The 54,670-nt window shown below is 69.5% G+C and carries 57 protein-coding genes and 2 pseudogenes (2 of these 59 running past the window's edge); 25 read left to right on the top strand and 34 right to left on the bottom strand.

From position 1 onward, the window contains the following. From AB0H36_RS02245 to ptsP, 5 genes and pseudogenes are all read left to right on the top strand, one after another. Positions 1–172, top strand: partial view of a sigma-70 family RNA polymerase sigma factor gene (locus AB0H36_RS02245; protein ID WP_360515015.1) — the final stretch only. It extends 389 nt beyond the left edge of the window; only the last 172 of its 561 coding nucleotides appear in the window; the start codon falls outside the window, past its left edge; the stop codon is at positions 170–172. Between the two features lie 87 nt (positions 173–259). Continuing rightward, on the top strand, positions 260–1,264 hold the full coding sequence (dhaK, locus tag AB0H36_RS02240) for a dihydroxyacetone kinase subunit DhaK (protein WP_360515012.1): 1,005 nt from the start codon (positions 260–262) through the stop codon (positions 1,262–1,264). Positions 1,265–1,266: 2 nt separating this feature from the next. Then, entirely contained in the window at positions 1,267–1,890 is a 624-nt protein-coding gene (gene dhaL, locus AB0H36_RS02235) for a dihydroxyacetone kinase subunit DhaL (protein WP_360515126.1), read from the top strand. Beyond that, positions 1,887–2,267: pseudogene (gene dhaM / locus AB0H36_RS02230) on the top strand (dihydroxyacetone kinase phosphoryl donor subunit DhaM); the annotation flags it as partial. The gene dhaL and the pseudogene dhaM, both read left to right, overlap by 4 nt. Positions 2,268–2,321: 54 nt before the next feature. Continuing rightward, a complete protein-coding gene (gene ptsP / locus AB0H36_RS02225; RefSeq protein ID WP_360515123.1) occupies positions 2,322–4,256 on the top strand; it encodes a phosphoenolpyruvate--protein phosphotransferase in 1,935 nt (644 codons plus the stop codon). Here ptsP and AB0H36_RS02220 read toward each other — a convergent pair. The 3 genes from AB0H36_RS02220 to AB0H36_RS02210 all read right to left on the bottom strand — a co-directional run bounded on the left by AB0H36_RS02220 (position 4,235) and on the right by AB0H36_RS02210 (position 5,994). Continuing rightward, positions 4,235–4,891 (bottom strand): hypothetical protein, encoded by a 657-nt coding sequence (locus AB0H36_RS02220; RefSeq protein ID WP_360515009.1) that lies wholly within the window; start codon positions 4,889–4,891, stop codon positions 4,235–4,237. The two genes, ptsP and AB0H36_RS02220, sit on opposite strands and share 22 nt — an antisense overlap. Then, entirely contained in the window at positions 4,888–5,436 is a 549-nt protein-coding gene (locus tag AB0H36_RS02215) for a GNAT family N-acetyltransferase (protein ID WP_360515006.1), read from the bottom strand. Before AB0H36_RS02215 ends, AB0H36_RS02220 begins: the two co-directional genes overlap by 4 nt. Positions 5,437–5,508: 72 nt before the next feature. Continuing rightward, positions 5,509–5,994: a DUF1707 domain-containing protein gene (locus AB0H36_RS02210; protein WP_360515003.1), complete on the bottom strand. Its 486-nt coding sequence runs from the start codon at positions 5,992–5,994 to the stop codon at positions 5,509–5,511. A gap of 136 nt (positions 5,995–6,130) precedes the next feature. Between AB0H36_RS02210 and AB0H36_RS02205 the strand changes: the two genes are divergently transcribed. Then, the gene (locus AB0H36_RS02205) at positions 6,131–6,493 is read left to right on the top strand and encodes a hypothetical protein (RefSeq protein WP_360515000.1); all 363 of its coding nucleotides are present in this window, start codon (positions 6,131–6,133) and stop codon (positions 6,491–6,493) included. Here AB0H36_RS02205 and purL read toward each other — a convergent pair. Genes purL through purS form a run of 4 tightly spaced genes read right to left on the bottom strand, consistent with a single transcriptional unit; the run spans position 6,490 to position 11,732 of the window. After that, on the bottom strand, positions 6,490–8,751 hold the full coding sequence (gene purL / locus AB0H36_RS02200) for a phosphoribosylformylglycinamidine synthase subunit PurL (protein ID WP_360514997.1): 2,262 nt from the start codon (positions 8,749–8,751) through the stop codon (positions 6,490–6,492). The two genes, AB0H36_RS02205 and purL, sit on opposite strands and share 4 nt — an antisense overlap. A gap of 1 nt (position 8,752) precedes the next feature. Next, positions 8,753–10,810: a hypothetical protein gene (locus tag AB0H36_RS02195; protein WP_360514994.1), complete on the bottom strand. Its 2,058-nt coding sequence runs from the start codon at positions 10,808–10,810 to the stop codon at positions 8,753–8,755. Further along, on the bottom strand, positions 10,810–11,481 hold the full coding sequence (purQ, locus tag AB0H36_RS02190) for a phosphoribosylformylglycinamidine synthase subunit PurQ (protein ID WP_360514991.1): 672 nt from the start codon (positions 11,479–11,481) through the stop codon (positions 10,810–10,812). The genes AB0H36_RS02195 and purQ overlap by 1 nt, the downstream gene beginning before the upstream one ends. Further along, a complete protein-coding gene (gene purS / locus AB0H36_RS02185; RefSeq protein WP_360514988.1) occupies positions 11,481–11,732 on the bottom strand; it encodes a phosphoribosylformylglycinamidine synthase subunit PurS in 252 nt (83 codons plus the stop codon). Before purS ends, purQ begins: the two co-directional genes overlap by 1 nt. Positions 11,733–11,856: 124 nt before the next feature. Here purS and AB0H36_RS02180 point away from each other — a divergent pair, with 124 nt between their 5' ends. The 5 genes from AB0H36_RS02180 to AB0H36_RS02160 all read left to right on the top strand — a co-directional run bounded on the left by AB0H36_RS02180 (position 11,857) and on the right by AB0H36_RS02160 (position 15,652). Then, positions 11,857–12,378, top strand: coding sequence for a PadR family transcriptional regulator (locus AB0H36_RS02180; RefSeq protein ID WP_360514985.1), 522 nt, complete (start codon positions 11,857–11,859; stop codon positions 12,376–12,378). Then, entirely contained in the window at positions 12,375–13,046 is a 672-nt protein-coding gene (locus AB0H36_RS02175) for an ABC transporter ATP-binding protein (RefSeq protein ID WP_360514982.1), read from the top strand. The genes AB0H36_RS02180 and AB0H36_RS02175 overlap by 4 nt, the downstream gene beginning before the upstream one ends. Continuing rightward, on the top strand, positions 13,046–14,371 hold the full coding sequence (locus AB0H36_RS02170) for a hypothetical protein (protein WP_360514980.1): 1,326 nt from the start codon (positions 13,046–13,048) through the stop codon (positions 14,369–14,371). The genes AB0H36_RS02175 and AB0H36_RS02170 overlap by 1 nt, the downstream gene beginning before the upstream one ends. Then, positions 14,371–14,988: a CDP-alcohol phosphatidyltransferase family protein gene (locus tag AB0H36_RS02165; protein ID WP_360514977.1), complete on the top strand. Its 618-nt coding sequence runs from the start codon at positions 14,371–14,373 to the stop codon at positions 14,986–14,988. Before AB0H36_RS02170 ends, AB0H36_RS02165 begins: the two co-directional genes overlap by 1 nt. Before the next feature lie 175 nt (positions 14,989–15,163). Continuing rightward, complete coding sequence (locus AB0H36_RS02160; RefSeq protein WP_360514974.1) at positions 15,164–15,652, top strand: hypothetical protein; 489 nt, start codon at positions 15,164–15,166, stop codon at positions 15,650–15,652. A 96-nt stretch (positions 15,653–15,748) separates the two neighbouring features. Here AB0H36_RS02160 and AB0H36_RS02155 read toward each other — a convergent pair whose 3' ends face one another. Further along, positions 15,749–16,615, bottom strand: a complete 867-nt coding sequence (locus AB0H36_RS02155) for a phosphoribosylaminoimidazolesuccinocarboxamide synthase (protein ID WP_360514971.1) — start codon at positions 16,613–16,615, stop codon at positions 15,749–15,751. Then, a complete protein-coding gene (locus tag AB0H36_RS02150; RefSeq protein ID WP_360514968.1) occupies positions 16,612–17,715 on the bottom strand; it encodes an FAD-dependent monooxygenase in 1,104 nt (367 codons plus the stop codon). Before AB0H36_RS02150 ends, AB0H36_RS02155 begins: the two co-directional genes overlap by 4 nt. Positions 17,716–17,783: 68 nt before the next feature. Between AB0H36_RS02150 and AB0H36_RS02145 the strand changes: the two genes are divergently transcribed. Then, positions 17,784–18,368 (top strand): TetR family transcriptional regulator, encoded by a 585-nt coding sequence (locus AB0H36_RS02145; RefSeq protein ID WP_360514965.1) that lies wholly within the window; start codon positions 17,784–17,786, stop codon positions 18,366–18,368. Here AB0H36_RS02145 and AB0H36_RS02140 read toward each other — a convergent pair. The 3 genes from AB0H36_RS02140 to AB0H36_RS02130 form a co-directional block, all read right to left on the bottom strand. Next, positions 18,352–18,774 (bottom strand): hypothetical protein, encoded by a 423-nt coding sequence (locus AB0H36_RS02140; RefSeq protein ID WP_360514962.1) that lies wholly within the window; start codon positions 18,772–18,774, stop codon positions 18,352–18,354. The genes AB0H36_RS02145 and AB0H36_RS02140 overlap by 17 nt on opposite strands. Before the next feature lie 1,173 nt (positions 18,775–19,947). Further along, positions 19,948–22,086 carry a glycosyltransferase family 39 protein gene (locus AB0H36_RS02135; RefSeq protein WP_360514959.1) on the bottom strand — a complete coding sequence of 713 codons (2,139 nt, stop codon included), beginning with the start codon at positions 22,084–22,086 and terminating at the stop codon, positions 19,948–19,950. A gap of 1 nt (position 22,087) precedes the next feature. Further along, a complete protein-coding gene (locus AB0H36_RS02130; protein WP_360514956.1) occupies positions 22,088–23,320 on the bottom strand; it encodes a bifunctional glycosyltransferase family 2/GtrA family protein in 1,233 nt (410 codons plus the stop codon). A 144-nt stretch (positions 23,321–23,464) separates the two neighbouring features. Between AB0H36_RS02130 and AB0H36_RS02125 the strand changes: the two genes are divergently transcribed. After that, on the top strand, positions 23,465–24,868 hold the full coding sequence (locus AB0H36_RS02125) for a hypothetical protein (protein WP_360514953.1): 1,404 nt from the start codon (positions 23,465–23,467) through the stop codon (positions 24,866–24,868). Here AB0H36_RS02125 and AB0H36_RS02120 read toward each other — a convergent pair. Genes AB0H36_RS02120 through purD form a run of 7 tightly spaced genes read right to left on the bottom strand, consistent with a single transcriptional unit; the run spans position 24,827 to position 30,172 of the window. Then, positions 24,827–25,243 carry a hypothetical protein gene (locus AB0H36_RS02120; RefSeq protein ID WP_360514950.1) on the bottom strand — a complete coding sequence of 139 codons (417 nt, stop codon included), beginning with the start codon at positions 25,241–25,243 and terminating at the stop codon, positions 24,827–24,829. The genes AB0H36_RS02125 and AB0H36_RS02120 overlap by 42 nt on opposite strands. Position 25,244: 1 nt before the next feature. Further along, complete coding sequence (locus AB0H36_RS02115) at positions 25,245–25,601, bottom strand: hypothetical protein (RefSeq protein WP_360514947.1); 357 nt, start codon at positions 25,599–25,601, stop codon at positions 25,245–25,247. A 3-nt stretch (positions 25,602–25,604) separates the two neighbouring features. Then, positions 25,605–27,050: an adenylosuccinate lyase gene (gene purB / locus AB0H36_RS02110; protein ID WP_360514944.1), complete on the bottom strand. Its 1,446-nt coding sequence runs from the start codon at positions 27,048–27,050 to the stop codon at positions 25,605–25,607. 12 nt (positions 27,051–27,062) lie between these two features. Then, positions 27,063–27,611 carry a hypothetical protein gene (locus AB0H36_RS02105; protein WP_360514941.1) on the bottom strand — a complete coding sequence of 183 codons (549 nt, stop codon included), beginning with the start codon at positions 27,609–27,611 and terminating at the stop codon, positions 27,063–27,065. Continuing rightward, positions 27,604–28,098 (bottom strand): SigE family RNA polymerase sigma factor, encoded by a 495-nt coding sequence (locus AB0H36_RS02100; protein ID WP_360514938.1) that lies wholly within the window; start codon positions 28,096–28,098, stop codon positions 27,604–27,606. The genes AB0H36_RS02105 and AB0H36_RS02100 overlap by 8 nt, the downstream gene beginning before the upstream one ends. 36 nt (positions 28,099–28,134) lie before the next feature. Next, the gene (locus tag AB0H36_RS02095) at positions 28,135–28,887 is read right to left on the bottom strand and encodes a class I SAM-dependent methyltransferase (RefSeq protein ID WP_360514935.1); all 753 of its coding nucleotides are present in this window, start codon (positions 28,885–28,887) and stop codon (positions 28,135–28,137) included. A gap of 7 nt (positions 28,888–28,894) precedes the next feature. Continuing rightward, positions 28,895–30,172 carry a phosphoribosylamine--glycine ligase gene (gene purD, locus AB0H36_RS02090; RefSeq protein ID WP_360514932.1) on the bottom strand — a complete coding sequence of 426 codons (1,278 nt, stop codon included), beginning with the start codon at positions 30,170–30,172 and terminating at the stop codon, positions 28,895–28,897. A 78-nt stretch (positions 30,173–30,250) separates the two neighbouring features. Between purD and AB0H36_RS02085 the strand changes: the two genes are divergently transcribed. The 3 genes from AB0H36_RS02085 to AB0H36_RS02075 all read left to right on the top strand — a co-directional run bounded on the left by AB0H36_RS02085 (position 30,251) and on the right by AB0H36_RS02075 (position 32,646). Next, complete coding sequence (locus AB0H36_RS02085) at positions 30,251–31,096, top strand: SMP-30/gluconolactonase/LRE family protein (protein WP_360514930.1); 846 nt, start codon at positions 30,251–30,253, stop codon at positions 31,094–31,096. 376 nt (positions 31,097–31,472) lie between these two features. Continuing rightward, positions 31,473–31,844 carry an FKBP-type peptidyl-prolyl cis-trans isomerase gene (locus AB0H36_RS02080; protein WP_360514927.1) on the top strand — a complete coding sequence of 124 codons (372 nt, stop codon included), beginning with the start codon at positions 31,473–31,475 and terminating at the stop codon, positions 31,842–31,844. A gap of 187 nt (positions 31,845–32,031) precedes the next feature. Then, a complete protein-coding gene (locus AB0H36_RS02075) occupies positions 32,032–32,646 on the top strand; it encodes a hypothetical protein (RefSeq protein WP_360514924.1) in 615 nt (204 codons plus the stop codon). A gap of 45 nt (positions 32,647–32,691) precedes the next feature. Here AB0H36_RS02075 and AB0H36_RS02070 read toward each other — a convergent pair whose 3' ends face one another. Genes AB0H36_RS02070 through AB0H36_RS02060 form a run of 3 tightly spaced genes read right to left on the bottom strand, consistent with a single transcriptional unit; the run spans position 32,692 to position 35,801 of the window. Then, positions 32,692–33,687 carry an ABC transporter ATP-binding protein gene (locus tag AB0H36_RS02070; RefSeq protein ID WP_360514921.1) on the bottom strand — a complete coding sequence of 332 codons (996 nt, stop codon included), beginning with the start codon at positions 33,685–33,687 and terminating at the stop codon, positions 32,692–32,694. Positions 33,688–33,690: 3 nt separating this feature from the next. Next, positions 33,691–34,734, bottom strand: a complete 1,044-nt coding sequence (locus tag AB0H36_RS02065; RefSeq protein WP_360514918.1) for an iron chelate uptake ABC transporter family permease subunit — start codon at positions 34,732–34,734, stop codon at positions 33,691–33,693. After that, positions 34,731–35,801, bottom strand: coding sequence for an iron ABC transporter permease (locus AB0H36_RS02060; protein ID WP_360514915.1), 1,071 nt, complete (start codon positions 35,799–35,801; stop codon positions 34,731–34,733). Before AB0H36_RS02060 ends, AB0H36_RS02065 begins: the two co-directional genes overlap by 4 nt. Positions 35,802–35,913: 112 nt before the next feature. Between AB0H36_RS02060 and AB0H36_RS02055 the strand changes: the two genes are divergently transcribed. Next, positions 35,914–36,732 (top strand): siderophore-interacting protein, encoded by an 819-nt coding sequence (locus AB0H36_RS02055; RefSeq protein ID WP_360514912.1) that lies wholly within the window; start codon positions 35,914–35,916, stop codon positions 36,730–36,732. A gap of 45 nt (positions 36,733–36,777) precedes the next feature. Here the strand turns inward: AB0H36_RS02055 and AB0H36_RS02050 are convergent, their stop codons facing one another. Then, on the bottom strand, positions 36,778–37,977 hold the full coding sequence (locus AB0H36_RS02050) for an alginate lyase family protein (RefSeq protein WP_360514909.1): 1,200 nt from the start codon (positions 37,975–37,977) through the stop codon (positions 36,778–36,780). A 154-nt stretch (positions 37,978–38,131) separates the two neighbouring features. On the opposite strand from AB0H36_RS02050, the pseudogene AB0H36_RS02045 reads away from it, so the two are divergent. Next, positions 38,132–38,581 (top strand): annotated as a pseudogene (locus AB0H36_RS02045) (glycoside hydrolase family 88 protein); the annotation flags it as partial. Between the two features lie 44 nt (positions 38,582–38,625). On the opposite strand, the gene AB0H36_RS02040 reads toward AB0H36_RS02045, so the two are convergent. Further along, positions 38,626–39,216, bottom strand: a complete 591-nt coding sequence (locus AB0H36_RS02040; protein ID WP_360514906.1) for a TetR/AcrR family transcriptional regulator — start codon at positions 39,214–39,216, stop codon at positions 38,626–38,628. A gap of 91 nt (positions 39,217–39,307) precedes the next feature. On the opposite strand from AB0H36_RS02040, the gene AB0H36_RS02035 reads away from it, so the two are divergent. Beyond that, positions 39,308–40,009, top strand: coding sequence for an SDR family oxidoreductase (locus AB0H36_RS02035; RefSeq protein ID WP_360514903.1), 702 nt, complete (start codon positions 39,308–39,310; stop codon positions 40,007–40,009). A 52-nt stretch (positions 40,010–40,061) separates the two neighbouring features. After that, positions 40,062–40,982, top strand: a complete 921-nt coding sequence (locus AB0H36_RS02030; protein ID WP_360514900.1) for an SAM-dependent methyltransferase — start codon at positions 40,062–40,064, stop codon at positions 40,980–40,982. On the opposite strand, the gene AB0H36_RS02025 is transcribed toward AB0H36_RS02030, so the two are convergent. Both AB0H36_RS02025 and AB0H36_RS02020 read right to left on the bottom strand, forming a co-directional pair. Continuing rightward, the gene (locus AB0H36_RS02025) at positions 40,958–41,560 is read right to left on the bottom strand and encodes a DJ-1/PfpI family protein (protein WP_360514897.1); all 603 of its coding nucleotides are present in this window, start codon (positions 41,558–41,560) and stop codon (positions 40,958–40,960) included. The genes AB0H36_RS02030 and AB0H36_RS02025 overlap by 25 nt on opposite strands. A gap of 77 nt (positions 41,561–41,637) precedes the next feature. Continuing rightward, positions 41,638–41,958 carry a DUF1330 domain-containing protein gene (locus AB0H36_RS02020; RefSeq protein WP_360514894.1) on the bottom strand — a complete coding sequence of 107 codons (321 nt, stop codon included), beginning with the start codon at positions 41,956–41,958 and terminating at the stop codon, positions 41,638–41,640. A gap of 116 nt (positions 41,959–42,074) precedes the next feature. On the opposite strand from AB0H36_RS02020, the gene AB0H36_RS02015 reads away from it, so the two are divergent. Continuing rightward, on the top strand, positions 42,075–44,114 hold the full coding sequence (locus AB0H36_RS02015; protein ID WP_360514892.1) for a serine/threonine-protein kinase: 2,040 nt from the start codon (positions 42,075–42,077) through the stop codon (positions 44,112–44,114). A gap of 6 nt (positions 44,115–44,120) precedes the next feature. Here AB0H36_RS02015 and AB0H36_RS02010 read toward each other — a convergent pair whose 3' ends face one another. Both AB0H36_RS02010 and AB0H36_RS02005 read right to left on the bottom strand, forming a co-directional pair. Further along, on the bottom strand, positions 44,121–45,401 hold the full coding sequence (locus tag AB0H36_RS02010; RefSeq protein WP_360514889.1) for an adenylosuccinate synthase: 1,281 nt from the start codon (positions 45,399–45,401) through the stop codon (positions 44,121–44,123). A gap of 382 nt (positions 45,402–45,783) precedes the next feature. Continuing rightward, positions 45,784–46,284 carry a VOC family protein gene (locus AB0H36_RS02005; protein ID WP_360514886.1) on the bottom strand — a complete coding sequence of 167 codons (501 nt, stop codon included), beginning with the start codon at positions 46,282–46,284 and terminating at the stop codon, positions 45,784–45,786. Positions 46,285–46,341: 57 nt separating this feature from the next. Here AB0H36_RS02005 and AB0H36_RS02000 point away from each other — a divergent pair, with 57 nt between their 5' ends. Further along, on the top strand, positions 46,342–47,160 hold the full coding sequence (locus AB0H36_RS02000) for a helix-turn-helix transcriptional regulator (RefSeq protein ID WP_360514883.1): 819 nt from the start codon (positions 46,342–46,344) through the stop codon (positions 47,158–47,160). Here the strand turns inward: AB0H36_RS02000 and AB0H36_RS01995 are convergent. From AB0H36_RS01995 to AB0H36_RS01985, 3 genes are all read right to left on the bottom strand, one after another. After that, on the bottom strand, positions 47,147–48,352 hold the full coding sequence (locus AB0H36_RS01995; RefSeq protein WP_360514880.1) for an MFS transporter: 1,206 nt from the start codon (positions 48,350–48,352) through the stop codon (positions 47,147–47,149). The two genes, AB0H36_RS02000 and AB0H36_RS01995, sit on opposite strands and share 14 nt — an antisense overlap. 151 nt (positions 48,353–48,503) lie before the next feature. Next, positions 48,504–49,250 (bottom strand): 2-phosphosulfolactate phosphatase, encoded by a 747-nt coding sequence (locus tag AB0H36_RS01990; protein ID WP_360514877.1) that lies wholly within the window; start codon positions 49,248–49,250, stop codon positions 48,504–48,506. 42 nt (positions 49,251–49,292) lie between these two features. After that, positions 49,293–49,700, bottom strand: a complete 408-nt coding sequence (locus tag AB0H36_RS01985; protein ID WP_360514874.1) for a DUF3151 domain-containing protein — start codon at positions 49,698–49,700, stop codon at positions 49,293–49,295. Positions 49,701–49,844: 144 nt separating this feature from the next. Here AB0H36_RS01985 and AB0H36_RS01980 point away from each other — a divergent pair, with 144 nt between their 5' ends. Together AB0H36_RS01980 and AB0H36_RS01975 are read left to right on the top strand one after the other, a co-directional pair. After that, positions 49,845–50,288 (top strand): HNH endonuclease, encoded by a 444-nt coding sequence (locus AB0H36_RS01980; RefSeq protein WP_360514871.1) that lies wholly within the window; start codon positions 49,845–49,847, stop codon positions 50,286–50,288. 95 nt (positions 50,289–50,383) lie between these two features. Beyond that, positions 50,384–51,370: a type IV toxin-antitoxin system AbiEi family antitoxin domain-containing protein gene (locus AB0H36_RS01975; RefSeq protein WP_360514868.1), complete on the top strand. Its 987-nt coding sequence runs from the start codon at positions 50,384–50,386 to the stop codon at positions 51,368–51,370. Between the two features lie 20 nt (positions 51,371–51,390). Here AB0H36_RS01975 and AB0H36_RS01970 read toward each other — a convergent pair whose 3' ends face one another. The 3 genes from AB0H36_RS01970 to AB0H36_RS01960 form a co-directional block, all read right to left on the bottom strand. Then, on the bottom strand, positions 51,391–51,837 hold the full coding sequence (locus tag AB0H36_RS01970; protein WP_360514865.1) for a hypothetical protein: 447 nt from the start codon (positions 51,835–51,837) through the stop codon (positions 51,391–51,393). A 79-nt stretch (positions 51,838–51,916) separates the two neighbouring features. After that, a complete protein-coding gene (gene fbaA / locus AB0H36_RS01965) occupies positions 51,917–52,942 on the bottom strand; it encodes a class II fructose-bisphosphate aldolase (RefSeq protein WP_360514862.1) in 1,026 nt (341 codons plus the stop codon). A 192-nt stretch (positions 52,943–53,134) separates the two neighbouring features. Beyond that, entirely contained in the window at positions 53,135–53,857 is a 723-nt protein-coding gene (locus AB0H36_RS01960) for a GntR family transcriptional regulator (protein ID WP_360514859.1), read from the bottom strand. A gap of 139 nt (positions 53,858–53,996) precedes the next feature. On the opposite strand from AB0H36_RS01960, the gene AB0H36_RS01955 reads away from it, so the two are divergent. After that, positions 53,997–54,670: the 5' portion of an SIS domain-containing protein gene (locus AB0H36_RS01955; protein ID WP_360514856.1), read on the top strand. 346 nt of this gene lie beyond the right edge of the window; 674 of the gene's 1,020 nt are visible here — the first part of the coding sequence; its start codon is at positions 53,997–53,999; its stop codon lies off the right edge, out of view.

The raw sequence follows: 54,670 nt of genomic DNA, 5'->3' as shown, positions 1-54,670 counted from the left end.
GACGCTGGAGCGCGACCGGCCGCAGATGGTGACGCCGCTGGTGCTGCGGGATGTCTACGGGCTGTCGTACGAGGAGATCGCCGCCGAGGTCGGCGCGCCGCTGGGCACGGTGAAGTCCCGCATCCACGACGCCCGCGAGGTCGTCCGCCCGCTCCTGCGGCCGAAGGACTGAAAGACCCCTCGCTTCGCTCGGGGGTAGGGGCACGGGCTTCGCTCGGGGGGCTCCCGTCGGCGGGCGTCGTGTGCTCAGATGGGGGGCATGAAGAAGCTCATCAACGAACCTGGTGATGTTGTGAGTGAAGCGCTGCGGGGGATGGCGGCAGCGCATCCGGACCGGCTGCGGGTGGATCACGAGAACCGGATCGTGTACCGCAAGGACGCGCCGAGACCCGGCAAGGTGGGGCTGATCTCCGGTGGCGGGTCGGGGCACGAGCCGATGCACGGCGGGTTCGTCGGGCTCGGCATGCTGGACGCGGCGTGCGCGGGCGAGGTGTTCACCTCGCCGGTTCCCGACCAGATGATGGCAGCGACCAAGGAGGTCGACGCCGGCGCCGGCGTGCTGCACATCGTGAAGAACTACACCGGCGACGTGATGAACTTCGAAATGGCTGCCGAGCTCGCCGCGGCCGACGCCGGCACCGAGGTGCTGTCGGTGGTGACGAACGACGACGTCGCCGTACAGGACAGCCTCTACACCGCCGGCCGCCGCGGAGTCGGCGTCACCGTGCTGCTGGAGAAGATCGTCGGCGCCGCGGCCGAGGAGGGCCGGCCGCTGCAGGAGGTCGCCGACCTGGCCAAGAAGGTCAACGACAACGGCCGCAGCATGGGGATGGCGCTCACCTCGTGCACCGTCCCGGCAGCCGGCAAACCGACCTTCGAGCTGGCCGAGAACGAGATGGAGGTCGGCATCGGCATCCACGGCGAGCCCGGCCGGCAACGGTTGCCACTGGCACCGGCCAAGGACGTCGCGGCGATGCTGGTCGACCCGATCGTCGGCGACCTGCCCTACCAGCAGGGCGACTCGGTGATCGCGTTCGTGAACGGCATGGGCGGCACGCCACTGATCGAGCTGTACCTGATGTACAACGAGGTCGCCCAACTGCTCGACCGGGCCGGCATCACCGTCGCCCGCTCGCTGGTCGGCAACTACATCACCTCGCTGGAGATGGCCGGCTGCTCGGTCACCCTGCTGAAGGCGGACGACGAACTGGTACGCCTCTGGGACGCACCGGTGAACACCCCCGGCCTACGCTGGGGCGCGTGAGCATGGGAGTCGACAACTTCGTCAGCTGGCTGCGCGACACCGCGAGCACCTTGCACGACAACGCGGCGTACCTGACCGAGCTCGACTCGGCGATCGGGGACGCCGACCACGGCGCCAACATGGACCGTGGGTTCCAGGCGGTCGTCGCGCTGCTGGACGAGTCCACATTCGCGTCGGCCGACGAGTTGCTGAAGAAGGCCGGGATGACGCTGGTCAGCAAGGTCGGCGGGGCGAGCGGGCCGCTGTACGGCACGTTCTTCCTGCGCTTCGGGACCGCGCTGGCCGGCGTCTCGCCGATCACCCCGGAGGCGATCGGCGAGGCGTTCAAGGCCGGGGTCGGCGGCATCCTCGCGCGCGGCAAGGCCGAGCTCGGCGACAAGACCATGTACGACGCCTGGGCGCCGGCTCTGGACGCGTACGACGCTGCGGTCGCCAGCGGATCCGATCTCGCCGGCGCCCTGAACGCGGCCGCAGAGGCGGCGGCGAAGGGCCGGGACGCGACGGTGCCGCTGGTCGCCCGGAAGGGCCGGGCCAGCTACCTGGGCGACCGCAGCGCCGGGCACCAGGATCCGGGCGCGACGAGCACCACCCTGCTGCTGGAGTCGGCCGCGCGCACCCTCGCATGATCGGGATCGTGGTGGTGTCGCACAGCCACGCGCTGGCGACCGCCGCGGTCGGCCTGGCCGCCGAAATGGTTGCCGAGAACAACCGTCCGGTGATCGCGGTCGCGGCCGGTCTGGACGAGAAGACATTCGGAACCGACGCGATGGCCGTCGCCGAGGCGATCACCGCGGCCGACAGCCCGGACGGCGTCCTCGTTCTGCTTGACCTGGGCAGCGCGGTGCTGAGCGCCGAAATGGCGCTGGAATTCGTGGACCCGTCCGTGGTCGAGCGGGTGCGGTTGTCCAGCGCGCCCTTGGTCGAGGGCCTGGTCGCCGCCGTGGTCACCGCCTCGACCGGCGCCTCGCTCGACGCGGTCGTCGCCGAGGCGAACCGCGGCCTGCTCGGCAAGCAAGAGCACCTGGGCGATTCAAGCCCTGTTGCCCAAGAGGACCTGGTGACTTCCGACCAGACGATTGAAGTTGCGGTGAGCAACGAACACGGGCTGCACGCGCGTCCGGCGGCCCGACTCGTCGCGCTGGTCAACTCGTACGACGCCACGGTCACGCTGACCGACCTGGACACCGGCCGCGGACCTGTCGACGCAGTCAGCCTGAGCATGGTCGCCACCCTGAACGCCCAACAAGGCCACCGCCTCCAGGTGGGTGCCACAGGCCCACAGGCCACGGAGGCACTCGCCGCGATCGCCGAGCTAGCCGAACAGGACTTCGGTGACACGCCGACCGGGGGTTTCGAGAGGGCCGGAGGCCCGGGAGTCGGAGGTGCCGGAGGCGAGGGCTCCGGTGGCCCGGCGGCTGCTGGTGGTTCCGGGCTCGATGTGGCGATCGGGCCGGCTGTGGTTGTCGACGCGCAGGTCGACCTCAGCGACTACAGCCCGGGGGACGACGAGCACGGGCGGCTCGCGGATGCCTTGGATGCGGCTGGTGGTCAGCTCGAGCGGCTCCGGGACGGCAGTTCCGAGCACGGCGGGATCTTCGATGCTCAGTTGGCGATGTTGCGGGATCGGAAGCCGTTGGGTGATGTTAGGGCGGCGATTTCCGCCGGGGAGTCTGCGGCTGACGCGTGGAAGCAGGTGTACGACAAGCTGGCGAGGGTGTTCGAAGGGCTGGATGACGCGTATCAGCGGGAACGGGCGCAGGATGTCCGGTCGGTGCGGGATCGCGTTCTGCGCGTGCTCACCGGCGACGTGGCGGAGCGGCCGGAGGAGGGGATCCTCGTAGTGCCCGAGCTGGATGCCGCCACGGCAGCGACTGTGGACGCCGAGCGGATCGCCGGGATTGCGGTGCGGGCGGCAGGGACGACCGGACATGGGGTGATCGTCGCGCGATCCCGGGGAATCCCGTTGATCACCGGGATCGGTGACGTCGCCGTGCAAGCGGGCGCGATCGTGGCGTTCGACGCGCGGCACGGGTCGTTCCAGGTCGCGCCGGACGAGGCGACGATCCACGCCACGATCGTGGAGCGGCGGGCCGAGCGCGAGCACGCCGCAGCACAAGCCGATCAGCCCGCAACCACCGTGGACGGCAGGACGATCGACGTACTCGTGAACGTCGGCTCGGTGCAGGACGCTGTCGATGCACGCGGCGCGGACGGGTCGGGGCTGGTGCGGACCGAGGTGCTCTTCGGCGACCGCCGTACGCCGCCGACGGTAGAAGAGCAGGTCGAGACGTTCCGGGCGGTCGCGGCCGCGCTGGATGGCAAGCCGATCACGATCCGCACCTGGGACATCGGCGGCGACAAGCCGTTGCCATTCCTGCCGCAGGACCACGAGGCCAACCCGTTCCTGGGCGAACGCGGCCTCCGCGTCTTCCGTAGCCGGCCGCAGCTGCTGCGCGACCAGCTGGAAGCGATCCGGCAGGTCGCGGCAGAGACCCCGGTGCTCGTGATGTTCCCGATGGTGACGACGGCCGACGAGGTCGCCTGGGCGCTCGACGAGCTCGGCCCGCGGCCCGACGGCCTGGAGGTCGGCATCATGGTCGAGGTCCCGGCCGCCGCACTCCGGATCGAAACGCTTGCCAAGGGCCTCGACTTCGTCAGCATCGGCACGAACGACCTCACGCAGTACACAACCGCTGCCGACCGCACCAACTCGGCCGTCGCCCCACTGGCAGACGGGCTGGACCCCGCGGTACTGCAGCTGATCGACCACGTCGTGCGGCACTCCGGCGTGCGAGTAGCGGTCTGCGGTGACCTGGCCAGCGATCCGTCGGCCGCCGTACTGCTGGCTGCTCTTGGTGTGCAGGAGCTGAGCGCAGTGGGTCCGCAGGTACCGCTGGTCAAGGCCCGCCTACGCGAGACGGACCTGACTCAGCTGCCAACCGCGGAGATCCTCGGAGCGCGGGATGCAGCTCAGGTGCGCGGCTTGCTGTAGTAGCGCAGCTCGACCAGGTTGAAGCCGGAGGTCCGCGTCGCCTTGGCGGGCAGCGTGTAGCTCTGGCCCGGCTCCAGATACGTCACGTCCGGGCTGTCCAGGTCCAGGTCGACCACTAGCGCCGGATACGCACCGGTGTGCCACGTGTACGACTCCCCCGCGTCCGGCGTCACGTGCTGCACGCGTACGTCGTCCTCGTCGACGACCACCTTGGCCGGGACCTCACCCACCTGCTCGAACCCGGCCTCCGCAGGCACACCGGTGATCCCGAAGTACGGGTCGCCGGACGCTTCCTCGCCCAGGTCGAGCACCTCGATCAGGCGGTTGAGGTAGAGCGACTCGCCGTCGTTGGTGAGCATGTGCACCGGCGACACCGGCCGGTAGACCGAGCCGCCGACGGTCTCGTTGAGGTGGCGCGCCGGGCTGCCATCGAGCCAGTCCATGTGGCACGGGGACGTGGAGAGGCAGAGGACGACGTACGGGTTGTGATGCAGGTGCCAGCCCTGGGCCTCGCCGGGAGCGAGCGAGACCTCCCAGACGCGGACGCGAGAGTTCTTCAGCAGCACGCGAGTGCCGATCTCACCGAGGACGACCTCGGTCCCGTCCGGAGCGACAACGGTGGTGCCTGCGGTCATAGGGCCTTCTCCTCATCGATAGGGCGTTCCATAGCTACGCCACCGAGCAGCACACCGTCCGGCATGGGCAGCTCGACGGTCTCGATCTCGGTGAACCCGAAGGCCCGGTACAGCGGCACACCGGGCAGTGTCGCCATCAGTGCGAGCCGCGTGAAGCCCTCGGCCTTCGCTGCGTCGGCGCAGGCGGTGAGGATCGCCCGGCCGAGTCCACGCCGGGTCCAGTCGCTGCGCACGAACATCGCGCGGATCCGGGCCGGCTCGGTCGCCGGGTCCAGCAGTCGCTCGTCGGCTCCCGCCGTACTGGCGTTGAAGAGCTTGTTGCGGCGGCTCCAGCCACCGCAGGAGACCACCTCGCCGCCCGCCTCGTGCACGTAGTACGTGCCGTCCTCGATCAGCGCCTGGTCCAGCGTGGTGATGTGCTCGGCGGCGCTCGCCGTCTGCACTGCGTCGTAGTACGCCGGGAACAACTCCCGCACGGACGCCCGCGCCAACTCCGCAATCGCAGGCCCATCCGCCCTCACCGCCAGCCGCAACACACCCTCCACGCCCCACAGGCTAGTTCTGCAACACCACTGGGGTGAAATGACCGGCGTCGTGAGCCGGAGAAGTAGATCCGCTCAAGGCCGGCGGGAGCGTTTGCTCTTGCCGGCCGCCCAGCGGTACGCCACGAAGGTCCAGAGCAGGGCGGGCAGCCCGAAGATCGCCGCGGCGACCTCCCGGCCGAACAGCAGCAGCACCAGCCCGGTCAGGAAGAACGGGGCGGCCAGCCACACCGCACCTGCGAACGCGGCCCACCGCCACCTGCTCGGCTTCCGCGGACCCGGCTGGTACAGCGACGGTGTCGGGAGCCCGGCGAAGACCGGCTGCAGGTCCGCGTGCGTGACGGCGGTGTTCAGCCGGTCGACCCGCGCGTGCAACTCGTCCTGGTCCAGCCGCCCGACGGCGAACTGCTCGGCCAGCTCGTCGGTGCAGACCCGGCGCTCCTCCTCGGTGAGCCGGATGTTGGCCATCCGGCGCCGCGCAGCCGCCACCCGGGCTTCCTGCCCGGCCGCAGCCGCGAGCCCCATCAGCTCACCCGGCTTGACCGGCCGCCGGTCCGCCATCCGCCTCACCTCACTCGTCCCTTTCGAGTGTGCCAGACGGCCGGGCACGCGCACCGGGAGCGGACCCCTCCGCGGGCTATCGTGCATCCGCGGTGAACACGATCACTCAGCGGTACGTCGAACTGGAGCAGCAACCGTGAAGACCATTGGCCTCGTCGTACTGCTGGTCGCCGCCCTCACCGCCTGCTCGGGCGACGGCGACGGGGATGACCAAGCGGAGACCACCCCGGCGCCGGCCAAGTGTGTCGGCACGGACACCCCGGGAAGCACGCGCGTGCTGTCGTCCGGCCCGGTCAACCTGCCGTCCGGCGGTCGCGCCGTACTCACTGAGACGCACCTGGACGCCGAGCCGGCGACCGCCCGCCTCTCGCTGCTCGGCACCGCCGCGGGCGAGAGCACCGCGGCGGACGTCAGCGTCGGCGGGACGGTCACGGTGAAGACGACCAAGTACTCCGTGGTCGAGATCTGCTCGGACCGGGTCCAGCTGACGAAGAGTTAGCTGAGGGCCGCCGGCAGGGTCGCGGTCCAGACGGTCCGCAGCTCGGTCAGCGGCACCTCGAACTGGTCCTGCACGTCCAGCGAGTCCCCAGTGATGACACCGATCTTGGCGTGCGGGAAGCGCCGCGCCGTACACATGTCGGTGAACCGGACCTCCTCGGTGCGCGGTACGGCGACCACCGCGCGGCCGGCCGACTCCGCGAACAGGAACAGGAACGGGTCGAGGCCGTCCGGCGCCCAGACGCGAGCGCCGACACCGCCACGCAGCGCGGACTCGACCAGCGTCTGCGCGACACCGCCGTCGCTGACGTCGTGCGCGGCGTCGATCAGGCCGTCGCGGGACGCGTTGATCAGGATGTCGGCCAACTGCTGCTCGACGGCCAGGTCGACCGCCGGCGCGCGGCCACCCAGGTGGCCGTGGACGACGTGCGCCCACTCCGAGCCGGACAGCTCCTCGTCGGTCACCCCGAGCAGGTAGAGCTGGTGGCCTTCCATCTCGGCCGTGAAGCCGATCGGCGTACGGCGGGCGACGTCGTCGATCACGCCCAGCACGCCGACCACCGGCGTCGGCAGGATCGGGGTGTCGCCGGTCTGGTTGTAGAACGACACGTTGCCGCCGGTCACCGGGATGCCGAGCTCGATGCAGCCGTCGACCAGGCCGCGGATCGCCTCCGCAAACTGCCACATCACCGCCGGGTCTTCGGGCGAGCCGAAGTTCAGGCAGTCGGTCACCGCGGCCGGACGGGCGCCCGTGGTCGCGACGTTCCGGTACGACTCGGCCAGCGCCAGCTTGGCGCCGGTGTACGGGTCCAGCTTGGCGAACCGGCCGTTGCAGTCGGTGGACACCGCGACCCCGAGACCGCTGGTCTCGTCGACCCGGATCATCCCGCTGTCCTCGGGCTGCGCGAGCACCGAGTTGCCCAGCACGTAGCGGTCGTACTGATCCGTCACCCACGACTTGTCGCACAGGTTCGGCGACGCGACCAGCTTCAGCAGCGTGTCCCGCAACTCCGCGCCGGTGGTTGCTCGGGGCAACTTCTCCGCGCCGTCGGCCTGCAGCTCGTCCTGCCACGCCGGCCGGGCGTACGGACGCTCGTACACCGGGCCCTCGTGCGCGACGGTCCGCGGCGGTACGTCGACCACGCGCTCGCCGTGCCAGTCGATCTGCAGCCGCCCGGTGTCGGTGACCTCGCCGATCACGTCCGCCTGCACGTCCCACTTGGCGCAGATCTTCAGGAACGCCTCGACGTTGGCCGGCGTGACGACCGCCATCATCCGCTCCTGGGACTCGCTCATCAGGATCTCCTCCGGAGCGAGCGAGGCGTCCCGCAGCGGCACCTTGTCGAGCGACACGTACATCCCGCCGTCGCCCGCGCTGGCCAGCTCCGAGGTGGCGCAGGACAGGCCGGCCCCGCCGAGGTCCTGGATGCCCTCGACCACGTTCGCCTGGAACAGCTCGAGGGTGCACTCGATCAGCAGCTTCTCCATGAACGGGTCGCCGACCTGGACCGCCGGCCGCTTGGTCGGGCCGCCCTCGGCGAACGTCTCCGACGCCAGCACCGACACCCCACCGATCCCGTCGCCACCGGTCTTGGCGCCGTACAGGATGATCTGGTTGCCGATGCCGGTCGCGTTCGCCAGGTGCAGGTCCTCGTGCCGCATCACGCCGACGCAGAGCGCGTTCACCAGCGGGTTGCCCAGGTACGTCGAGTCGAAGACGACCTCACCGCCGACGTTGGGCAGGCCGAGGCTGTTGCCGTAGCCGCCGATCCCGGACACGATCCCGGGCAGCACGCGCTTGGTGTCCGGCGCGTCCAGCGGGCCGAACCGCAGCGGGTCCATCACCGCGACCGGGCGCGCGCCCATCGCGAGGATGTCGCGGACGATGCCGCCGACCCCGGTCGCCGCGCCCTGGTACGGCTCGACGTACGACGGGTGGTTGTGCGACTCCACCTTGAAGGTGACCGCGTACCCCTCGCCGATGTCGATCACGCCGGCGTTCTCGCCGATCCCGGCCAGCATCTTCCCGGCCGGCGTCTCCTGCGGAATGTCACCGAACTTGCGCAGGTGCACCTTGGACGACTTGTACGAGCAGTGCTCGCTCCACATCACCGAGTACATCGCCAGCTCGCAGCTGGTCGGGCGGCGGTCCAGGATGTCCCGGATCCGCTGGTACTCGTCCGGCTTCAGGCCGAGCTCGGCCCATGGCTGCTCGATGTCAGGGGTGCTGCTCGCGTTGCTGACGGTGTCGGTCGACACGTTAGGACTCCTGCACTAGGTGGGACTCAGGTGAAACGGTAGCGGGCTGCTCGGAGGCCACGAGGTGGGCCACCAGCAGTGGAAGGGCGAAGCCGGTCATGATCGCGGGCAGTGTGACGCCGGAGTCGTTCAGCACCATGCCGATCAGGCCGCAGGTCGACATCGCGAGCAGAGTCGGCCGGATCATCGGCAGACTTGTGTAGAAGGTTCTGTACTTCTCCGACGGCACCCGGTCCGGCAGCACGGTGGCCAGCATCGCCAGCACCACGCCGACGAGCATCGCCCAGCCGGCCGGGCCGGCGAAGTACTGCGCAGCCATGTCCAGCTTGCGGATCAGGATGTCGCTGACGTCGCCGTCGAGCAGCCGGGCCACGAACGTGCCGAAGTGACTCCGCTGGTCCGCCGGCCGCAGATAGTCGAGGAACGCGACCGCAGACACCGCCAGCACGCCGGCCGCGCCCACACCGAGCAGTGCGCGCCAGGAGATGCTCCCCCGCCACGTCAGCCACGCCATAAGCAGTACGGCGGGTGTCAGCGCCAGGATGCCGCCGAAGTCCGTCCCCCAGCCCGGCCGACCGTCCACGACGATGGCAGCGCCCCCGATGGCGAGTACTGCGAGCGCAGCCTGCTTCCTGCTCTGGTCGAGAAGCCTCTGCGCCGCCCAGCCCGCCATGACCAGCGCAGCGACCGCCAGCGTGGCGAACGTGGAGTTGCCGAAGCCGTAGAACCGTCCGCCCATCACCGGCCCGTCGGTGAACATGCTGCCGAACTGCAGCGGCGTCCCGAGGACTCCGTCCACCAGCAAGATCCCGTACGCCGCCCCAGCGATCCCGAGGAATGCATAGCGTTTGAAGGCGATCTGAGCCACAGCAGCCAGCAAGGCGCTGATGCCGATCACCACGCAGTACAAGGACAACGCAGGAGCCGGCCAGCGCCACCACATGGTCGCCGTCGACAGGAAGACCGCGATGAAGAACCCACCCTGCGTCAGCAGCGTGAAGACGAAGGTACGGCGAGACAGCGGACTGCGCGTGATCACGAACCAGGCCAGCGCGATCAGCTCCGCGGCCAGGATCGTCAGCGACACCGCGAACAGCATCGGCCGCGGCTGCTCGAACCGCTCATTGGTGTCGAGCCGCTCCTCGATCACGGTCGCAGCATCGCTGTGGCGATCGCCCGTGAAGTGGATCTCGCTGCCGTCCAGCGGCCCGGCCGCCTCGGACCCGGCCGGGTCGACCTCGGCGACGTCGCGTTCCTTGAGGATGGTCGCGGTCACGTCGGTCAGCTGGATCAGGCCGGGACGGCGGGTGCTGTCGCTGGTGAGCCAACGTGGGCCGTCGTCCGGCGGCACCTGCATGGCGACGAGCGGTTGCTGGTGCTCGTTGGCCATCGTCTGGCTGACGCCGACCAGCAAGACCCAGCCGCCGGCCGAGCGCGCCTGGGCGACCAGGTCTGCGACTCTCTTCCGGGCCTCGTCCCGTCCTTCGCGCGGAGGCATCGGGCCGGCGGCGACGATGGCGTCGCCGCACTCGTTGCTCGCCAGCCTGGCCGCATCGAACTCGGGCTGCCAGTTGGTCACCGAGCCGTCGGTGCGAGCCAGCGCGACCGCAGCGCCCGGACCGAAGCCGCAGATCGGGTAGCCCGTCTGGCCCAGTCGGCCGATGGGGGCGCCGGTGTGGTGCTCGGCCTGGCGGTCGACGTACGTCTGCCATCCCTCGACCTGGCCGTTGCTGACAGCAGGGAGGTCGCCACAGGCCTGGTCGGGGACACTGCCCCACGCCCGGGTGCCGGCGCTGATGGTCAGCCAGCCGTCGACCGGACAGGTGCGCGGACCGGCCGATTTCACGGTGATCGAGCCGACGTGCGACTCGTTCACCAGCGCAGTCAGCTCGGGCGACGCCTTCACGTCGTTCCAGGTCAGGCCAGGGACGCCGATCACCACCACCTTGGCCAACAGGCTGCTCGGCTGCGCGCCCGCCGTACCGGTGGTGACGAACAGCGCCGCCAGGGTCAGGAAGAGGGTGCGGACCAGGACTCGCCGCAACCCAGTCGAGCTCATCAGCCGGCGACGACGGCCTTCAGCACCGAGGTGAAGAAGCCCAGGCCGTCGGTGGTCGGGCCCGTCAGGGTCTCGACGCAGTGCTCGGGGTGCGGCATCAGGCCGACCACGTTGCCGCGCTCGTTGGTGATCCCGGCGATGTCGCGGTACGAGCCGTTCGGGTTCTCGCCCAGGTAGCGGGCGACGACCCGGCCCTCGCCCTCCAGCCGGTCCAGGGTCGCCTCGTCCGCGACGAACGAGCCGTCCTGGTTCTTGAGCACGATGGTGATCTCGTGGTTGGCGTCGTAGTCCGACGTCCACGCGGTGCGGTTGTTCTCGATCCGCAGCGACTGGTCCTTGCAGAGGAACTTGCGGTGGTGGTTCTTGATCAGGGCGCCGGGCAGCAGGTGCGACTCGCACAGCACCTGGAAGCCGTTGCAGATCCCGAGCACCGGCAGGCCTTCGCCCGCCTTCTTGACGATGGTCTCCATCACCGGGGCGAACCGGGAGATCGCGCCGGCCCGGAGGTAGTCGCCGTACGAGAACCCGCCCGGCAGGACGACCGCGTCCACCCCGTGCAGGTCGGCGTCGGCGTGCCAGAGCGCGACCGGCTCGGCGCCGGCCACCGCGGCCGCGCGCCTTGCGTCGACGTCGTCCAGCGAGCCCGGGAAGGTGACGACCCCGATCTTCATCAGGCGTCGACCTCGACGTGCAGGGTGTAGTCCTCGATCACCGGGTTGGCCAGCAGCGTGTCGGCGGCCTTGCGGATCTCGGCGACCCGCTCCTCGGTCGCCTCGCCGTCCAGGGTGATCTCGAACCGCTTGCCCTGGCGGACGTCGGCCACGCCGTCGAAGCCGAGCCGGCCGAACGCGCCGTGCACCGCCTTGCCCTGCGGGTCGAGGATCTCGGGCTTGAGCATGACGTCGACGACAACGCGAGCCACTGACTTACTCCAGGTCTCGTTCCGGGGTGACGCCTGAATCCTACCGACCGATGCCCAGTTCCCCAGCATCGGCCGGAATTCCGGACTATTCACTCAGTACATACACGCGGTGTATAGTCGTTCCATGGCCACTGCGGAGCTGGTGCTGGGACTGCTGTCCCGCGGCCCTGCCCACGGGTACGACGTGAAGCGGGGCCATGACTCCTGGTTCCCGGACGGTCGCCCGCTGGCGTTCGGGCAGGTCTACACAACGCTCGGGCGGCTGGAGCGGGACGGGCTCGTCGAGGTGGTGGACAAGACCTCCGGCGGCGGTCCGGACCGGACGGTCTACGCACTGACGAGCAAGGGCCGCGACCACCTTGAGGAGTGGCTCAGCGACCCGGTGCCGCCGGCCTGGGGCAGCGCTGACGAGGTGCTGCGCAAGCTCGTCGCGGCGATCCGGACCGGTGGCGACGCGGCCGCGTTCCTGGCTCGGCAGCGGGCGAGCCACCTGCGCCGGATCCGCGAACTGCGGGAGACACCGGCCGAGGACGACCCGACGTCGCCGCTGGTCCGCGAGTACATCGTGGCCCACCTCGACGCCGACCTGCGCTGGCTGGACAGCGCCCTGGAACACATCTCCGAGCAGAAGGATCAGCGTTCATGAGCGCACTGGAGCTGACCAGCGTCGAGTACTCGTACCGCCGCAACCCGGCCCTCAGGGGTGTCACGCTCCAGGTCAAGCCCGGTGAGGTCGTCGCGATCACCGGCGCCAGCGGCTGCGGGAAGTCCACGCTGCTGCACTGCGCCGCGGGCATCCTGGCTCCGGACACCGGCACAGTGCGGGTGTCCGGGCAGGACCTGGCCGAACTGCCGGAGGAGGAGCGCGCACGGCTTCGCCGTACCAAGGTCGGCGTCGTGCTGCAGTTCGGGCAGCTCGTGCCTGATCTCGCACTGGTCGACAACGTCGCGCTGCCGCTGCTGCTGGACGGACATGAGCGAGCTGAGGCGCACGAGACCGCGCTGGACTGGCTCAAGCAGGTCGGTATCGCCGACGAGGCCGACGCGGTGCCTGCTGAGCTGTCCGGCGGCCAGACCCAGCGAGCAGCCGTCGCCCGTGCCCTCGTCACCGGACCTTCCGTCGTACTCGCGGATGAGCCGACGGGCAGCCTGGACAGCCGGGCCGGTCAGGAGCTGCTCGAGGTGTTGCTGCGGGCGTCGCGGAACCGCGGGGCGGCTCTGGTGATGGTGACGCATGACAACCTCGTCGCAGCGTCGGCGGACCGGGAGATCCGGCTGCGCGACGGCGTGATCCAGCACGAGGTCGCGCTCTGATGACGCTCGAGACGCTGGTCCAGCTCGCTCGGTCGCGCACGCCCGCCGATCGCAGCCGCATCCAACTGGCCACAGCAGCGCTGGGGCTCAGTGGTGCGCTCCTGCTCGGCGCACTGCGAATCGTGCGGCTGGGCAGCGACATGCTGCCGGAGACCGTCTACAGCAACTACATCGCCGAGGCCGGTCTCCGCTCGGGACTGATCGCGATCCTGGTCATCCTCGCCGTACTCACCGGTGGTCTGGCCGTGCAGGCCTTGCGACTCGGTACGGCGGCCCGCGAACGGCGACTCGCAGCGCTGCGACTGGCGGGCGCCTCCCGGAAGCAGGTGCGACAGCTGTCCGTGACAGACGCGGCCATGGCGGGGTTGGCCGGCGGACTGCTCGCGGGGCCGGTGTACCTGGCGCTCAGCCTGTTGCTGGGCGCACTGCCGCGCATGGCGCGGATCCTCCCGGGCGCAGAGCTGCTGGACCTGATCGTGTGGATTCCGGTGGTGGTGATGACGACTGCGGCCGGCGCATTGATCGGCAGCCTGCTGCACCGCGACCAGCTGGAGCCGAGCGTCGAGCAACCGGAGCAGGTGCGCACCGGCATCATCGCCGGGCCCGTGATGATCGTCCTCGGGCTGGCGACGGTCCGCTGGGCCGGGTACATCGCGTCGACTGTGCTGATGATCGGGTTGGCGCTGTTCTTCCTCAGCCTCTCCCCGCTGTGGATCCGGGCCATCGGCCGCCGGCTGCAGCGGTCCGGCGACCCGGCCAACCTGCTGACCGGTGTCCGCCTGGTCACCGACGCCCGGTCGTCGAGCCGGATGGCGACTGTGCTCGCCTGCTGCGGCTTTCTGGTCGGCACGCTGGTGCACGGGACCATCGGCGTACTGACCGAGGGCGAGCAGATCATCGGGCGGGCCGACTTCTACGTGACCGGGTACGTGCTCGGCGCGGTCGGCGTCCTGCTCATCGTGCTGACCGGCATGGCCGCACTGGTCGTCGGTGTGGCCGACCAACTGGTGGACCAGCGTCGCCAACTCGCGTGCCTTACCGCACTGGGCGTCGACACACAGTTCCTGCGCCGGGTGATCCGGAGGCAGCTGACTGCGGTTGCCGCGCCGGCGCTCGCAAGCGGCATGCTCCTGGGCACGCTGCTCGGCCTCGGCCGGCTGATCGGCGGGTTCACCAGCCCGTTCCATCTCGGCACGGTGCTCGCCTCTGCTGGGCTGACGATCGCCGGCTGGCTGATCGGCCTGCTCGGCGGCGTCGCAGCCGGCCACCTGCTTCGCAACCAAGTCCGGGACGCACTCGATCCCGAGAATCTGAGGGCAGCCTGATGAGTGTGCTTTTGGCGGGATCTTCGGCGCCGGCGCTGCTGCTGGGCGTTCCGAACCGCATCACCCTGGTCCGCACCGTCGTCGCGATGGTGATCGCCGCCATCGCGTTCCGCACCGGCGCGCTGAGCTGGCTGGTGGTCGGGTACGCCGCGTACTGGGTCGGCGACATGGCCGACGGGGCGGTCGCGCGCTACCGCGACGAGGAGTCGGTGGCCGGCGCCGTGTTCGACATCGTCTGCGACCGGGCCTGCTCGTTCCTGCTGGCGGCCGCGTTCATGGCCACGTTCCCGGCGACGATCGGACCGCTGGCGATCTTTCTGGTCCAGTTCGGCGTACTGGACACGATGCTGTCGCTGGCCTTCCTGCTCTGGCCGGGCACGCTCAGCCCGAACTATTTCTACAAGGTCGACCGGCCGATCTGGCTGTGGAACTGGTCCAAACCGGCCAAGGCGGTCAACACCGCGGCCGTGGTGATCTCGCTGATCATCGCCCACCAGACCGGCGCCCACTGGCTCCCGTACGGCGTCGCCACCGCCGCCCTGGTCGTGAAGATCGTCTCCACCTACCGCCTCCTAACCATCCTCCGCGGCCCCCACCCCGCCACCCCCGAAACCTGAGCTTTGCCATCCAGCGTGCCCACCTCCTCTGCTTTCACGCGCCGCAGGCCCGTGCTGGCGGCATGGGGGACGACGTCAAGGGGGGCAGGGGGTGCATCGGGTGGGGCCCTGGTTCACCCCGGGAGTGGAGGTGGGATGCGTGGCACCCTTGCTGACGGCACATAGCCTCGGGGTCATGTGGGTCTGGCAACTGGCATTGGCGGTGGGCTTCGGTATCGGGTCCGCCGTCATTCCGGTAATGAACGCCGAGGCATATGTCCTCGGCGTCGGCGTGTCCGGGGCACTGGACCCGGTGGTCGCAGCAACCGGGGTCTCGGTCGGGCAGACGATCGGCAAGGTCGCCATGTTCCTCGCCGTCCGCTACCGCCCGGGGTACGCCGCCCGGAAGACCGAGGAGCCGAAGGCCGTCAACCTGGACACCCGCTGGGGCCGCTTCGTCCAGTGGAACCGTGACGTCAGCAAACGCCTCCTCGACGCCATGAGCGACCGCCGCTTGGGCATCCCCGTCACGCTGCTGAGCGCATCGGTCGGCATCCCACCCCTGTACGGCGTCGCGCTCATCGGCGGCGCCTCCCGCATGGGCGTGCTCACCTTCAGCCTGTCAGTCCTGCTCGGCCGAGCCGCCCGCTTCGTCCTCCTGGCCCTCGGCGTCAGCCTGGTGTGAGTCGCGGACCGCCAGGCCATCACAATTGAACGCCAGACGGCGCTCTCCGCGAGCGCCGGACCTCAGGGCTTCGTTGTGATGGCCTGGCGGTCCGCCTCACCCACCAAACGTGCGCCCGGTGAGCTGCTCGTAGGCGTTGATGTAGGCAGCGCGGGTGCGCTCGACCACCTCGTCGGACAGGGGCGGCGGGGCGTCACCCGACGTGCGGTCCCAGCCGGAGTCGAACTGGAGCCAGTCGCGGATGATCTGCTTGTCCAGCGACGGCTGCTGCCGCCCCGGCTCCCACTGGTCGGCCGGCCAGAACCGGCTCGAGTCCGGCGTCAGCACCTCGTCGGCCAGCACGATCGTCCCGTCCGCCCGGGTCCCGAACTCGAACTTCGTGTCCGCCACGATGATCCCGCGCTCCGCCGCCATCGCGTGCGCCCGGGTGTAGATGTCCAGCGTGGTGTGCCGCAACGCGGCCGCCGTCTCCGCGCCGACGGTCGCGACCACATCGTCGTACGACACGTTCTCGTCGTGCTCGCCCAGCTCGGCCTTCGTCGCGGGGGTGAAGATCGGCTCGTCCAGCCGCGACCCCTCGACCAGACCCGGCTTCAGCGGGATCCCGCACACGCTGCCGGTCGCGTTGTAGTCGAGCAGGCCGGAGCCGCTCAGGTACCCGCGCGCCACGCACTCGACCGGGATCATCGCGAGCTTCTCGCAGACCACCGCACGCCCCGCGACCTCGGCCGGCACATCGGTGGACAGGATGTGGTTCGGCACCCCGAGCACCTCGAACCACCACAGGCTCATCGCGGTGAGCACTTTGCCCTTGTCCGGGATCGGCGTCTCCAGCACCCAGTCGAACGCGCTCTGCCGGTCGCTGGCGACCATCAGCAACTCGCCGGAGTCCAGCTCGTACAGGTCCCGGACCTTGCCGGAGTGGATGTGCTTGGCGCCGGGGATCTCAGGGGCTGTGGTCACGCCCCCGATTCTTCCATCCGCCGCCTCCGCGCCCGCAGGGCCACCACCTTGCCACTGAGTGCGAGCAGTCCGTCCCGGATCGCGCACACCACCCGGTTCTCCACCTGACCCAGCCGTCCGACGCCGCGGGACCGCTTGACCAGCTTCGTGGTCGCGGGCCGGCGATCCCGGTCGTACGCCGCCAGCGCCGTACCCAGGTCACCAGGCTCGGCCAGGTGCTTCGCCAGCGCGCCGGCGTCCTCGATCGCCGAGCAGGCGCCGCGGCCGAGGTTCGGCGTCATCGCGTGGGCGGCGTCACCCAGCAGTACGACGCGACCGCGCACGAACGGGACGAGTGGCGTCGCCAGGTCGTAGATGTCGTTCTGCAGAAGGGCTTCCGGCGGCGTCCCCGCGAGGATCGCCGGGATCGGGTCGTGCCAGCTGCCGAAGTCCCTGGTCGCCGTCGCGTGGTCGCCACCCTGGCCGGCCGGCTGGTTGGCCGTCGCGTACCAGTAGATCCGCCCGTCGATCAGCCGCGCGAACCCGAACCGTTGCCCACGGCCCCAAGTCTCGCCACCACCGTCGTCGATCCGCACGTCGGCAATCCCCCGGTACGCCGTGTAGCCGGAGTACTGCGGTCCCTTGAACTCCGGGTACAGCGCCTGCCGGATCACGCTGCGGATTCCGTCGGCCGCGACCACCAGGTCGGCCTGCAGCTCGTCGTTGATCGTCACGCCGCTCTCGTCCTGCGTAAGTTTCATGACGGTGTAGCCGGTCCGGACCGTGATCCCGGGCCCGAACTGGTCCGTGATCAGCTCGTGCAGCTGCGCGCGGTGGATCATCACCGGCAGCTCGACCCCGAGATCGGCCGCCTCCACCACCCACTGACCGCCGGGTTTGCGCATCCCGGCCGGGTTGGACTCCACCGCGGCCTTCTCGACGCCCTTCACCCCGAGCTCCTCCAGTACGGCGACCGCCGCCGGCCAGACCGAGATCCCGGCGCCCACCTCCCCCAACTCCGGTGCCCGCTCCAGCACCGTGACCTGCCATCCGCACCGCTCCAGCGCGACGGCCGCCGTGACCCCGCCGATCCCCGCTCCCACCACGATCGCCGTACTCATGACCTAGACTCTACATCTGTAGAGGCTGGTTGAGAAGTGCTTACCTCGGAGATGGGAGACTGACCGCCGTGACGAAGCAGGTGCCGCTCGGCGCGGATCGGCGGGACGCGATCGCCGACGCCGCGATCCATCTGGTCGCGACCCGCGGCCTGCGCGGGCTCACCCACCGCGCGGTCGACACGGAAGCCGGTCTGCCGCCGGGCTCGACGTCGTACTATCTCCGGACCCGGAATGCGCTGCTGTCCGCCTGCGTGAACCGGATGCTCGCCCGCGATCTGGCCGCGTCACCGAGCTTCGACGCGGGGACGTCGCCGATCGACCTGCTGATCGAGATGGTCGTCGGCCTGGCGCGGGACCGGCCGGACGACTTGGTCGCGCGGTACGAGTTGTCGCTCGAGGCCAGTCGTCAGCCGGAGCTGCGGGCCGCGATCGTCGCAGGGGGACAGCAGTTGCGGGCGATGCTGGCGCAGTTGCTGGACGGGCTCGGCGTACCGAATCCTGCTGCGGCGGCCTGGCCCGCCGCGGCGATGCTGGACGGCCTGCTGTACGACCGCGTGGCCGGCGCCGGGGCCATGATGTTGCAGGAGGATTTCGAGACCGGCGTACGGCGCTCGGTCATTGCACTGCTGGACGGGCTCAGAGCCGGTCGGTGACCGTGATGAAGGTGAAGTAGCAGACGCCGAGCAGCATGCCGACGTGGCCGAGCACGGACAGGCCGGCGCCGGAACCCCACGCGTCGCCCTTCGTGTCCTCGGAGTGCCGGCCGCCGCTGGGCAGCCAACGGGCCAGGAGCAACAGTCCAAGCAGGGTCAGCAACCACCACCCGGCCAGGATCACCAGCGCGATCGCCTGCCGACCGGTGACCAAGGCAACGACCCAGCCGAGCAGCGTGAACACGCCGACAACCGTGTGCAGGCGCAGCAGGACGGCGGGGTAGCCGTGCCGGCCGGCGCCATGACCGGTGCCATCGACAACGGTTCCGCCGAGGCGGACGCGCGTCAGCAGTACGACGACCGCACCCAGGGCGGTCAGGAACCAGGTGACGTTCGACCATTCCACCTCCCGATCCTTACCCCACCACCCCCCACCCCCAACCGTCCCCGCGTGTCGCAACCGACAGTCACGCCACCCGACCCAACCGAAAGCCCCTCCCAGTTGGGCCGGACCACCACCCCCACCGGCACCCTGCGAGGCCCGGCCGGGGGCGGTTCACCTGGCAGGCCAGGGTGTCCGCCCTCACGCGCCCGACCAGGCTGCTCGTTCCAGCTCAGCTCGTCTGCGCCTGCCCCGAGCCGTCACCAGTACCGTTCCCAGGCTGAGTCCCCTGCCCGGGCACGGTTCCCTGTCCTTGCCCCTGCTGCCCTTGTCCCGGGAAGGTCCCCTGCCCAGGCGCCTGCCCTTGCTGCCCTTGCTGCCCAGGGAACTGTCGCCCACCTCCACCAGGCCCACCAAACTGATTCTGCTGACTATCGAACCCATCCCACGCATGCCCAACCGCAGCACCCCCAAGAAACGCCAACACAGCCAACAAACCCCCCGCCCCAGCCAACACCAGATTGCTAGGCCGATTCCCGCCCATCCCATCCCCCTGCTCCCCAACCCCCGGAGCCCCATACACCCCGCCGTACGCCCCCGCACCGCCCGCGGCGGCCCCCGAGGCTGGTGTGTTTGGCGCGCCGGCTGCTTCGGCAGCCGACGTGCTGGGGAGGGCGGCCGTGTCGTCGGCGCCGGATGTGTTGGCGGTGCGGACGGCTTGGTACTGCGCCTCGGTGGCCGGGGTCTGCGCTCCGGCGGCTGATGCGCCGGGGAGCGCCGGTCCAGCCAGGTGCGGGCCCGCAGCACCCTGCGCGCCAGGCCGTACGCCGGGACCCGGCGTCTGCGCTCCGGCAGACGCGCCAGGCACGCCCGGGCCAACCGACTGCGGGCCGGGCGTGTTCGCAGTGCCCGACGCCGGCGCCCCAACTGACCCGCCCGGCCGTCCCGGCCCGACCAGGTGCGGCCCGGGAGTAGCCGACGTACCGGGCTCCATGCTCGGGCCCGGCGTACCCGGGCGGGTGCTTGGCGCGGGAACACCCGGGCGGCTGCTTGGTTCAGAGACAGCCGGATGGGTGCTTGGTGCGGAGACAGGCTGGTGGGTGCTGGGTGTGGGGGCTGTCGGGTGGTTGGTGAAGCGGTGGGTGGGGTCGTCGGGGCTTGGAGGGTTGGTGTTTTGGGTCATAGTTGCGCTCCGGTTCAGCTGGTGGTGGTGAGGTCGTAGATGGTGGTGTTGCCTACGGTTTGGGACTGGAAGGTTTCGGCTACCCAGGTGGCGATCTCGTTGGAGGTGCCGTTGCGGCCGCCGCCGAAGCCGCCGCCTCCGCCGATGAAGTAGTGGGTCTTGCCTTGGGCAACTAATTCCTTGAACTCGGCCAGGGACGGCGCCGGGTCGGTGCCGTTGAAGCCGCCGATCGCCATGATGGGTTCGCCGGAGGCGATCTGCAGTGGTGCGGCGCCGTTCGCGGTGACTGCTGCGGCCGCCCAGGTGTACCCGTCGGCGCCGTTCTGCAGCAGCGTGATCAGCTCGCTTGACACTCCACTGATCCCGCCCCCGCCGAGGAACCCACCGACCCCACCGGTCCCACGACCAGTGCCGCCATTCCCGTTCCCCGTCGTCCCCGGCACCCCGGTCGTCCCGTTACCCGTGGTCCCGTTACCCGTCGTTCCCGGCACCCCGGTCGTCCGGTCGCCAGTCGTCCCGTTACCCGTGGTCCCGTTACCCGTCGTCCCGTTGCCTGTCGTCCCGTTCCCGGGACCGCCGAAGCCGTTGCCGTTCTGACCAGGGGGTGTGCCCATCCGGCCCATCCCACCGCCAGGGCCGCCGCCCATGCCGCCACTCGACGGTCCCGCCGACGGTAGTGCGCCGGCGTGGGAGGTGTTGATCGTGTTGACCGAGTACGCCGTCGGTCCGGCCAGCGCGCTCACCGCGAGCAGCGTCGCCGCGAAAAGCCCGGCCCGCCGGGCCGCCGTACGGTGCAGTCCCAGCTCCGGCAGGATCATCACCAGACCCGCCCCGAGTACGCCGGTCAGCAGCACGAGCCATCGCAACCACGGATGCCACGAAGGCGTCTCGTTCAGGAGGGCGAACCCCCACCCACCGGTCAGCAACGCCCCACCCGCAAGAGTTGCTCGCGGCAACCATTCCGACCGCCGCCGCCACAGCACCGACATCGCGGCCCCGACCAGGGCCCCGATCGCCGGCGCCAGCGCGATCATGTAGTAGCTGTGGATGATCCCCTGCATGTAGCTGAACGTCAGCCCGGTCACAACCAGCCAACCACCCCACAGTACGGCGAACGCCCGCGTCTTGTCCGTCCGCGCAGCCTTGCCCGAGGCAACGACCAGCACGATCGTCGCAAGCAGCGCCGCCGGCAGCAACCACGCGATCTGCGAGGCGAACTCACCACCGAACAGCCGCTGCAGCCCGGTCGCGCCACCCCACCCCGCGCCGCCGGTGCCGCCGCCGACCGACCCGGTCTCGTTCCCGTTCAACCGCCCGAGCCCGTTGTACCCCAACGTCAGCTCGAGAATGCTGTTGTTCTGCGACCCACCGATGTACGGCCGAGCCGACGCCGGCATCAACTCGACGATCGCGATCCACCAACCGGCGCTCACGATCAGCGAGACCAACGCCAGCACACTGTGCACGATCCGCTTCCCGAGCGCCGGCTTCCCGGCGATCAGGTACGCCAGGCCGAACGCCGGCAGAATCAGGAACGCCTGCAGCATCTTCGTCAGGAACCCGAAGCCCACGAATGCGCCCGCCAGCATCATCCACCGGGCAGCGTGCTTCTCCGAGTCGATCGCCCGGGTCACCGCCCACGCACCGGCGCAGAGCAGCAGGATCAGCAGCGCGTCCGGGTTGTTGAACCGGAACATCAGTACGGCGACCGGCGTCAGCGCAAGGATCGCGCCGGCCAGCAGGGCCGCGTGGGCCGAGAACCAGCGCCGTACCGACACATAGACGAAGCCGACGCTCGCGACGCCCATCAGCGCCTGTGGGATCAACATGCTCCAGATGCCGAAGCCGAAGATCCGCCCGGACAGGCCCATCACCCACAGCGACGCCGGTGTCTTGTCGACGGTGATGAAGCTGGATGCGTCGAGCGACCCGAAGAACCAGGCCTTCCAACTCGTCGAGCCGGCCTGCACCGCGGCCGCGTAGTACTCGTTGGCGTAGCCGTTCTTGGACAGCCCCCAGAGATAGGCGATCGCGGTCAGGACCAGCAGGCCGCCGTACAGGATCTTGCCCCGGCCGATGGAGTACGTCGTGCTGACCGCACGTGGTCCGGCCCGGCGCGATGTCGCCTCGACGGGATTGGTGATCGTGACCATGTCAGTTGCTCCGGGTCTGGTCGAGAACCGCCGGCGGTTCGAAGGTTGGCAAAGTGGGGGCGTCGTCGTCGAAGACCCACGTCTGGAAGAGGCTGAACCGGACCACGGTCGCGGCCAGGTTCGCGAGGGTGAGAACGGTGATCTCCACCGCCTGGTGCGGTCCGGCGACCGCGGTATGTAGCAGCCACAGCGAGGACGCCGTCAACGTCCAGCCGATGCCGAAGGTGACGAGTCCGCGGAGCTGATGCCGCCAGCGGTTCTCCACACCGCGCACGCCGAAGGTGACCCGGCGGTTGAGCGCGGTGTTGCCGACGGCTGTGATCAGCAGCGCGAGCACGTTCGCCACCTGGGCCGGCATGCCCTGCCGCAGCACGAGATAGAGCAGTGCGTACGCCGCCGTGCTCACCACCCCGATCGCGCAGAACCGCAGCACTCGCGCGGCCAGCGCCGTCCGGGGATCCAGGATCCGGGGCCGGCCGAACGCCTGGCGGACCGGCTCGAGGTCGACCTGGCCGCGGCCGAGAGTCCGCATCAGCCGCGAGATCCCCCGCAGATCCTCGCCGACCGTCCTGGCGATCGCGACCCGTGAGTCAAGGTCGTCCACCCAGTCCACCGGCACCTCGTGGATCCGCAGCCCGGCCTTCTCGGCCAGCACCAGAAGCTCGGTGTCGAAGAACCAACTGGTGTCCTCGATCAGCGGCAGCAACTGCTGCGCCACGTCGGCGCGGATCGCCTTGAACCCGCACTGGGCATCGGAGAAGTGCGCACTCAACGTTGCCCGCAGCAACAAGTTGTACGACCGGGAGATGAACTCCCGTTTCGGCCGCCGGACCACCCGGGATCCGTTCGACAACCGGGTGCCGATGGCAACGTCGCTGTGGCCGGCGAACAGCGGCGCCACCAACGGCAGCAACGCGTTCAGGTTGGTGGACAGGTCGACGTCCATGTAGGCGAGCACGTCGGCGGTGCTCTCGGACCAGACCTTCTTCAGCGCGCGGCCGCGGCCGGACTGCTCGAGCCGGACGATCCGGACCCCGTCCAGCTCGAGGGCCAGCAGGGCGCCGATCTCATAGGTCGCGTCGGTGCTTCCGTTGTCCGCGATGCAGACCTCGGCCGGAAACGGGAAGGCGGTGTCCAGGAACTCACGCAGCCGCCTGATGTTCGGACCGAGGTCGTTTTCCTCGTTCTTGACGGGTACGACGATCTCGACCCGAGGATGACCTGAAATCTGCATGCCACTGATGCTGTCCGGCGAACCTGAGCCGGCCCCTGCGCCGGCCTGGCAGTTTCCTGGGAGTCGGCGACATGCGCCCATCCGCGGACCGCCGTGCTCCGAAATAGAGTTGAGGCTCCGTCATCACTGCTCTGGGGGTCGGTCATGGCCGTGTCCGCTGCTCAACGTTTCGCCCGGATCGCCACCGCCGAGCGGCCGTCGGACGCCAGAGTGCTGATGAAGCGCGCGATCGTGCTCGGCGCGAGCATGGCCGGCCTGATGGCCGCGCGGGTGCTCAGCGAGCACGCCGACGAGGTGCTGGTGATCGAGCGGGACCCGACCGAGGCGTCCACCTCACCGCGGCCCGGCGTACCGCAGGGAAGTCAGGTGCACGCGCTGCTGCCGGCGGGCAACACCCAACTCGACCGCTGGTTCCCGGACTTCACCGCCGAGGCGCTCGCCGCCGGCGCGACGAATCCGGACCCGGAGGCGATCCGGAACTACGTGAACGGCGACCTCCGCCCGCTGCCCCCGGGCGGCTCGCTCGGCATCTCCCTGGTGAGCACCCGGCCGTTCCTGGAGTCCCTGGTACGGCGCCGGACGCTTGCGATCGGCAACATCAAGCTCGTGCACGGACGGGCCGACGGCATCGAGTTCACCGGCGACCGGGCCGGCGCGGTCCGGTATCAGCCGACCGGCGAGGGAGCAGAACTCGTCACCGAAGCTGCCGACCTGATCGTCGACGCGACCGGACGGTCGAGCCGGCTGAGCGACTGGCTGAAGGCCGCCGGCTGGCCGCAGCCGCCGATGCGGCGGATGCCGATCAAGCTCAACTACGCGAGCGCGCTGTTCAAGCAGGACCCGGACATCTCCGACATCGGGATCTCGATCGCCCAGAACCAGCCCGGCAGCGGCCAGCCACCGCGGCAGGGCGGCGTCCTGGCGGTCGAGGGCGACCGCTGGCTGGTGCTCGTGGCCGGGTACGCCGACGACCGGCCGACCCGCGACCTCGAGGACTTCCGGAAGCGCTGCCGGGACGACTTCCCGCCCGCGTTCGGGCAGATCGCCGACCACGGCGAGCTGATCGGCGAGGTGGTGACCTACCACCAGGCGGACAGCCGGCGCCGCGACTACGACCAGCTGGAGCGCATCCCGGCCGGCCTGATCGTCGCCGGGGACGCGGTGGCGTCGTTCAACCCGGTCTACGGGCAAGGGATGACGTCGGCGGCCCTCCATGCCTCGTGCCTGTCGGCGTACCTGCGCTCCGATCCGCCGCTCGACGAACCCGCTCGTGCGTACTTCGACGACGTACGGGTCGTGGTCGACGCAGCCTGGCAGGTGTCGACGTTCGCCGATCTCGCGCTACCGCACGTCCACGGGCCGTACCCACGCGGTTATCGCCTGGTGAAGGCGATCTCGGGCCTGGTCTTCCAGGCCGCGGCCGGCGACCCCCACGTCAACGTCCAGTTCAACCGGGTGACGACGATGCTCGACCACCCGAGCGCACTGGCCCGCCCGCAAACGCTGCTACGCGCTCTTCGCTGGAAGCTGCTCCCGAGTACGGCGTAGCCACAGCAGTCCGAGCACGGGAAGGACCAGCGGGACGAAGCCGTACCCCTGGCCGAAGTGCGACCACACCGTCGCGTCCGGGAAGTCCTCCGGTACGGCGTAGCTGAACGCGCCGACCGCGATCACGCCGACGAGCTCGATCAGGATCGCGACCAGCGCGACCCGGCGGGACACCTTGGTCGCCTTGGCCAACGCGAAGGTCGCGGCACAGTAGATGACCGCGGCAACGGCCGACAGGACGTACGCGATCGGGGCCTCGTCGAACTGGGTGGCGATCTGCACGCCGGCCCGGGCGGTCGCCGACAGCGCGAAAACGCCGTACACCAGGATCAGGATCCGGCCCGGGCCGTGCCTGGTCGCCGCTGCGTCGGTCATGTCAGGTGGTCCAGATCACGTGCAGGCGCTGTTCGACCACCGGGATCACCAGGCAGGCGAACGCCAACGCGCCCGCGCCCCAGCGACTGCTCTCCGCCAACGCCCACAGCGCGCCCAGCGGCAGCACGATCAGCCCGCCGATCAGGTAGCCGACGAAGAAGACACCGGAGACGTCCCGGTCGGTGCCGGCCAACTGGACGATGCCGATCACGAGCTGCGCCAGCAGCCCGACCTCGATGACGCCGAGGATCGCCAGCAGCGTCCAGTTGATCCGCTTGTCGCGCGCAGCCAGCACGATGGCGAACACCATCGCGACCAGCGAGAGGGCGACCAGCGCCCAGGTCAGCGGTTCGAACACGGACTAGAGGATGTCACCCGGGGTGTAGGCGGCGGCCTCGGGGTGGCGCTTGGCGAGCTCGTCGATCCTCGCGACCACGGTGTTCACCTGGTCGACGGCCGCGCCGGTGAAGGACAGCGGCTCGCCGACGATGCCGACGATCTGCTCCTTAGTGAGGCCGAGCCGGCCGTCCGACCCGAGCCGGTGGAACAGGTCGTTCGCCGCCAGGCCCTTGCGCAGGTCGAGGGCGGTGGCGACCGCGTGCTCCTTGATCACCTCGTGCGCGGTCTCCCGGCCGACGCCGTTCTTGACCGCGGCCATCAGCACCTTGGTCGTGGTCAGGAACGGCAGGTACCGCTCCAGCTCCCGGCTGACCACGGCCGGGTAGACCCCGAACTCGTCCAGCACGGTGAGGAAGGTCTCGAACAGTCCGTCCAGCGCGAAGAACGCGTCCGGCAGCGCGACCCGCCGTACGACGGAGCAGAAGACGTCGCCCTCGTTCCACTGGTTGCCGGCCAGCTCGCCGGCCATCGAGGCGTACCCGCGGAGGATCACCGCGAGGCCGTTCACCCGCTCGCACGACCGGGTGTTCATCTTGTGCGGCATCGCCGAGGACCCGACCTGGCCCTCCTTGAACCCCTCGGTGACGAGCTCGTGCCCGGCCATCAGCCGGATCGTGGTCGCCAGGCTCGACGGTCCCGCCGCGAGCTGGACCAGCGCCGAGACGACGTCGTAGTCGAGCGAGCGCGGGTAGACCTGGCCGACACTCGTCAGCGTCCGGCTGAAGCCGAGGTGCTCGGCGATCCCGCTCTCCAACTGCGCCAGCTTGGCCGGGTCGCCGCCGAACAGGTCGAGCATGTCCTGCGACGTACCGACCGGGCCCTTGATGCCGCGCAGCGGGTACCGCTCGATCAGCTCCTCGATCCGGGCGATCGCCACCAGCAGCTCGTCCGCTGCAGACGCGAACCGCTTGCCCAGCGTGGTCGCCTGCGCCGCGACGTTGTGCGACCGGCCGGTCAGCACCAGCGCCGCGTGGTCGGCCGCCTTCTGGCCCAGCCGTACGGCGGTGGCGACGGCGCGATCGCGGACGAGCTCGAGGCCGGCCCGGATCTGCAGCTGCTCGACGTTCTCGGTCAGGTCGCGGCTGGTCATGCCCTTGTGGATGTGCTCGTGCCCGGCGAGCGCGCTGAACTCCTCGATCCGCGCCTTCACGTCGTGCCGGGTGACCCGCTCGCGGGCCGCGATCGACTCGAGGTCGACCTGGTCGACCACCCGCTCGTAGTCCTCGACCACCCCGTCCGGCACCGCGACGCCGAGCTCCTTCTGAGCCTTCAGCACCGCCACCCAGAGTCGCCGCTCGAGCACGATCTTGTGCTCCGGCGACCACAGCTGAGCCATCGACAGACTGGCGTAACGCGACGCGAGAACGTTGGGAATCCGGGGCTTGCTCGAGCTCGACACGACGCCCATTCTCCCAGAACCTCAACGCCTCACGGTCAGCAGTCCACAGACCCGCTCGAGTCCATTCGCCGTACAGAGCAGATACGTGCCGTCCGGGGTGGTATCCGGCACGACGACATGATCAGGGCCGGGTCCGCCGATGCCAGGTTCCGGCCCGCCGATCCCGTCACGTCCGGCGGCAGGCACCCACGAGGGCGTGCCACCGATGCGATCCGACCCCAGGTAGTAGAGAACGCGCGTAGGCTCGGCCGCCGGCGCCAGGTCGAATCCGAGACCACGCGACGGCTCTGCGGGAAAGGTCAGTGCAAGCCGCTGCCCGGGGCGTGCAGTGGCCGGCGTGATGGTGACCCCACCCGGATGACTCGGAGGATTCTCAGCCACCTTCTCGGTCCGATCCCACGGCACCACCCCGGCGACGACCACCGCCCCGACAACCGCGGCCGCCGCCGCGGACCACCCCCGCCGACGCCGCCTGGCGGCAGCCGTGGCGAGCACTCGGTCGAAGTCCGCACTCGACTCGGCGGACCGGCGGTCGGCGAGCACCTGGAGCTCCTGCTTCAGATCAGGCATGGTCCTCACTCCTCAACGTCGCGCTCAGCGCCTCCCGGCCCCGGGCCAGCCGCGACTTCACGGTGCCCTCGGCGATCCCGAGGGTGTCAGCCACCTGCGCGACGCTCAGATCACACACGTAGTAGAGGACAACGACCTGTCTCGTCGGCATCGGCAGGCCGGCCAGCGTCTGCTCCAGGTCGCCGCCGTACCGCTCCGCCGGATCAGGCTCGGCGTGCTCGCGCGGTAGCCGGTGGAACAGCCCGCTGAGCCGGTTGCGGTCCCGGTGCCGATTGGCAGCCAGCCGTACGGCGACCAGGCGCACCCAGGCCTCTGGTGCGTCGTACCGAGAGACCTTGGCCCAGCGTGGCACCAGCCGGACGAACGCCTCCTGGACGATGTCCTCGGCCTCGGCGCGCGACCCGGTCAGCAACGAGATCACGCCGACCAACCGAGGCTGCTGCGCGGAGTAGAACTCCCGCAGTCCGTCGCTGTCCGCCGTCCCCATACCTCAGTACACACCGGGACGGCGGCCGCGGTTCCGTCAGACCGGTTTGCGGGCCTCGAAGAGGGTCCGGGTGCTGTGGGTGACGAAGGGTCCGTCGGACTGGATCTGGTCGTGGAGTTCGCGGAGGCGGGGCAGGTAGGCCGCGGACGTGAAGCCGGGGACGATCCAGATGACCTTGCGGAGGAAATGGACGACGGCGGCGATGTCGTAGAACTCCATGCGGAGCCGTTCCGAGCGTACGTCGACGATCTCCAGCCCCGCCGCTTCCGCCTGGACCCGCTCGCGCTCCGGGCGTGGACCGTCGGTGTCGGGCTGCGGACCGAGGAAGTACTCGGTGAGTTCGACGACGGTGCGGTGTCCGATGTGCTGAGCGAAGTACGTGCCGCCGGGGCGGAGTACCCGGGCGATCTCGTCGAAGTAGGACCTGACCGGGTGCCTGCTGACCACCAGGTCGAACGCGCCGTCAGCGAACGGGAGCGGCGGTTCTTCGGGATCGGCGACGACGACCGTGCCCAGTGGATGCAGCAGCGCGGTCGCCTTCGCGATGTTGGGCGGCCAGGCCTCGGTGGCGACACAGAGCGGCGCACGGCGTGGCACCCCGGCCAGGACTTCCCCGCCACCGGTCTGGATGTCCAAGGCGGCCTCGGCCGCGGCCATCCGCTCGCCCATCAGGCGCTGGTAGCCCCAAGACGGACGCTCTTCGGTCGCCCGTCCGTCGAACCAGCTGAAGTCCCAGCCTTCGGTCGGGACCGCGTCACCCTCGGCGACGAGTTCCTCGAACGACGCCATGTTCCTCCTAGACGGTGACCTCGCCGCGGGAGGCTTTGAGGGCGATGTCGGTGCGGTGCTGGGAGCCCTTGATGCGGATCTGGCCGACGGCCGCATAGGCGCGCTGGCGGGCCTCGTCGAGGTCCTTGCCGGTGGCGCTGACGGCCAGCACGCGGCCGCCCGACGTGACGAGCTCGTCGTCCTCGACCGCCGTACCGGCGTGGAAGACGCGGACGTCGTCCACCTCGGCCTGGTCGATGCCGGCGATCACGTCGCCCTTGCGCGGGCTGGCCGGGTACTTCTTCGCGGCGACCACGACCGTCACCGCGGCGGCGTTCTTCCAGCCCAGCCGCTCGTGATCGGCGAGCTTGCCGGTCGCGGCGGCGTACAGCAGGCCGCCCAGCGGGGTCTTCAGCAACGGCAGCAGCGCCTGCGTCTCCGGGTCGCCGAAGCGGGCGTTGAACTCGATCACCCGGACACCGCGCGACGTCAGCGCCAGACCGGCGTACAGCAGGCCGCTGAACGGCATGCCGCGGCGCCGCAGCTCGTCGACGGTCGGCTGGAGCACCTTCTCGGTGATCTCCTCGACCAGGTCTTCCGGTGCCCAGGGCAACGGTGTGTAGGCGCCCATGCCGCCGGTATTCGGGCCTTCGTCGTTGTCCGCAAGGCGTTTGAAGTCCTGCGCCGGCTGCATCGGCAGCACCGTCGTACCGTCGGTGATCGCGAACAGCGACACCTCCGGGCCGTCCAGGAACTCCTCGATCAGCACCTGCTCACACCCGGCAGCGTGCGCGAGCGCCTCGTCCCGGTCGGAGGTGACGACGACACCCTTGCCGGCCGCGAGACCGTCGTCCTTGACCACGTACGGCGGCCCGAACGCGTCGATCGCCTCGGCGGCTTCCTCGGGCGTCGTACACACGTAGGCCCGGCCGGTCGGCACGCTCGCGGCAGCCATCACGTCCTTGGCGAACGCCTTCGAGCCCTCGATCTGGGCGGCGTCCTTGGACGGGCCGAAGACCGCGATCCCGGCCTCACGCAGCGGGTCGGCCAGCCCGGCCACCAACGGCGCCTCCGGCCCGACCACGACCAGGTCGGCGGCCATCTCCCTGGCCAGCGCGACGACCGCATCGTGGTCGGTGATGTCCACCGGCCGGCAAACGATCGTTTGCCCGTCGTAGGCCGGCCGCAACACCGCGATACCGGGGTTGCCCGGCGCCGCCACGACCTGCTCGACCTCTGAGTCCTGGGCCAACGCCCAGACCAACGCGTGCTCCCGGCCACCGGAGCCGACCACCAAAACCTTCACGGGCCATCAGCCTAGGGCACCGGGCTGTCGATCTACACATTCGCCGTTCGTGTAGTGGATAAGACGGAAGGAGTTGTGATGACTGAGGTACTGCTGACCGGGCTCATGATCGGAGAGTCGGCACGTTGGCACGACGGGCGGTTCTGGTGTTCCAACTGGGGCGCTCAGGAGGTGCTCACCGTCGACGCGGACGGGAAGCGGGAGGTGATGGTGCGGGTGCCGACCACGATCCCGTTCTCGATCGACTGGTTGCCGGACGGGCGTCTGCTGGTGGTGGCGGGACCAGAGGGGCTGCTGCTGCGGCAGGAGGCCTCTGGTGACCTGGTGACGCATGCGGACCTGTCGTCGCACGGCGGCCTGAACGAGATCGTCGTCGACGGGCGCGGCAACATCTACGTCAACGGCGGCTGCGATTTCGAGCCGGCCTCTGGTGAACGGCCGGGCTTCATCCTGCTCGTCACCCCGGACGGCGCGGTACGGCGGGTGGCGAACGAGCTCGCATTCCCCAACGGCATGGTGATCACGCCGGACAACTCGACGCTGATCATCGCGGAGTCGTTCGGCGGCGTGCTGACGGCGTACGACATCGCCGACGACGGCAGCCTCTCCAACCGCCGCGTCTGGGCACCCCACCCCGGCGACGGCATGTGCATGGACGAGTCAGGCGCCATTTGGACCCCCGGCTGGACCGAACAGGGCGAGTCGGCCTGCCTGCGCATCGCAGAAGGCGGCGAAATCCTCGAAACCGTGCCGCTGGAGCACGCCGGCTTCGCCTGCACGCTGGGCGACGGCACGCTCTACATGCTCACCGCCGACTGGCACATGCAGGAGTCCTTCGACGCCAACCTCGACCGGCTCCTCTCCACGCCCACAGGCCGCCTGCTGACCCACGCCGTACCCACCCCAAAGGCAGGCTGGCCGTGATCAGTAGTGCCAGTAGTAGCGGGCGTCGGCGTTCCAGGTGACGGGGACTGTGGTGCGGTTGGTGAACGCCATGCCCAGGCTGCGGGCGATCTCGATGGTGCGGGAGAGCTGGAGCGAGTACGGGTGCTGGTTGTCGTCCCACCACTGCTCGAACTGCGTGATGCAGGTCTGACCGGTGAAGTACGGGTTGGAGCAGGGGTGCGGCGGGAGCCACTTCTGCAGGTGGCGGAACTCGACCGTGGTGGAGCCGTTCGGCGGCTTGACACGGAACCTGCGAGTACGACGCCAACCAGCAGGGCCAGTGTCTTCCGCATGAAGTGCGAGGTTAGACGGGTCCTGGGTCGGGGTGGGAGGGGGATCTGCTTAGCTGGTGGGCATGACTGACAAGCCAGAGATCGACTTCCCGGAGGGCCCGCCGCCGGCGGACCTGGAGATCACCGACATCACCGTCGGCGACGGTGACGAGGCCAAGGCCGGGTCGCGGGTGAACGTGCACTACGTGGGTGTCGCGCACTCGACCGGCGAAGAGTTCGACGCGTCGTACAACCGGGGCGCCCCGCTGGCCTTCCAGCTCGGCGTCGGCCAGGTCATCCAGGGCTGGGACACCGGCGTCCAGGGCATGAAGGTCGGCGGCCGCCGCAAGCTGGTCATCCCGCCGCACCTCGGGTACGGCGACCGCGGCGCCGGCAACGCGATCAAGCCCGGCGAAACCCTCATCTTCGTCGTAGACCTGATCAGCGTCAGCTGATCTGCACCACCACAACCAGTCCTCCCACCACCCCCGCCGCGGCCTAGGCCGACGGCCGAGCGGGGTGGGGAAGGCGGGACAACTGCCCCCGGGTGCGTCAGAATGGCGCGGCCGGGGGTTCTTCCGTGGCTGCTTGTCCGTAGTTGTACTCATCCGCCTCGCCCAGCGGCCGGTTTGACTGGGAGGCATGACGACGATGGTTGCCACCACGGTCCCCACCACGCGGATCAACTGGGTCCGGTACGCCGCCCTGGCCGCGAAGGTCCTGCTCTTCGGCTTGTTGCTGTCGGCCCTGATCTGGCCGGACCTCAGCGGGATTAAGGGCAAGGCGTCGACCGCGCGGCTGATCGTCTACCCGCTCGGCGTGATGGCGCTGCCGCTGTGGTGGTGGGCGTACGGCCGGACGCGCAGCAAACTGCACGCCCTGTTCCCGTGGCACGCCGATCTGCTGATGACGCTCCCGTGGCTGATCGACCTTATCGGCAACCGGCTCAACCTGTTCGACACCGTGAGCTGGTGGGACGACGCCATGCACTTCATCCTCTGGGGCCTCCTCACCGCCGGCGTCCTGATCGCCTTCGCGCCGCCGACCCTGTCCCGCGGCCTGACCGCCTTCGTAGCCCTCGGCTTCGGCGCCACCGCCGCGGTCGTGTGGGAGGTCGGCGAGTACTTCGCCTTCATCCGCAACTCCCCCGAGCTCCAAACCGCCTACACCGACACCCTCGGTGATCTGGCTCTGGGCACCCTAGGCGCCCTCCTAGCCGGCCTGATCCTCTACCAGTCCCGGCGCCCAACCACCTGATCCCGGCCCCGGCGCCATACGGCAAATGGCTCTACAGCTGAGCGTCTAGCGGTCGCTGGGACGGCAGACGCCGTTAGCGGCCGCGCTGGCTGCGAGAGCCTGCGCCACTGCACTGCTGGAAGCTGCAGCACCTCCGCCCGGACCGCTGACACCCGATTCACCGCCGGCCGAAGCGTCGATCGCGGGCGCGGAGTCGGTGCGGGAGGTCGCCGGCGGGGTGTCCTGCGGGCGGTCGCTGCGGGTGGTGTGGCGGCCCAGGGGGACCACCATGGGGGTGCCGGCCACCGGGTCGGGGATGACCTTGACGGCCAGGCCGAAGACGTCGTGGACGACCTGTTCGGTGATGACCTCGCTCGGGTTGCCCTCGCAGACGATGGCGCCGTCCTTCATCGCGATCAGGTGGTCGCCGAAGCGGCAGGCCTGGTTGAGGTCGTGCAGAACCAGGACGATGGTGCGCTCGTCGGACTTGTTCAGGTCGACCAGCAGGTCCAGCACCTCGAACTGGTGCGTCAGGTCGAGGAACGTCGTCGGCTCGTCCAGCAGCAGGATGTCGGTCTCCTGGGCGAGCGCCATCGCGATCCAGACGCGTTGCCGCTGCCCGCCGGACAGCTCGTCGATCGGCCGGTCCGCGATCGAGAGTACGTCGGTCGACGTCATCGCGGCCGCGACCGCCTCGTCGTCGGTCCTGGTCCACTGCCGGATCCACCGGGTCCGCGGGTAGCGACCACGCCCGACCAGGTCGGCGACCGTGATCCCCTCCGGCGCGGTCGGCGACTGCGGCAGCAGGCCGAGCCTGGTCGCGACCTCACGCGTCGGAATCGACTGGATGCTCCTCCCGTCCAGCAGCACCGTCCCGCGCGACGGCTTCAGCAGCCGGGCCAGCGTCTTCAGCAGGGTCGACTTGCCGCACGCGTTGGCGCCGACGATGACGGTGATCTTCCCGGTCGGGATCCGCACCGACAGGTCGTGGATGATCTCCCGCTGGTCGTACCCGACCGCCAACCCGTCAGCAGCCAAACTGTGGTCCACAGAGTTCTCCATCTCTCAGCCACCACTCCCCACCCGGTTGGACCGGGCCAGCAGGAACATCAGGTACGGCGCTCCGACCACACCCGTCACCACTCCGACCGGCAACTGGGTGTCCCCGAACGCGTGCTGCGCAATCAGGTCGGACACCGACACCACCAGCGCACCCAGCAAGGCGGACGCGATCATCGCCGGCCCCGGCGACCGGGTCAGCCGGCGCGCGATCGGTGGCGCCACGAACGCGACGAACCCGATCGGTCCCGCCGCCGCGGTCGCGACGGCCGCGAGCAGTACGCCGATCACGATCAGCCCGAGCCGGGACAGCTCGACCCGCAGTCCCAGCCCGTACGCCGTCTCGTCGCCGAGCTGCAGGATCCGCAACTGGTGGACCAGGAACATCATCAGCGGCGTCAGCACGGCCAGCGTGATTCCCATCGACCGGACGTTCGACCAGTCCCGGCCGTTCAGGCTGCCGGTCAGCCAGATCAGCGCCTGCTGGGCGATCTCGACCCGCGCCTTGGTCAGCAGGTACGACGTGATGCTGGTGGCGATCGCGCCGATGCCGATCCCGATCAGGATCAGCCGGTAGCTCGACACTCCCTGCCGCCAGGCCAGCACGTACATGATGAACGCGGTCAGCACCGCGCCGACGATCGCGAACGCCGACACCGCCACGCCGGTCAGGCCGAGCGTGACGATGGCGAACACGGCGAACGCGCTGGCGCCGTACGTGACGCCGATGATGTCGGGGCTGGCCAGCGGGTTGCGAGCGATGCTCTGGAAGATCGCGCCGGACATGCCGAGGGCGGCGCCGACCATCAGGCCGGTGAGTGCCCTGGGCAATCGCAGCCGGTTGACGATGAACTCGGTCGCGCGGTCGCCGCCGCCGAACAGCGTCTTCACCACGTCGACGACCGGGATCTTGAAGTCGCCCAGCGACAGCGAGACGCAGAAGACCGCGAACACGAGTACGGCGAGGACGACGATCACCGTGAACGAGCGAGCCTGCCGGACCGCGCGGGCCCGGGCGATGACCTGAACTGCCTCGGCTGTCGTCGTCACAGGTCCGCCAGCTTCCGGCGCCGTACGAGCGCGATGAAGAACGGCGCGCCGATCACCGCGGTGACGATGCCGACCTGCAGCTCACCAGGCTGCGCGACGATCCGGCCGAGGACGTCGGAGGCGAGCAGCAGGATCGGCGCCAGCAGCATCGAGTACGGCAAGATCCAGCGGTAGTCCGGGCCGGTGATCAGCCGAGCCACGTGTGGGATCGTCAGCCCGACAAAACCGATCGGTCCCGCGGCCGCGGTGGCAGCGCCACACAGCAGTACAACAATCACCGCGACGAACAACCGCGCCAGTCCGACCCGCTGGCCGAGCGACTTCGCGACCTCGTCGCCGAGCGACAGCGCGTTCAGGACCCGGCCCGAGACCAGCGCCAGCACGATCCCGATCAGGATGAACGGCGCGACCTGCATGGCGATGTCCGAGCCCCGGCCGGCCAGCGATCCGACCGCCCAGAACCGGTACTGGTCGAACGTGTCGACGTCACCGATCAGCAGCGCGGTGGTGAGCGAGCCGAGCATCGCCGTCATCGCCGCGCCGGCCAGCGCCAGCTTCACCGGCGTCACGCCCTCGCGGCCCAGCGACCCGAGCGTGTAGACCGCGACCGAGGCCGCGGCGGCGCCGGCAAAAGCCAGCCAGACGTACGACGTCAGCGTCGACATCCCGAACCAGTAGATGCCCGCGACAACGAACAGCGCGGCGCCGCCGTTGACCCCGAGGATGCCCGGGTCGGCCAGCGGGTTCCTGGTCACGCCCTGCATCAGCGCACCCGACAGACCCAGCGCAGCGCCGACCAGCAGCCCGATCACGGTCCGCGGTACCCGCAGTGACCGGATGATCACGTGATCGGTGTTCGCGTCGTCGTAGTGGCGCAGGGCATCGAACACGGTCGACAGCGGGATCTGCTTCGAACCGACCGCGATGCTGAGCAACGTCACCAGCGCCAGCAGGGCGAGACAGCCGAACAACCCGAGGATGAGGGTGGCCCGCCGGGTCCGCCGGGGACGCGTCGGCACAGCGGCGTCGGGACCTGTGGACTCGGCCACGGCAGTGGGCGGGGGCATTGGACTTTGGGATCCTCTTAGGTAAGGCTAACCTCTAGACGCCTCAGAATAACCCGGCCGTCCACGGGTCCGCACCTGAGCCTCCCACTGCAAGGTTTATGGAGAAACGCGAATGACGACTGTGCTCGAGCGGCCGATCGTGTTCGACTCGGTGCTCGCCACCGTGGCGGCGGTCGACGACCTCAGCCCGCATCTGCGACGCGTGACGTTCGTCGCACCGCGGATCGCCGAGGCCGTGACGGCCGGCCCGGACCAGCGCATCAAGGTCCTGCTCGCGCCGCCGAACGGCGGTGAGCTCAAGCTCCCGGTCGGCCCGGACTGGTACACCCAGTGGTGCGCGCAGCCGGCCGACGAGCGTTTCATCATGCGGACATACACCGTCCGGGCGCTCCGTCCGGAGGTCGCCGAGATCGACATCGAGTTCGTGCTGCACGGCGTCAACGGCCCCGCGTCCGCGTGGGTCAGCGAGGCCGAGCCCGGTGACCAGCTCGGCCTGATCCTGCCGTTCGCGGTCGACACCACCAGCACCAAGGGCCTGCTGCACTCCGGCGTCGACTACGTCCCGCCGGCGACCAGCATCCGCCGGGTGCTCGTCGCCGACGAGACTGCGCTGCCCGCTCTCGCCGGGATCCTCGAACAGCTGCCGGCCGCGGTCCACGCGACGGTGTTCGTCGAGGTGCCCGACATCCGCGACGCCCGCCCGCTGCCGACGCCTGGCACGGCCGACGTCACCTGGGTCGTGACCGGCGAGACCTCGTTGCTCGAGGCACTCAAAGCCGCCGCTCTCCCGTACGACGCCGACTACGCCTGGGTGGCCGGCGAGTCCTCGATGATCAAGTCGGTACGGCGCCACCTGGTCAACGCGGCCGGGATGCCGAAGAGCGCGATCTCGTTCCAGGGCTACTGGAAGCGCGGCGAAGCCCAGATCTGATCGGTGCTGCGGCCGAGGAGTTCCCCGGCCGCAGCCTGGTGAGACTCAGGACGGGTTCTCCGCGTGCGTGAGGGTCGCCCACGCCACGAAGAGGCCGTTGCTCCCGGCCGGACGCCGGGACTCGGTGATCGCCTGGGTGTTCGTCATCGCGACCCCGAGCCGGGTGTGCAGGGCGTTGAACCCGACCTCGGTGATCGGTCCGAGTCCGCGGTTCACCGACCCGTTGCACAGCCAGGACGGCACCGGCTCGAGGTTGCGTTCCCACCGGGACTGGAACCCGAGCGCGTACCGCAGCCGCTCACCGAACTCCGGGTACAGGTCGATGCCCTGGATCCGGGACGTCTCCAGCACGTGCGAGATCGACGAGATGCCGTAGCCGGTGTGGGTGAAGTCGCGGCAGGTCTCCTGCGTCACGCCGTTCACGAACGTCTCCTGGCCGTGCCAGTAGGCGATGATCTTCTCGCGGGTGTTCAGGTTCTGGCTCGGCTTGGTCTTCGGCAGCGGGCCGTCCGACTCCAGGTAGACGAAGGCCGGCACCCGGACCCGGTAGAGCGAGATCGCCTTGTCGTACACGGCCCGGTCCTCGAGGAACACGCCGATGCCCTGGATGGCCTCGGTCATCGTCAGCTCCCAGTTCCCGTTGGAGTTGGAGCCGTTGATGATCTCGGGCAGGTAGACGTTGCGCAGCATGGTCGCGAACCGGCCCGAGTTCGGCCAGTTGCCGTACACGTGCTTGATGATCTCGGCGGCCTTCGGCCAGGACGACGCCGACCACGCGGTCTGCAGCGGCGCGTTGCTGTTGGTGTGGTCCTGGATCGTCGCCGACCAGGCGTCCATGAGCTGGATCGCCTTCTGGGCGTAGCGGTCGTCACGGGTGATGTACCAGAGCACCGCGTCGGTGTACGCCGCGATCGCGTCCTGGCGCTCGTCGGTGCAGCCGAGGTTCGGGTTCGAGTACGGACCGCACTCGACGACGGCTCGCGGTTTCGGCGTCCGGCTCAACGACCCGTAACTGCTGTTCTTGGCCTGGTTGAACGCGTCCGTCCACGGCTGCGCACCGGCCTGCACCTTGGCCCGGACGAAGTCGAGCTGAGCCCGGCTCACGCCGACACCAGGGTGCGTGAACACGGCGGGCGCTTGCGGAACCATCGTCTCTGCCTTCGGACTGGCGACAGCAGGGCTGCTGAGGATCCCGGCAACCAGCGCAACGCACGCAGCAGCCAAGACCAGGGTCTTCTTTCGCATGGCGGATGTCCTGTTCTACGGGGCGGTAGGACACTGCGTTCCCCCCACTAGCGCAGGGTCTTTGCGAAAGTGTGACGACGGACGGTGAGCAGGTCAATATCCCAGCGAGCAGGAATTTCACAACGGAACAACCTGCCGAGAAGTCCCATCATCCGTGGAACAAAGTGAGGTGTTGTCCCATCAAACGACGCCAGTTCCTGACCTTCGGAACCGCCGCCATGGCCGCCCCGGCACTACCCTCCGTCACCACCACCGCAGTCGCCACCCCGCCCCCGAGCGCCCTCCCGGCGGCGTGGCCACCCGGCACGCCGACAACCACAACTGCATCCAGACCTACCTCGACCTGTACGAGTTCGAGCCGTCGCCGAACAAGTTGACCGCGGCAACGGACACGCTGCGGAGGATGGTCGACAGCACGAAGATCGACGACTGGTGGTGGTGCGACGCGCTGCACATGGCGACGCCGCCGCTCGCGCGGATCGGCCGGCTGCGTGGCGAGACGTCGTACTGGACGAAGCTCTACCGGCTGTACGACCACATCAAGCGGACGCGGCGGTTGCGGATCCCGTCGAGCGGGCTCTGGTACCGCGACGAGCGGTTCCTGCCGGACGGCATCCTTTCCCCGAACGGCAAGCCGGTCGTCTGGTGTCAGCGCGCCTGGGTCGCCAGCTCGCCGGAGCGCACACCGGCGGCGTCCAGCAGCGCAGCGGCCGTGGCGACACCGACTCCACCAAGGGGCTGCGCCCGAACCACCGCGCGAGCGCTCACGCCGTCGAAGATGATGGTCAGCTGGATCGCCAGCGTGCCCGGGTCATCCGCGCCCGCCTTCACCAGCTCACGGTGGAAGTAGTCGGTCAGCTGCTGCTTGAAGTGCCGCGCGACCACCGAGCCCGGGTGTTCCGGGTTCTTCAGCTCGACCGCCGTACTCACCATCGGGCAGCCGAGGTAGTTGCTCTCGGCAGCCATCCGGTCCTGCCGCTCGAACACGGACAGGATCCGGTCGCGGGCCGGCCGGTCGTCCTCCGACCCCGGGTGCAGCATGCGCTGGTACGCCGGTCCGCGGCTGGCCAGGCTCTCCGCGATCAGCTCGTCCTTGGAGCGGAACAGCTGGTACATCGACTTCTTCGACACCCCGGCCGCCTTGCAGAGCGCGTCCACACCGATGCCGACGCCGTCGCGGTAGAAGAGTTCGCCCGCGGCGTCCAGGAGCCGCTCGCGGGGTGTCGCCGAGGTGGTCATGCAACGAGAGTACCGGGTGGATTTGCATTGGGAAACCGATTGGTTTACGCTGATGGAAACAGATCGGTTTCCACGCATTTGGAGTTCTGACATGACCAACCTCGAAGGCGCCGTCGTCCTCGTCACCGGCGGCCAGCGCGGGATCGGCAAGGCGATCGTCGACGACCTGCTGGACCGCGGTGTCGCGAAGGTCTACGCCACCGCCCGCAACCCCAAGCCGAGCAGCGATCCGCGCGTCGTGCCGCTGGCGCTGGAGATCACCGACCAGGCCTCGATCGACGCCCTGGTCGCCGCGGTCCCGGACGTCACCGTCCTGATCAACAACGCCGGCGCCGGCTCGCCGGACACCTACCTGGACACTCCGATCGAGGCCGTCCGGGACGTCTTCGAGTCGAACTTCTTCGGCCCGCTCAACCTGACCCGCGCCCTGGTCCCGGTGATCGAGCGCAACGGCGGCGGCCACATCCTGAACGCGCACTCGGCGCTCTCCTGGGTCGCCCTGCACGGCGCGTACGCCGCGACGAAGGCCGCGTTCTGGCTGCAGAGCAACGCGATCCGGCTCGAGCTGCTCGACCGCGGCGTCGGCGTCACCGGCCTGCACATGGGGTACGTCGACACCGACATGGCGACCGCCGTCACCGCACCGAAGGCTCGCCCGGAGGACATCGCCAAGCAGGCGCTCGACGGCATCGAGGCAGGGGCGCACGAGGTGCTGGCCGACGACACCGCGCGCGGAGCCAAGGCGCTGGCCTCCCAGGACCTCACCGCGGCCTACCCGCAACTCGTCAACTGATCGACACACGCTCGACAACCTTCGGTAAGGACGTTGCGTAAACTGGACCAGGATGATTGACGTCCTCGCCGTTGTCCGTCCCGAAGATGCCGTCACCGACTTCCTGTCCGTCCTGGATCCGGCCCGTGGCCGTGAGGTCCACCTGCTCGCCGCCGAGCGTGGCATCTACCTGAAGCTGCCAGCCGGCGTGCCGCTCGAAGGCCGGCTCGCGGCGATCGCTGCACTCCAGGCCAGCTCCGGCGAGAGCGACAAGCCGTTCTCGCCGGCGACCGCGGCCGCGGCGATCGCCCGCGAGGCCGGCGCGGTCCCGTTCACCGTCTGGACGCATCACCCGTCGGACACCCGGACCACGCACGGTCGCTGGGCCCTCGACCTCACGGCTGCCGTCGAGGGCTCGGTCCGCTACACGATGGCGGTCAGCACGCCGCCCGTCGTACTCGACCCGGTCGAGGTCGCGGCATCGCCGTACGAGCAGGAGCGGCTGGACGCGACGGTCCAGTGGTTGCGGCGGCACTTCGATCCCGCCGCGGGGCGGGTGATCGAGGTGGGCGCGCACGAGGGCGCGCTGACGCAGCGGCTGCTGGCCGATGGGTACTCCGTCGACGCGACCGAGCCGAACGAGGATCTCCTCGACCGGCTGCGCTCTAACGTGAGCGGGGACGTTCGCATCCATCCGCACAGCTTCGAGGACCTCGCGACCACGGCCAGGCTCACGGGGTCGGCGTACCTGCTGATCGAGGTCTTGTACTACGGCCAGGACCTGAGCCTGCTCGATCGGTTCCCGACCGATCACCTGTTCGTGGCGCTGGAAGCGGGCGAACTCGCGCGGCAGGTCTGGCCGGCGGCGTGGTCGGTCGAGGAGGAGATCGAGCTCGTCCCGCCCCGGCTGGAGGATCTGTCCGGCGCCCTGCTCCGCAAGCGCGGCAGCCGCGGGGTGCTGCTCCGGCGTCAGTTGCCTGCAGCAACCAGGTAGAGGTCGCGGTCGCGGGTGTACTCCATCGTGGCCGCGATGCCGTCCGCGACCTCGGCGGAGAACTCGCGCTCGACGACGTGCAGCGCGAGGTCGATGCCGGCCGTGATGCCGCCGGCGGTGACCAGGTCGCCGTCGTCGACGACGCGGTTCGTCTTCACGTCCGCGCCGAACTCCTCGAGCTCCGACCAGGCGTTGCGATTCGTGGTCACCGCTCGCCCCTTCACCAGACCGGCTTCGGCGAGCAGCATCGAGCCCGTGCAGACCGAGCTGACGAAACGGAGCTGTGGCGCGAGCTCGGCGATCCGGGCGGTCATCACACCGCGCCTCGCCTCGGCCCACGAGCCTTTGTCGGCGCGGTTCAGCCAGCCGCCCCCGGGGACGAACAGCGCGTCCGGCGTACCGAGCCCAACCGGTGCCTTGAACTGCAGACCGTGCAGCCCGGTCACCTCGACCGGCCCGTCCAGCCCGACCAGCGCGAGCTCGAGCTCCGTCCGCTTCGAGGCGTGACTCCACACCTCGAACGGACCCATCACATCCATCTCATCGACCCCGTCGAACACCAGCATCTCGATCCGCATACCTTCACCCAACCGTTTCGCATCGCTGCCAGCCAGTGACCGCCTGGCCGCCCTTCGCAAGGATCCGGCCACCAACCTCAGCCCAGTACGTCGGTGGCCTTATGCGTCCGGTCGACGCCCTCGACGAGCATCGCGACGCCGTCGGAGTTGTCGGTGCGCAGGTGCAGGATCTCGCGGTACGCGGGTGAGTCGTACCAGCCGCGGGCGCTTTCGTAGTCCGGGAACTCGATCACGATCAAGGCGCCGTCCCACATGCCCTCGATGTACTCCGGCTGATTGCCGTGCACGATGAAGTGGCCGTCGTACGGCGCCAGCGTCGCGTCGATGCGCTCGAGGTACTCGGTGATGCCCGCGCCGAGGCGGACGTTGCGCAGGTTGGCGATCGCGTAGTGCTTCATGGTGAGCCTCCTCGCTCCTCGGGATGCGACAAGGCTCCGGCACTCGGTGCATCAAGACGATTACCTCTGACGTCATCAGGCCTGGATTGGTCTGCTGCCGACGTACCGTAGATGGCATGTCAGCCACAGGGGGACCTCCTTCCACACCGGTGGAGGAGGTGGAGGAGCGGGTCGGGCCGTACCGGCTGGTGCGGCGGCTCGGGCAGGGCGGCATGGGCGTCGTCTACCTGGCCGAAGGACCCGAGCACCAGGAAGTCGCACTGAAGGTGCTGCGTCCGCACGTCGCCCACGACCCGATCGCACGCGCCCGGTTGCAGCGCGAAGCAACCACACTGCAGAAGGTGAACCACCCCGGTGTGGCAGGCATCCTCGACCACGACCTGGAAGGCGACCAGCCGTACCTGGTGACGCGGTTCGTCCCGGGCCGGCCACTGGACGAGCAGGTCGACGACCGTGGACCACTGACGCCGCGCAAGTGGCTGCCGGTGGCCGGCTGCCTGGCGGAGTCGCTGCAGGCGATCCACACCGCCGGCGTCATCCACCGCGACCTCAAGCCGGGCAACGTGATGATGTTCAACGGCCGCCCGGTGATGATCGACTTCGGTATCGCCCAGGCCGCTGACGACCTGCGACTCACTCAGACCGGCCTGGTGATCGGTACGCCGGGTTACCTCGCACCGGAGCTCATCGAGGGCGAGACGGTGTCGGAGTCCGCGGACTGGTGGGGCTGGGCCGCGACTGTGGCGTTTGCGGCCACTGGACGGCGGCCATTCGGCAAGGGTCCGTTCGAGGCCGTGCTGGCCCGGGTGCACAGCGGTCAGGCCGACCTAGACGGGCTGGACCCGCGGCTGAAGTCCCTGCTTGCCGCGGCGCTCTCTCCGGACCGACGGGACCGGCCGACGCAGGACGAGATCATGACCGGCCTCAACCGGTACGCCGAGGGCCGCGATGCGTTCGTGCCGCGTGACAAGCCGACGGTGGTGGTTGCTCCGCCGACTGTTCAGCTCAGTCCGCCTACTGCGCAGATGACTCGGGTCATGCCGGAGGAGTCCACCGAGCCTGCGGTGCCTGGAGAGCCGTCGCCTGCGGAGGTGGCGCAACTGGTGCCGTCGGTAATTCCGCCGCTGTCCGCGTTTGCGCCGATTCGGGACAAGCTCCGCGATGCCGCTGCCAATCGCAAGGCCGCGGCTGCAGCAGCGGCTGGCGGCGCGGTGGCCGGCGGTGCTGTGGTCGGCGGTGCGGCTGGTGGCGCTGCCGGTGGTGGTGTTGGCGGTCTGGCGGGGGCTCCGGTGCATCCGGCGACGTACAGTCCGGCGCCGAACGCGGCCGCTCCGGCTGCGATGCCGCTCCCCTACCATGGCGCCCCCGGCTACGCGGCTGCGCCGAACCCCGGTGGCTACCAGAGCCCGACGCCGGAGCCGTATCAGCAGCGTGCTCCTCAGTCACTGGAGCGCAGGGACCCCTTCCAGGCCAACCCGTACGACGGGAAGCCGCAGCGAGCTCCCGCCACCGGCAAGCGCACAGCTGTGGTCGTCGGCTTCATGATCGCGCTCACCGGACTCGTTGCGCTCTACCCCGGCCTCGGCTCGCTAGTGGCGATCGTGCTGTTCGTGATCGCCCGTACGGTCGACCGCTCCAGCACCGCCCTGATGCGTCGCCGCCAGATGCGCGGCCGGTCTGGGCGCTCCGACGGTGTGGTCGCCGCGGCCTCCACTCCGCTGCAGCTGGTCACCTCAGCCCTGATCACCCTGCCGTGCCTGATCCTGCCGCTCCTGACCGGAGTCGTCGTCGGAGGCATCGTGACCGGAATGGTCGGTGTCGCCAACGGGGTCGACTGGCAGCCGCTGTCGGCGGTCGGCTTCGGTAGCGCGGCGCTCACCGCACTCTTCTTCGCGTGGTGGGGCCCCGGCGGAAGCTCGCTCCGTCGAGGCGCCCACATCGCGGCCCGCAACGCGTTCCGCCCGCGCTGGCTGTCGGCCATCGTCGCCGCCGTACTGCTGGCCCTGGGCGGCCTCGCGTTCTACAACGCCACCCAGGGCGAGGGCTCCACCTGGGCCCGCACCCCCATAGAAACCCCCGACCTCAACACCCGCCCCACCCTCGAAGACCTCCGCCAGGCCCCCTTCATCCGAGACCTACCCTTCATCGGCCGCTGACTTAGCTCACAGCTGGACGATTTGGGTGCGTTCGGGGCCTACGCCGATGGCGGAGATGCGGGCGCCGCTGAGGGACTCGACGGCGCGGACGTAGGCCTGGGCCTCCTTCGGGAGGTCCTCGAAGCTGCGGCAGCCCGAGATGTCGTCGGACCAGCCGTCGAACTCCTCGTAGACCGGGACAGCGTGGTGGAAGTCGGTCTGCGTCATCGGCATCTCGTCGTGCCGAACACCGCCGACGTCGTACGCGACGCAGACCGGGATCGTCGAGCGCCCAGTCAGCGTGTCCAGTTTCGTGAGGACGAAGTCGGAGACACCGTTCACGCGGGCGGCGTACCGCGCGATGACCGCGTCGTACCAACCACACCGGCGTGGCCGGCCGGTCGTCGTACCGAACTCTGCGCCCTGCTGCCGCAGCCACTCACCGTCGGCGTCGAGCAGCTCGGTCGGGAACGGCCCCTCGCCGACCCGGGTCGTGTAGGCCTTGACGACCGCCATCACGCGGTCGATCCGCGTCGGCGGGATGCCGGAGCCGGTGCACGCGCCCGCGGAGATCGCGTTCGACGAGGTGACGAACGGGTAGGTCCCGTGGTCGACGTCGAGGAGGGTCGCCTGACCGGCCTCCATCAGCACGGTCTTGCCGTCGTCGAGCGCCTTGTTCAGCAGCAGGCTGGTGTCGGCCACCATCGGCTTGAGGCGGTCGGCGTACCCGAGCAGCTCGTCCAGCACCTCGGCGATCTCGACCGCGCGGCGGTTGTAGACCTTCACCAGCAGCTGGTTCTTCTGCTCCAGCGCGCCGGTCACCTTCTGCTCGAGGATCTTCTCGTCGTACAGGTCCTGGACCCGGATGCCGATCCGGTTCATCTTGTCCGCGTACGTCGGCCCGATGCCGCGTCCCGTGGTCCCGATCCGGCGGCTGCCGAGGAACCGCTCGGTCACCTTGTCCAGCGTCCGGTTGTACGGCGGGATCAGATGAGCGCTCGCACTCACCACCAGCCGGGACGTGTCGACGCCACGGGCCTGCAGCGCGTCCAGCTCCTCGAACAGCACGCTGAGGTCGACCACGACCCCGTTGCCGATCACCGGGGTGACCCCCTGGGTCAGGATTCCGCTGGGCAGCAGGTGCAGCGCGTACTTCTCGGACCCGATCACGACCGTGTGGCCGGCGTTGTTGCCGCCGTTGAACTTGACCACGTAGTCGATGACCTCGCCCGTGTTGCCGAGCAGATCGGTCGCCTTGCCTTTGCCCTCATCGCCCCACTGGGCGCCGACGAGCACGATTGCGGGCATCTCAGCCCTCCTCTTCACGCGCCGGCCGACGACGTCGGCGACGCCGCGGCAGCCAGACGCTGGAAACGGTGAAGCCCGGAGACGTTCACCGGACATTCATCCGGAGACGCATCCAGGCTCTTGCGACCAAAGCCTACCGGAACCCGGTCCAGTCGCCCGATCACCGTCCACAGGGCTGAAGCGATCACTTGAAGTAGGTGTTTCATCACGTAACGGGTTGCCATTTTGCGTGATCACGTGCACACTCTTAGTCAGCGGCCCGCCGAAACTGCCGCAGGGGACGGTTCCGGCGGGCTGCTTCCTCGTTCTCGAACGAGGATGGTCTCGTTCTCGAACGAGGATGGTCTCGTTTCCGGCCGAGACCGGAAGCGAGGAACGCCTTCTACTGAAGGTCTTGCGGGTTCGAGGCCAGCCACTCCTTCACCCGCCGGTCGGCCTCCTCGCGCGACACGTCCTCGACCTTCGTCAGGATCGCCCACCGGTGTCCGAACGGGTCGATCACCGTGCCGTACCGGTCGCCGGTCATGAACGTCTGCACCTGCTCCACCGGCGTCGCCCCGGCCTCGACCGCCTTCGCGAACGTCGCGTCCACATCAGGCACGTAGTGCACCAGCGACGAGTGCACCCACTCGCCGTTCGGCGCCCGCAGCCCGATCTGCGGCATCTGGTCGCTCAGCTGCAGCATCGAGTCCCCGAACTTCAGCTCCGCCTGCCCGACCCGCCCGTCCGGCATGTCCTGCCGGCTGATCACCTCGGCCCCGAACACCGCCTGGTAGAACTCGATCGCCTTCGGGCCGTCCGGCACGGCGAGGTACGGCGTCAGCGAGTGATAACCGTCGGGGATGGGCCGAACTACAGTGTCTCTGTCCGTGTTCGTCGTCATGGCCCTTAGTCAACGGCGGCGAAGCCGTACCGGTCTTGTAAGAAAGCGACAGGCGATTTGAGCATCCCGCCGGAGAGCGAGAAGGGCATCCTGCACCCGCGGGAGCAGGCCCGGCACCGGTCGCTGAGCCGCCTGGCCGCGGGGCCGGAGGTCGGCCGGTTCGTCGAGTGGTACTGGATCGTCGAGTGGGACCTGGACGAGCCGTACACGGCCGAGGTGCTGCCGTTCCCCAGCGTGAACGTGACGTTCGAGCAGCCGGGTGGCGGGTTCGTGAACGGGGTGTGCACGCGCAAGTTCGAGCGCGAGTTGGTCGGCCGGGGCCGGGTGTTCGGAGTGAAGTTCTGGGCCGGCGGGTTCGGGGCGGTGACCGGGCTCGACGTGGCTTCCTTCCGCGACCAGAGGCTGCCGCTGACCGCGGTGTTCCCGGACGGCGACCGGCTGGCGGACCTGGTGTTCGCCGAGGAGTCCGACGTACGGCGTCGTGCGGTGTTCGAGGCGTTCCTGCGCGACCACCTCGCGCCGCCGGACCCGTCGTACGAGCTGGTCCGCGAGATCGTCACCGCGATGGCGGCGGACCGTTCGGTGGCGCGGGTGGACCAGATCACCGAGCAGTTCGGCATCCCGATCCGCACGCTGCAACGCCTCTTCCGGCGGTACGTCGGCGTCGGCCCGAAGTGGGTGCTGCGCCGCTACCGCCTGCACGACGGCGCCGAGCTACTGGCGCAGGGCGAGGTCGCCGAGCTGGCGGAGTTGTCCGCCGCGCTCGGGTACTTCGACCAGGCCCACTTCTCCAAGGAGTTCAAGCAGCAGATCGGCCTGACCCCGGCCGAGTACGCCGCCCGCGCCGCCGCCGAACGCGAGATCACCTACCGCTGACCTTCACCACGTATGCCATCGCCGTCGCGAGCAACGTGGCCAGTAGTGCGACGGCGTAGCCGTGGTGGGCGGTGTGCGCGTCGACGACTCGGCCGGCGAGGGCCGCGCCGACAGCGATGCCGGCCGCGCTGCCCGAGTTCAGCCAGGTGAAGGCCTGTGTGAGTACGGCGGACTCCACCTCTGATTCGGCCAGTACGGCGGACAGCGTCTGGATCGGCGCGATCGCCAAGCCGGGAAGTGCCAGCGCGATCCCTACAGCGAATGGGGTTTCGACCACCAGCAACGGGATCGTGCCGATGCTGAGTGCGATCATCGCAAGCAGGAACTGGCTGCGAGCGGGCATGCGCCAACGCCTTGCGCCGTACGCGAATCCGGCGGCCAGGCCGACCAGACTGGTGATGCTGTAGAGCGGTCCGGCGAGGGACGGTGTGCCGCGGTCGACGGCGTACGCGGTGACTGCGACCTGCATGCTGCCGAAGAAGATGCCGATCCCGATGTTCGTGGCAACCAATGCCAGGAATGCCTTGCGCAGCAGGCGGTCCGGGTCCTTCGTGTGATCGCGCTTCGCCGGCGGTGGCGCCGTACTGCGTTGCAGCGCCAGCGCGAAGCCACCGGCCAGCACCAGGCTCGTGGCTAATGCAGTGCCGACAACCGGGCTGCTTAGCGCGCTGACGGTGCCGATGAGCGCTGGGCCGACCATGAAGGCGACACCGACGCCCAAGGCCTCCAGTGCGAAGGCCGACGACAGGAGCGGTGTGCCGCGGAGTGCATGTGACCAGCGGGCACCTGTCTGGGCGCCTACTTGGGGCAGCGACCCGCCTGTCAGGACGCCGGCGGCGACCAGCGACCACAGGGATGCGTGGCTGAGCGTGAGACCGATCAGCGTGGCGACCGCGGCCGCATGGACCACCAGAGTGATCGGCAGCATGCGGGTCTGACCGAAGCGGTCGATGAGCCGGGCGACCTGTGGACCGGCGACAGCCTCTGCGACTGCAAATCCACCGGTCACAGTTCCGGCTGCGGCGTACGAGCCTGTGGATCCGTGGACCAGCCAGACGATGCCCAGGCTGGTCATGGCGAGACCGATGCGAGCCGGTGCGGCCGCCAGGTAGAACTTCCACGCCCCGGGAGTACGCAGCACCGCCGCGTAGCTGGAAGTGGGCGTACTGATCCGTCCGGTGAGTGCCGGCACGGTGTACCTTCCGCTGCCCGAAGGGGCGGGGACCGACCGTGGGCGTCCAGCTTCACCGGTCCGTCGAGTCCGCCTACAACCGTCCATGTTCGGCAGGAAGCGGGGACGCTCGCCGCCTGCCGGCTATGTCAACGGGCAGAAACCTTGTCGTTCAGGTTGACGCGATCATCCTACCGGCTTCGAGCACGGGTACCGAGTTGCTGCTGTCCAGCTCGGCTGCGATCGCGACGTCTTGCGGGAAGCCGTACTGCGTCAGCTCACGGCCGCCGGCGCACTCGTGCAGCAGGTTCGGCAGCTCTGCGGCGACATCGTCGTACGCCGCTGCGGCAGCCCTGGCTTCCGGCGACATCCCCTCTCGGCCGAGCGCGCTGAGGAAGCCGCCGGCGCCCCAGAGGTCCTCGACAGCCGGCCGCAAGGACCCGTCTTTCCAGCGCTCTCCGGCCGCGATCGCCACCACCTTGAGCCGAGGATCGTCGGCGCGACGCCGGTTGACCCAGTCGGCGGCCGCCTGTCGGTTGCGCAGTGAGACCGCGATGACCGTCGAGCCGCTGTCGCTGAGTTGCTGCGCGATCGTCGAGCCGTTGGGTGACGGCAGCACGAGGCGCTTGATCCCTCGAGCTTGCCGGATGGTGGCGGGCGACAGGCTCACGTCGCCCGGGCCGGCTGCGGACCGGCCGACGGCGAGCGCGGCGTCGTACTGCTTGGCGTAGGCGACAGCGGACTCGTCACGCCAGCGGTACGGGTAGACGTCGATGCCGAGGTCGGTGGCGACCGTCACGGTGGTGGTGAAGGAGAGGACGTCCACGACGGCCACGATCGCGCCGGCGACCACGTCGGCGCCGACCGGCCCCCAGTCGAACCCGACTCGGAAACCGTCCTGCGCATAGGGGCTGGTCACCCGACGATCCTGCCGCCGAGCCCCCAGCCCCACAACCAGGTTTCAGCTCAGCGCGTCGGCGGCCGTCTGGGAGGAGTCCCGGAGGAAGGTCGCGCAGCGCTCGGCCTCGTCCTTCTCCTCGATGATGGCGGCTGCCTTGCCCAGCACAGCCAGGCAGCGCAGGAACCCGCGGTTCGGCTCGTGCTCCCACGGGATCGGCCCGTGCCCCTTCCAGCCGTTGCGGCGGAGCAGGTCCAGACCGCGGTGGTAGCCCGTCCGCGCGAACGCGTACGCCTCGATCGTGCGGCCGTCCGCCAGCGCCGCCTCGGCCAGCTGACTCCAGGCCAAGGACGAGGTCGGGAACTTCGCCGCGACGTCCACCGCGGCGGCCCCGGCGGCGAGTTCCGCCGCGGCCGGGTCGACGGGGAGTAGTGTCTCGGGTGGACCGGAGAGCAGATTGTTCAATTCCATAAGCACATCTTCGCCGATCACGCAGCCGTACCGGCACGTGACCGTCTGACGAAATCCGTTGACCGTTCACCGACCGGCCACGGATGCTTGAGACCCTGCGTCAAACCGCCGTGGTTCCCAGCTACGGCCGGAAGGAGGCACCGGATGAGCGTCATTGTCCTGAACGCGTCGTACGAGCCGCTGCACACCGTGTCGATCCAGCACGCCATCCGGATGCTGGTCCGCGAGGTCGCAGTGGTGGAAGAGGCGCACGGAGAGCGGACCATCGGCCCTTTTCCGGTTCCCCGCGTACTGCGCCTGGTGCGGTACGTGGTGACCCACTGGCGCTATGCGGCCGGCCGGATGAAGTACAGCAAGCACGGAGTGTTACGGCGGGACAAGTTCCGGTGCGCGTACTGCGGTCTGGAGAACGCCGACACCATGGACCATGTCCAACCCAGATCCAGGGGCGGCCGCACCGAGTGGCTGAATGCCGTGGCCGCCCATGCTGCCTGCAACGAGCGGAAAGGCAACCGCACCCCGTCCGAGGCCGACATGCCCCTCCTCTGGCAACCCTGGGTACCAACCCGCGCAGAGCTCGTCATATGAAATGACGGGCTTTTTTCATGCCCACACTCAGGTCCGCTGTCCACAGTTTTGAAGTGGCGGTCGGATCGGGGGGCTGATCACGGCACTTTCTAGGCATGAACCCTCAACTCGCCGTGATGGCCACCATCCGCGGCGGGGTGTTCACCCGCGCCGATGCGCGTGCGTGTGGCTACCCCGACCCGGACATCGACACCCTGCTGGAGACCGGCGGCTGGCGCCGGATCCGGCCGGGCACCTATACCGCGCGCCGGGCGCTCACGCTCGTCACCGATGAGGTCCTACACCTACGCAAGGTGTACCGCGTGCTCCGCTCCGGTGGTCCCGCAGTGTTCGCCAGTCACCAATCGGCGGCGGCGCTCCATGCCCTGCCACTGTGGGGCCTCGACCTGTCTCGCATTCACGTCTCCTCGCCGTACGGGCGAGGCGGGTGCGTCGGCGGGGTGCACCGGCACATCCGCGACCCCGTCGGGCCGGGCATCCAGGTCTGGAACAAACTGCGGATGGTCTCGCCCGCGCGAGCCATCGTCGAGGTGGCAGCGACCGCACCCGGCCCGCCCGCCGTCGTCCTGACCGAGGCCGCGCTGTACGCCGGCTTGGTCACCAGCCGCTCGCTCAAACGCGCAGTCGCCGACCACGGCAACGAACGCGCGGTCAAGGCGATCTCACGCGCCGGTCTGGAGTCCGCCTCGGTCGCAGAAGCCCGGCTCCGACTCATCCTGGCCGACGCCGGCCTCCCTGCGCCCTCACCCTTGCCACCCGACCTCGACCCGATGGACGGCGACTGCAGCGGTACGGCGTGCGCCGTCGACGTCACGGATGCCTTGTGGTTCCCCGACGAGCGCACGGTGATCGAGTTCGAGCCGCGCATTCCGTTCTGGTGTGAGGCGACCGAGCCGGACGACGAAGAACCGGCTGCGCCAGTCTCTGATCCGGCTGCACCCGACCCGATCGAACGCTGCTCGATCTCCTGGAAGGACCTGGACGATCCACGGCTCGTCGTCGACCGGGTCCGGGCCGGTTTCAGCCGAGCGTCCCGCCGTACCGGCATCAGGCAGTTCGACCTCGCCCGCGCCCGGTTCTGAGTCCCGGGCTCCCGATCCAGTCAGGAGGAACAGATGTCTGCAGTACAGCGGTTGGAGTCGAGCGCGGTCGCGAACAGGGGAACTCCGATCGGGGTCATCACGGTCAGGTCGGCGTTCAGCAAGCCCAGGTTCTCCCGCGAGACCGGCACCGAGAAGTCCTCGGTCGCCTTCGCCTGGACCGCCGGGTTGTTGCGGAAGCCGAGCAGCTCGACGAAGGTGACCCGGCCGGTGCCGCTGACGTACGCGCCGTACCCCTCACTCGTGCGGGCGCCGAGCGTGATCGTCTTCCCGGCGAACTCGGGATGCGCGGTCCTCGCCTGCTCGAACTTGTCCTCGGTGGCGGCGATCAGCTCCCGCCCCTGGTCCACCCAGCCGAGCGCCGCGGCGATCTTCTCGTACTCCGGTTCCAGCGTGCCGATCAACTGCGGCGCCTGCTGGTACCGACCCTTCGCCCACGGACCGATCACGTGGTCCCGGCTGCGCGGGCGGCAGCCTGGTGATCGGCACGGCGGCCGATCACCAGGCCAGAGCATGCGAGCGAGAACGTCAGGCGTTCAGCGACGTGCCCGTGGAGCGGAGGCTCTCGCAGGCCTCGGCGACGCGCTCGGCCATGCCGGCCTCGGCCAGCTTGCCCCAGGCGCGCGGGTCGTAGGCCTTCTTGTTGCCGACCTCGCCGTCGACCTTCAGCACACCGTCGTAGTTGCTGAACATGTGGGCCGCGGCCGGCCGGGTGAACGCGTACTGCGTGTCGGTGTCGACGTTCATCTTGATCACACCGTTGTCGACCGCCGCGCGGATCTCCTCCAGGGTCGAGCCGGAGCCGCCGTGGAAGACGAGGTCGAACGGGCGATCCTTGCCGACCTTGGCGCCGACTTGGTCCTGGATCACCTTCAGGATCTCCGGCCGCAGCTTGACCGCGCCCGGCTTGTAGACGCCGTGCACGTTGCCGAAGGTCAGCGCGGTGATGTAGCGGCCGTTCTCACCGGTGCCGAGCGCCTCGACCGTGGCCAGGCCGTCCTCGACGGTGGTGTAGAGCTTCTCGTTGATCTCGTTGGCGACGCCGTCCTCCTCACCGCCGACGACACCCACCTCGATCTCCAGCACGATCTTCGCCGCGGCCGTCTTGGCCAGCAGGTCCTTGGCGATCTCCAGGTTCTCCTGCAGCGGCACCGCCGAGCCGTCCCACATGTGCGACTGGAACAGCGGGTTCTCGCCGCGGGCGACGCGCTCGGCGGAGATCTCCAGCAGCGGCCGGACGAAGCCGTCCAGCTTGTCCTTCGGGCAGTGGTCGGTGTGCAGCACGATGTTCACCGGGAAGTTCTTGGCGACCTCGTGCGCGTACGCCGCCAGCGCGACCGAACCGGTCACCATGTTCTTCACGGTGGACCCGGACAAGTACTCGGCGCCGCCGGTGGAGACCTGGACGATGCCGTCCGAGCCCGCCTCGGCGAAACCGCGGATCGCGGCGATCAGCGTCTGCGAGGAGCTGACGTTGATGGCCGGGTAGGCGAAGCGGTTCTGCTTGGCCTTGTCCAGCATCTCGGCGTAGACCTCAGGGGTGGCAATAGGCATGTCTCGCGGTACTCCTCACAACACAGTTCTTCTGGGTTGAGCTCCAGTATCACCGTCGGGTACCTCGTCGTACCCGGCGGCCCGCCTGCCGGACCGGCCCGGTGGCCGGGGAGCATTCGGCAGGGTTGCAGACCAGTTGATGAACAGGACCGGTCCAGTTCGTTGCGTCCCGATGACGGCGACGGGTCCGGCTCAGGCCGACGACCCGGACCGCGGGCCGCGCGGGGTCAGGGCCATGTGCAGCCGGTAACGGTCGGCCCGGTAGGCCGACCAGGACAGTTCGACGACCTTGCGGCCGGCGAAGGTGGTGCGCTCGAGGACCAGCAGGGGTGCCCGCCTGGCCACGCCGAGAACCCGGGCGACGTGACCGTCGGCGTTGTCCGCCCGGACGGTCTGCTCGCCGGAGGTGACGACGACGTCGTACTCGCTCGCGAACACGTCGTACAGGGTGCCGAGCTCACGGCCGAGCAGGCCGGGGAAGAGCGCGGACGGGTAGTAGCCGATCTCGTACGCCATCGGCGACGCGTCGGCGGTGCGGAGGCGTTCGACCCGGATCACTTTGGTGCCCTTGGCGACCCGCAGTCCCTTCGCGGTCTCGTCGGAGGCCTCGATCTCGGTGGCCGACAGCACCACCGTGCCGGGCTCCAGGCCACGGGCCCGCATCTCCCGGGAGAACGAGGTGAGGTGCAGCTGCGAGTCGACCTGGGGACCGGTGACGAAGGTCCCCTTGCCGTGCACGCGTTCCAGCGCGCCGGACTCGACGAGGTCGCTGATCGCCTGCCGCACGGTCACCCGGGAGACGTTCAGCTTGTCCACCAGGGCGCGTTCGGAAGGGATCGGGTCCCCGGGGTGCAGCTCGACGTCGATCAGCCGTTCCAGCACCGATCGGACCTGGGCCCGCTTGGTCGCCACCATCGAATCTCGATCCTCCAGACGTCGGCGGGTCTCGGGGGTGCCCCGGGACGCCGCTCACTGCTATCGTGCGCAGCATACCTGTTAAGACCAGATAGGACCAGTGATCGTAGTGGTGTCTGTTCCCGCCCAGGAAACCCAGATGGCGCGCGAGATCGCCGAGCAGCCGGCCGCGCTGGCGGCCACGTTCGAGCACGTCCTGCCCCTGCGGCACGACATCACCCGGCTCGCCGCCGGGCGCCGGCACGTGATCTTCGTGGCCCGCGGATCGTCCGACAACGCGGGCGTCTACGGTCGCTACCTGACCGAGATCCACGCCGGCCGGCAGGCCTCCCTGGCGGCCCCTTCGGTGGCCACCCTGTACGGCGCGAACCTCGACCTCTCGAACTCGCTGGTGGTGGCGGTCAGCCAGTCCGGCGCGACCCAGGAGATCGTCGACACGGCCGAGTGGGCCAAGCGCAACGGCGCCGCGATCGTCGGCATCACGAACGACGGCAACAGCCCGCTGGCGTCGACGGCGGACGTCGCGCTGATCACCCAGGCGGGCCAGGAGCTCGCCGTACCCGCGACCAAGACCTACACCACGCAGCTTGCGGCGATCACCGTCGCCGTGGATGCGCTGGCGCAGAAGCCCGGCACCCTGGACGCCGACATCGCACGCGTCCCGGACGCCGCCTCGCAGATGCTCGAGGGCTCGGTCGAGGAGGCGGCCGACCTGCTCGCCGGTGCGCACGACGTCCTGGCCAGCGGTCGAGGTCTGACGTTCGGCACCACGCTCGAGGTCGCCCTCAAGCTGGAGGAGACCTGCCTGCAGCC

The organism is Kribbella sp. NPDC050820 (assembly GCF_040653975.1).
Taxonomy (GTDB): Bacteria; Actinomycetota; Actinomycetes; order Propionibacteriales; family Kribbellaceae; genus Kribbella.
The sequence above is the reverse complement of the archived record's forward strand: the minus strand, read 5'-3'. Positions and strand labels throughout refer to the sequence as shown.

Coding starts and splice junctions, on each gene's coding strand:
- dhaK (WP_360515012.1), top strand. CDS start 260: ATGAAGAAGCTCATCAACGAACCTGGTGATGTTGTGAGTGAAGCGCTG.
- dhaL (WP_360515126.1), top strand. CDS start 1,267: ATGGGAGTCGACAACTTCGTCAGCTGGCTGCGCGACACCGCGAGCACC.
- AB0H36_RS02220 (WP_360515009.1), bottom strand. CDS start 4,891: ATGACCGCAGGCACCACCGTTGTCGCTCCGGACGGGACCGAGGTCGTC.
- AB0H36_RS02210 (WP_360515003.1), bottom strand. CDS start 5,994: ATGGCGGACCGGCGGCCGGTCAAGCCGGGTGAGCTGATGGGGCTCGCG.
- AB0H36_RS02195 (WP_360514994.1), bottom strand. CDS start 10,810: ATGAGCTCGACTGGGTTGCGGCGAGTCCTGGTCCGCACCCTCTTCCTG.
- purQ (WP_360514991.1), bottom strand. CDS start 11,481: ATGAAGATCGGGGTCGTCACCTTCCCGGGCTCGCTGGACGACGTCGAC.
- AB0H36_RS02180 (WP_360514985.1), top strand. CDS start 11,857: ATGGCCACTGCGGAGCTGGTGCTGGGACTGCTGTCCCGCGGCCCTGCC.
- AB0H36_RS02175 (WP_360514982.1), top strand. CDS start 12,375: ATGAGCGCACTGGAGCTGACCAGCGTCGAGTACTCGTACCGCCGCAAC.
- AB0H36_RS02170 (WP_360514980.1), top strand. CDS start 13,046: ATGACGCTCGAGACGCTGGTCCAGCTCGCTCGGTCGCGCACGCCCGCC.
- AB0H36_RS02165 (WP_360514977.1), top strand. CDS start 14,371: ATGAGTGTGCTTTTGGCGGGATCTTCGGCGCCGGCGCTGCTGCTGGGC.
- AB0H36_RS02160 (WP_360514974.1), top strand. CDS start 15,164: ATGTGGGTCTGGCAACTGGCATTGGCGGTGGGCTTCGGTATCGGGTCC.
- AB0H36_RS02150 (WP_360514968.1), bottom strand. CDS start 17,715: ATGAGTACGGCGATCGTGGTGGGAGCGGGGATCGGCGGGGTCACGGCG.
- AB0H36_RS02135 (WP_360514959.1), bottom strand. CDS start 22,086: ATGGTCACGATCACCAATCCCGTCGAGGCGACATCGCGCCGGGCCGGA.
- AB0H36_RS02130 (WP_360514956.1), bottom strand. CDS start 23,320: ATGCAGATTTCAGGTCATCCTCGGGTCGAGATCGTCGTACCCGTCAAG.
- AB0H36_RS02125 (WP_360514953.1), top strand. CDS start 23,465: ATGGCCGTGTCCGCTGCTCAACGTTTCGCCCGGATCGCCACCGCCGAG.
- AB0H36_RS02120 (WP_360514950.1), bottom strand. CDS start 25,243: ATGACCGACGCAGCGGCGACCAGGCACGGCCCGGGCCGGATCCTGATC.
- purB (WP_360514944.1), bottom strand. CDS start 27,050: ATGGGCGTCGTGTCGAGCTCGAGCAAGCCCCGGATTCCCAACGTTCTC.
- AB0H36_RS02105 (WP_360514941.1), bottom strand. CDS start 27,611: ATGCCTGATCTGAAGCAGGAGCTCCAGGTGCTCGCCGACCGCCGGTCC.
- AB0H36_RS02100 (WP_360514938.1), bottom strand. CDS start 28,098: ATGGGGACGGCGGACAGCGACGGACTGCGGGAGTTCTACTCCGCGCAG.
- AB0H36_RS02095 (WP_360514935.1), bottom strand. CDS start 28,887: ATGGCGTCGTTCGAGGAACTCGTCGCCGAGGGTGACGCGGTCCCGACC.
- AB0H36_RS02085 (WP_360514930.1), top strand. CDS start 30,251: ATGACTGAGGTACTGCTGACCGGGCTCATGATCGGAGAGTCGGCACGT.
- AB0H36_RS02080 (WP_360514927.1), top strand. CDS start 31,473: ATGACTGACAAGCCAGAGATCGACTTCCCGGAGGGCCCGCCGCCGGCG.
- AB0H36_RS02075 (WP_360514924.1), top strand. CDS start 32,032: ATGACGACGATGGTTGCCACCACGGTCCCCACCACGCGGATCAACTGG.
- AB0H36_RS02070 (WP_360514921.1), bottom strand. CDS start 33,687: ATGGAGAACTCTGTGGACCACAGTTTGGCTGCTGACGGGTTGGCGGTC.
- AB0H36_RS02060 (WP_360514915.1), bottom strand. CDS start 35,801: ATGCCCCCGCCCACTGCCGTGGCCGAGTCCACAGGTCCCGACGCCGCT.
- AB0H36_RS02055 (WP_360514912.1), top strand. CDS start 35,914: ATGACGACTGTGCTCGAGCGGCCGATCGTGTTCGACTCGGTGCTCGCC.
- AB0H36_RS02050 (WP_360514909.1), bottom strand. CDS start 37,977: ATGCGAAAGAAGACCCTGGTCTTGGCTGCTGCGTGCGTTGCGCTGGTT.
- AB0H36_RS02040 (WP_360514906.1), bottom strand. CDS start 39,216: ATGACCACCTCGGCGACACCCCGCGAGCGGCTCCTGGACGCCGCGGGC.
- AB0H36_RS02035 (WP_360514903.1), top strand. CDS start 39,308: ATGACCAACCTCGAAGGCGCCGTCGTCCTCGTCACCGGCGGCCAGCGC.
- AB0H36_RS02030 (WP_360514900.1), top strand. CDS start 40,062: ATGATTGACGTCCTCGCCGTTGTCCGTCCCGAAGATGCCGTCACCGAC.
- AB0H36_RS02025 (WP_360514897.1), bottom strand. CDS start 41,560: ATGCGGATCGAGATGCTGGTGTTCGACGGGGTCGATGAGATGGATGTG.
- AB0H36_RS02020 (WP_360514894.1), bottom strand. CDS start 41,958: ATGAAGCACTACGCGATCGCCAACCTGCGCAACGTCCGCCTCGGCGCG.
- AB0H36_RS02015 (WP_360514892.1), top strand. CDS start 42,075: ATGTCAGCCACAGGGGGACCTCCTTCCACACCGGTGGAGGAGGTGGAG.
- AB0H36_RS02010 (WP_360514889.1), bottom strand. CDS start 45,401: ATGCCCGCAATCGTGCTCGTCGGCGCCCAGTGGGGCGATGAGGGCAAA.
- AB0H36_RS02005 (WP_360514886.1), bottom strand. CDS start 46,284: ATGACGACGAACACGGACAGAGACACTGTAGTTCGGCCCATCCCCGAC.
- AB0H36_RS01985 (WP_360514874.1), bottom strand. CDS start 49,700: ATGGAATTGAACAATCTGCTCTCCGGTCCACCCGAGACACTACTCCCC.
- AB0H36_RS01980 (WP_360514871.1), top strand. CDS start 49,845: ATGAGCGTCATTGTCCTGAACGCGTCGTACGAGCCGCTGCACACCGTG.
- AB0H36_RS01975 (WP_360514868.1), top strand. CDS start 50,384: ATGAACCCTCAACTCGCCGTGATGGCCACCATCCGCGGCGGGGTGTTC.
- fbaA (WP_360514862.1), bottom strand. CDS start 52,942: ATGCCTATTGCCACCCCTGAGGTCTACGCCGAGATGCTGGACAAGGCC.
- AB0H36_RS01960 (WP_360514859.1), bottom strand. CDS start 53,857: ATGGTGGCGACCAAGCGGGCCCAGGTCCGATCGGTGCTGGAACGGCTG.